55 protein-coding genes, 1 tRNA gene and 1 riboswitch (2 of these 57 running past the window's edge) are annotated in these 57,671 nt (G+C 26.3%); of the genes, 19 read left to right on the top strand and 37 right to left on the bottom strand.

What is annotated here, in order from left to right:
- From CP523_RS16240 to CP523_RS13825, 6 genes are all read left to right on the top strand, one after another.
- Positions 1-283: the end of a DUF4236 domain-containing protein gene (locus tag CP523_RS16240; RefSeq protein WP_066677131.1), read on the top strand. The gene continues 632 nt to the left of window position 1, outside the view; the window shows 283 of its 915 coding nt (coding positions 633-915); its start codon lies off the left edge, out of view; it ends in the stop codon at positions 281-283.
- 28 nt (positions 284-311) lie between these two features.
- Complete coding sequence (locus tag CP523_RS13845; protein WP_066677133.1) at positions 312-1,232, top strand: exonuclease domain-containing protein; 921 nt, start codon at positions 312-314, stop codon at positions 1,230-1,232.
- Between the two features lie 9 nt (positions 1,233-1,241).
- On the top strand, positions 1,242-1,691 hold the full coding sequence (locus tag CP523_RS13840) for a hypothetical protein (protein WP_066677134.1): 450 nt from the start codon (positions 1,242-1,244) through the stop codon (positions 1,689-1,691).
- Entirely contained in the window at positions 1,688-2,308 is a 621-nt protein-coding gene (locus tag CP523_RS13835; protein WP_066677136.1) for a hypothetical protein, read from the top strand. The genes CP523_RS13840 and CP523_RS13835 overlap by 4 nt, the downstream gene beginning before the upstream one ends.
- A 308-nt stretch (positions 2,309-2,616) precedes the next feature.
- Positions 2,617-2,874 (top strand): ImmA/IrrE family metallo-endopeptidase, encoded by a 258-nt coding sequence (locus tag CP523_RS16645; protein ID WP_120141068.1) that lies wholly within the window; start codon positions 2,617-2,619, stop codon positions 2,872-2,874.
- A gap of 193 nt (positions 2,875-3,067) precedes the next feature.
- Positions 3,068-4,663 (top strand): recombinase family protein, encoded by a 1,596-nt coding sequence (locus tag CP523_RS13825; protein ID WP_227909517.1) that lies wholly within the window; start codon positions 3,068-3,070, stop codon positions 4,661-4,663.
- 367 nt (positions 4,664-5,030) lie between these two features.
- On the opposite strand, the gene CP523_RS16430 is transcribed toward CP523_RS13825, so the two are convergent.
- The 3 genes from CP523_RS16430 to CP523_RS13810 all read right to left on the bottom strand — a co-directional run bounded on the left by CP523_RS16430 (position 5,031) and on the right by CP523_RS13810 (position 7,012).
- On the bottom strand, positions 5,031-5,492 hold the full coding sequence (locus tag CP523_RS16430) for a hypothetical protein (protein WP_227909518.1): 462 nt from the start codon (positions 5,490-5,492) through the stop codon (positions 5,031-5,033).
- 124 nt (positions 5,493-5,616) lie between these two features.
- Entirely contained in the window at positions 5,617-5,874 is a 258-nt protein-coding gene (locus CP523_RS13815; protein ID WP_066677140.1) for a substrate-binding domain-containing protein, read from the bottom strand.
- 184 nt (positions 5,875-6,058) lie between these two features.
- Positions 6,059-7,012, bottom strand: coding sequence for an acyltransferase family protein (locus tag CP523_RS13810; protein WP_066677142.1), 954 nt, complete (start codon positions 7,010-7,012; stop codon positions 6,059-6,061).
- A gap of 138 nt (positions 7,013-7,150) precedes the next feature.
- Between CP523_RS13810 and CP523_RS13805 the strand changes: the two genes are divergently transcribed.
- Complete coding sequence (locus CP523_RS13805) at positions 7,151-7,525, top strand: CidA/LrgA family protein (RefSeq protein WP_066677144.1); 375 nt, start codon at positions 7,151-7,153, stop codon at positions 7,523-7,525.
- Entirely contained in the window at positions 7,525-8,229 is a 705-nt protein-coding gene (locus CP523_RS13800; protein WP_066677149.1) for an LrgB family protein, read from the top strand. Before CP523_RS13805 ends, CP523_RS13800 begins: the two co-directional genes overlap by 1 nt.
- 94 nt (positions 8,230-8,323) lie before the next feature.
- On the opposite strand, the gene CP523_RS13795 is transcribed toward CP523_RS13800, so the two are convergent.
- The 5 genes from CP523_RS13795 to CP523_RS13775 all read right to left on the bottom strand — a co-directional run bounded on the left by CP523_RS13795 (position 8,324) and on the right by CP523_RS13775 (position 16,509).
- Positions 8,324-10,513, bottom strand: coding sequence for a type IA DNA topoisomerase (locus CP523_RS13795; RefSeq protein WP_066677150.1), 2,190 nt, complete (start codon positions 10,511-10,513; stop codon positions 8,324-8,326).
- Positions 10,514-10,895: 382 nt separating this feature from the next.
- Positions 10,896-11,393 (bottom strand): TspO/MBR family protein, encoded by a 498-nt coding sequence (locus CP523_RS13790; RefSeq protein ID WP_227909611.1) that lies wholly within the window; start codon positions 11,391-11,393, stop codon positions 10,896-10,898.
- Between the two features lie 137 nt (positions 11,394-11,530).
- Positions 11,531-13,519: a sensor histidine kinase gene (locus CP523_RS13785; protein WP_066677151.1), complete on the bottom strand. Its 1,989-nt coding sequence runs from the start codon at positions 13,517-13,519 to the stop codon at positions 11,531-11,533.
- Positions 13,509-15,443, bottom strand: a complete 1,935-nt coding sequence (locus CP523_RS13780; RefSeq protein WP_120140963.1) for a sensor histidine kinase — start codon at positions 15,441-15,443, stop codon at positions 13,509-13,511. The genes CP523_RS13785 and CP523_RS13780 overlap by 11 nt, the downstream gene beginning before the upstream one ends.
- Before the next feature lie 142 nt (positions 15,444-15,585).
- Positions 15,586-16,509, bottom strand: coding sequence for an alpha/beta hydrolase (locus CP523_RS13775; RefSeq protein ID WP_066677155.1), 924 nt, complete (start codon positions 16,507-16,509; stop codon positions 15,586-15,588).
- A 203-nt stretch (positions 16,510-16,712) separates the two neighbouring features.
- Here CP523_RS13775 and CP523_RS13770 point away from each other — a divergent pair, with 203 nt between their 5' ends.
- Together CP523_RS13770 and CP523_RS13765 are read left to right on the top strand one after the other, a co-directional pair.
- A complete protein-coding gene (locus CP523_RS13770; protein WP_066677197.1) occupies positions 16,713-18,071 on the top strand; it encodes a Mur ligase family protein in 1,359 nt (452 codons plus the stop codon).
- 14 nt (positions 18,072-18,085) lie between these two features.
- The gene (locus CP523_RS13765; protein WP_066677157.1) at positions 18,086-18,811 is read left to right on the top strand and encodes a type 1 glutamine amidotransferase; all 726 of its coding nucleotides are present in this window, start codon (positions 18,086-18,088) and stop codon (positions 18,809-18,811) included.
- A 121-nt stretch (positions 18,812-18,932) separates the two neighbouring features.
- Here the strand turns inward: CP523_RS13765 and CP523_RS13760 are convergent, their stop codons facing one another.
- Positions 18,933-19,700, bottom strand: a complete 768-nt coding sequence (locus tag CP523_RS13760) for a polysaccharide deacetylase family protein (RefSeq protein ID WP_227909519.1) — start codon at positions 19,698-19,700, stop codon at positions 18,933-18,935.
- 154 nt (positions 19,701-19,854) lie between these two features.
- On the opposite strand from CP523_RS13760, the gene CP523_RS13755 reads away from it, so the two are divergent.
- From CP523_RS13755 to CP523_RS13745, 3 genes are all read left to right on the top strand, one after another.
- The gene (locus CP523_RS13755) at positions 19,855-21,135 is read left to right on the top strand and encodes a D-alanyl-D-alanine carboxypeptidase family protein (protein WP_066677158.1); all 1,281 of its coding nucleotides are present in this window, start codon (positions 19,855-19,857) and stop codon (positions 21,133-21,135) included.
- A 110-nt stretch (positions 21,136-21,245) separates the two neighbouring features.
- Positions 21,246-21,902: a flavin reductase family protein gene (locus tag CP523_RS13750; protein ID WP_066677159.1), complete on the top strand. Its 657-nt coding sequence runs from the start codon at positions 21,246-21,248 to the stop codon at positions 21,900-21,902.
- An 81-nt stretch (positions 21,903-21,983) separates the two neighbouring features.
- On the top strand, positions 21,984-22,844 hold the full coding sequence (locus CP523_RS13745) for a 50S ribosomal protein L11 methyltransferase (protein WP_066677160.1): 861 nt from the start codon (positions 21,984-21,986) through the stop codon (positions 22,842-22,844).
- Between the two features lie 133 nt (positions 22,845-22,977).
- On the opposite strand, the gene CP523_RS13740 is transcribed toward CP523_RS13745, so the two are convergent.
- The 4 genes from CP523_RS13740 to glsA all read right to left on the bottom strand — a co-directional run bounded on the left by CP523_RS13740 (position 22,978) and on the right by glsA (position 27,840).
- Positions 22,978-23,523, bottom strand: a complete 546-nt coding sequence (locus tag CP523_RS13740) for a lytic transglycosylase domain-containing protein (RefSeq protein ID WP_066677162.1) — start codon at positions 23,521-23,523, stop codon at positions 22,978-22,980.
- Positions 23,524-23,537: 14 nt separating this feature from the next.
- Positions 23,538-24,137 (bottom strand): dephospho-CoA kinase, encoded by a 600-nt coding sequence (coaE, locus tag CP523_RS13735; RefSeq protein ID WP_066677164.1) that lies wholly within the window; start codon positions 24,135-24,137, stop codon positions 23,538-23,540.
- 15 nt (positions 24,138-24,152) lie between these two features.
- Positions 24,153-26,759, bottom strand: a complete 2,607-nt coding sequence (gene polA, locus CP523_RS13730; RefSeq protein ID WP_066677167.1) for a DNA polymerase I — start codon at positions 26,757-26,759, stop codon at positions 24,153-24,155.
- Between the two features lie 163 nt (positions 26,760-26,922).
- Positions 26,923-27,840 carry a glutaminase A gene (glsA, locus tag CP523_RS13725; protein ID WP_066677169.1) on the bottom strand — a complete coding sequence of 306 codons (918 nt, stop codon included), beginning with the start codon at positions 27,838-27,840 and terminating at the stop codon, positions 26,923-26,925.
- Between the two features lie 166 nt (positions 27,841-28,006).
- Between glsA and CP523_RS13720 the strand changes: the two genes are divergently transcribed.
- Entirely contained in the window at positions 28,007-29,239 is a 1,233-nt protein-coding gene (locus CP523_RS13720; protein WP_120140962.1) for an aminopeptidase, read from the top strand.
- Between the two features lie 112 nt (positions 29,240-29,351).
- Entirely contained in the window at positions 29,352-30,254 is a 903-nt protein-coding gene (locus CP523_RS13715) for an NAD-dependent epimerase/dehydratase family protein (protein ID WP_066677174.1), read from the top strand.
- Between the two features lie 25 nt (positions 30,255-30,279).
- On the opposite strand, the gene CP523_RS13710 is transcribed toward CP523_RS13715, so the two are convergent.
- The 10 genes from CP523_RS13710 to CP523_RS13665 all read right to left on the bottom strand — a co-directional run bounded on the left by CP523_RS13710 (position 30,280) and on the right by CP523_RS13665 (position 42,903).
- On the bottom strand, positions 30,280-30,441 hold the full coding sequence (locus tag CP523_RS13710) for a small, acid-soluble spore protein, alpha/beta type (RefSeq protein ID WP_066677175.1): 162 nt from the start codon (positions 30,439-30,441) through the stop codon (positions 30,280-30,282).
- 76 nt (positions 30,442-30,517) lie between these two features.
- A complete protein-coding gene (locus CP523_RS13705; RefSeq protein WP_066677177.1) occupies positions 30,518-31,726 on the bottom strand; it encodes an NADP-dependent isocitrate dehydrogenase in 1,209 nt (402 codons plus the stop codon).
- Positions 31,727-31,983: 257 nt separating this feature from the next.
- A complete protein-coding gene (locus CP523_RS13700) occupies positions 31,984-33,000 on the bottom strand; it encodes a YeiH family protein (RefSeq protein ID WP_066677179.1) in 1,017 nt (338 codons plus the stop codon).
- 100 nt (positions 33,001-33,100) lie between these two features.
- Positions 33,101-33,985 (bottom strand): LysR family transcriptional regulator, encoded by an 885-nt coding sequence (locus CP523_RS13695; RefSeq protein ID WP_120140961.1) that lies wholly within the window; start codon positions 33,983-33,985, stop codon positions 33,101-33,103.
- Between the two features lie 76 nt (positions 33,986-34,061).
- Positions 34,062-34,352 (bottom strand): DUF3329 domain-containing protein, encoded by a 291-nt coding sequence (locus CP523_RS13690; RefSeq protein ID WP_066677183.1) that lies wholly within the window; start codon positions 34,350-34,352, stop codon positions 34,062-34,064.
- 229 nt (positions 34,353-34,581) lie between these two features.
- Complete coding sequence (locus tag CP523_RS13685) at positions 34,582-36,012, bottom strand: amino acid permease (RefSeq protein WP_066677185.1); 1,431 nt, start codon at positions 36,010-36,012, stop codon at positions 34,582-34,584.
- Between the two features lie 381 nt (positions 36,013-36,393).
- Positions 36,394-37,707 (bottom strand): NCS2 family permease, encoded by a 1,314-nt coding sequence (locus tag CP523_RS13680; protein WP_120140960.1) that lies wholly within the window; start codon positions 37,705-37,707, stop codon positions 36,394-36,396.
- 212 nt (positions 37,708-37,919) lie between these two features.
- Positions 37,920-40,538: a magnesium-translocating P-type ATPase gene (mgtA, locus tag CP523_RS13675; RefSeq protein ID WP_120140959.1), complete on the bottom strand. Its 2,619-nt coding sequence runs from the start codon at positions 40,536-40,538 to the stop codon at positions 37,920-37,922.
- Between the two features lie 351 nt (positions 40,539-40,889).
- Positions 40,890-41,051, bottom strand: a riboswitch (M-box (ykoK) riboswitch).
- 135 nt (positions 41,052-41,186) lie between these two features.
- The gene (locus tag CP523_RS13670) at positions 41,187-42,188 is read right to left on the bottom strand and encodes a GGGtGRT protein (protein ID WP_066677189.1); all 1,002 of its coding nucleotides are present in this window, start codon (positions 42,186-42,188) and stop codon (positions 41,187-41,189) included.
- Between the two features lie 22 nt (positions 42,189-42,210).
- Positions 42,211-42,903: an iron-sulfur cluster assembly scaffold protein gene (locus CP523_RS13665; RefSeq protein ID WP_066677190.1), complete on the bottom strand. Its 693-nt coding sequence runs from the start codon at positions 42,901-42,903 to the stop codon at positions 42,211-42,213.
- Positions 42,904-43,150: 247 nt separating this feature from the next.
- Here CP523_RS13665 and CP523_RS13660 point away from each other — a divergent pair.
- Positions 43,151-43,234: transfer RNA gene (locus tag CP523_RS13660), tRNA-Leu, on the top strand.
- A 287-nt stretch (positions 43,235-43,521) separates the two neighbouring features.
- Here CP523_RS13660 and CP523_RS13655 read toward each other — a convergent pair.
- From CP523_RS13655 to CP523_RS13630, 6 genes are all read right to left on the bottom strand, one after another.
- On the bottom strand, positions 43,522-43,848 hold the full coding sequence (locus tag CP523_RS13655; protein ID WP_120140958.1) for a transposase: 327 nt from the start codon (positions 43,846-43,848) through the stop codon (positions 43,522-43,524).
- A gap of 122 nt (positions 43,849-43,970) precedes the next feature.
- A complete protein-coding gene (locus tag CP523_RS13650; protein ID WP_066679019.1) occupies positions 43,971-44,900 on the bottom strand; it encodes a lysylphosphatidylglycerol synthase domain-containing protein in 930 nt (309 codons plus the stop codon).
- An 832-nt stretch (positions 44,901-45,732) separates the two neighbouring features.
- Positions 45,733-46,026 carry a nuclease-related domain-containing protein gene (locus tag CP523_RS13640; protein WP_066679023.1) on the bottom strand — a complete coding sequence of 98 codons (294 nt, stop codon included), beginning with the start codon at positions 46,024-46,026 and terminating at the stop codon, positions 45,733-45,735.
- Positions 46,008-46,070: a hypothetical protein gene (locus CP523_RS16640; protein ID WP_353888263.1), complete on the bottom strand. Its 63-nt coding sequence runs from the start codon at positions 46,068-46,070 to the stop codon at positions 46,008-46,010. Before CP523_RS16640 ends, CP523_RS13640 begins: the two co-directional genes overlap by 19 nt.
- 5 nt (positions 46,071-46,075) lie before the next feature.
- Positions 46,076-46,339, bottom strand: a complete 264-nt coding sequence (locus CP523_RS16425) for a hypothetical protein (RefSeq protein ID WP_066679024.1) — start codon at positions 46,337-46,339, stop codon at positions 46,076-46,078.
- A gap of 246 nt (positions 46,340-46,585) precedes the next feature.
- A complete protein-coding gene (locus tag CP523_RS13630; protein ID WP_120140957.1) occupies positions 46,586-47,959 on the bottom strand; it encodes an MATE family efflux transporter in 1,374 nt (457 codons plus the stop codon).
- A gap of 281 nt (positions 47,960-48,240) precedes the next feature.
- Here CP523_RS13630 and CP523_RS13625 point away from each other — a divergent pair, with 281 nt between their 5' ends.
- Both CP523_RS13625 and CP523_RS13620 read left to right on the top strand, forming a co-directional pair.
- The gene (locus CP523_RS13625; protein ID WP_066679026.1) at positions 48,241-48,783 is read left to right on the top strand and encodes an NADH peroxidase; all 543 of its coding nucleotides are present in this window, start codon (positions 48,241-48,243) and stop codon (positions 48,781-48,783) included.
- 27 nt (positions 48,784-48,810) lie between these two features.
- Positions 48,811-49,128 carry a DUF1540 domain-containing protein gene (locus CP523_RS13620; protein WP_066679028.1) on the top strand — a complete coding sequence of 106 codons (318 nt, stop codon included), beginning with the start codon at positions 48,811-48,813 and terminating at the stop codon, positions 49,126-49,128.
- Positions 49,129-49,291: 163 nt separating this feature from the next.
- Here CP523_RS13620 and CP523_RS13615 read toward each other — a convergent pair whose 3' ends face one another.
- From CP523_RS13615 to CP523_RS13595, 5 genes are all read right to left on the bottom strand, one after another.
- Positions 49,292-50,947 carry a hypothetical protein gene (locus tag CP523_RS13615; RefSeq protein ID WP_066679030.1) on the bottom strand — a complete coding sequence of 552 codons (1,656 nt, stop codon included), beginning with the start codon at positions 50,945-50,947 and terminating at the stop codon, positions 49,292-49,294.
- Position 50,948: 1 nt separating this feature from the next.
- Entirely contained in the window at positions 50,949-51,737 is a 789-nt protein-coding gene (locus CP523_RS13610; RefSeq protein ID WP_066679032.1) for an ABC transporter ATP-binding protein, read from the bottom strand.
- A 58-nt stretch (positions 51,738-51,795) separates the two neighbouring features.
- The gene (locus CP523_RS13605) at positions 51,796-52,578 is read right to left on the bottom strand and encodes a response regulator (RefSeq protein WP_066679034.1); all 783 of its coding nucleotides are present in this window, start codon (positions 52,576-52,578) and stop codon (positions 51,796-51,798) included.
- A 68-nt stretch (positions 52,579-52,646) separates the two neighbouring features.
- On the bottom strand, positions 52,647-53,675 hold the full coding sequence (locus tag CP523_RS13600) for a pyruvate kinase (protein WP_066679035.1): 1,029 nt from the start codon (positions 53,673-53,675) through the stop codon (positions 52,647-52,649).
- Positions 53,676-53,778: 103 nt separating this feature from the next.
- Positions 53,779-54,213: an N-acetylmuramoyl-L-alanine amidase CwlD gene (locus CP523_RS13595; protein WP_066679036.1), complete on the bottom strand. Its 435-nt coding sequence runs from the start codon at positions 54,211-54,213 to the stop codon at positions 53,779-53,781.
- Between the two features lie 120 nt (positions 54,214-54,333).
- Here CP523_RS13595 and CP523_RS13590 point away from each other — a divergent pair, with 120 nt between their 5' ends.
- Positions 54,334-54,822, top strand: a complete 489-nt coding sequence (locus tag CP523_RS13590; protein ID WP_066679038.1) for a DUF4883 family protein — start codon at positions 54,334-54,336, stop codon at positions 54,820-54,822.
- Between the two features lie 219 nt (positions 54,823-55,041).
- On the opposite strand, the gene CP523_RS13585 is transcribed toward CP523_RS13590, so the two are convergent.
- The 3 genes from CP523_RS13585 to folP form a co-directional block, all read right to left on the bottom strand.
- Positions 55,042-56,280, bottom strand: a complete 1,239-nt coding sequence (locus CP523_RS13585) for an IS256 family transposase (protein WP_120140764.1) — start codon at positions 56,278-56,280, stop codon at positions 55,042-55,044.
- A 120-nt stretch (positions 56,281-56,400) separates the two neighbouring features.
- Positions 56,401-57,228 carry a 2-amino-4-hydroxy-6-hydroxymethyldihydropteridine diphosphokinase gene (gene folK, locus CP523_RS13580; protein ID WP_120140956.1) on the bottom strand — a complete coding sequence of 276 codons (828 nt, stop codon included), beginning with the start codon at positions 57,226-57,228 and terminating at the stop codon, positions 56,401-56,403.
- A 13-nt stretch (positions 57,229-57,241) separates the two neighbouring features.
- Positions 57,242-57,671, bottom strand: partial view of a dihydropteroate synthase gene (gene folP, locus CP523_RS13575; RefSeq protein WP_120140955.1) — the 3' portion only. 380 nt of this gene lie beyond the right edge of the window; only the last 430 of its 810 coding nucleotides appear in the window; its start codon lies beyond the right edge, outside the window; its stop codon occupies positions 57,242-57,244.

The raw sequence follows: 57,671 nt of genomic DNA, 5'->3' as shown, positions 1-57,671 counted from the left end.
TGAAGAAGCCGAAAAACAAAGAATTGCTCAAGAAAAAGCAGCTGCTGAAGAGGCTGAAAATCAAAGAGCTTATGAAGAACAATCTGGCGCTGCTCAAACACAAACATCAACAGCAGTACCACAAACTAATCAAGGCGTAGGACAAACTGTATACATAGCTTCATCAGGTAAAGGAAAGAAATATCATTCAAATCCTAACTGTAGCAAAATGAATGGTGCAACACCAATGTCTAAAGATGATGCATTAAATCTAGGATATACACCATGTAAAAAGTGTCGTTAATATTTTGTTTAAAAGGAGAAATGTTTTTATGAGATATTTTGTAATTGACTTTGAAACTGCTAATTCCAAGAGAACTAGTTCATGTGCTTTAGGTATTGTAGAAGTTATTAGCGGAAAAATAATTAATTCATGGGATTATCTTATTAATCCTGAAGAAAAGTTTGATAATTTTAATATTTATATACATGGAATAACTGAAGATATGGTTAAAGATAAGCCAACGTTTCCTGAACTTTGGCCTAAAATTAAAGAAATATTAGAAAATAATATTATTATAGCTCATAATGCATCTTTTGATATAAGTGTATTACGCCATACGCTAGATAAATATAATTTAGAATATCCTTCTTTTAAATATTCATGTACTAGAATTCTTTCTAAGAAGACATGGCCAAGTCTAATTAATTATAAATTAGATACACTAGCGAATATGTTAAATATTCAATTTATACATCATAAAGCTTGTGAGGATGCTATAGCTACAGCCAAAATCTTTGAAAGAATATTATTAGTAAATTCAATTAATGAGTTTGATGATTTACATGAAACTTTAAAAATCAAACCTGGTTTAGTATATCCTAATTCATATACTCCTTGTGAAGTTAAACATTCTTCTTATTCGATAAGACAATATATAAAACCTAAGGATATACTTCCTGAAAATGAAAATTTCGATACTAATCATGTTTTATATAATAAAGGAATTTCTTTTACAGGAGCACTAACTTCTATGTCAAGAAAAGATGCTGCTCAATGTGCAGTTAATAAGGGTGCATTTTTTTGCAATACTGTTACTAAAAAAACTAACTATCTAGTTATTGGAATTCAAGATTATACTAGATTTTCAGATGGTGAAAAAAGCTCTAAACTAAAAAAAGCTGAAGATTTAATAAAGTTAGGACAAGATTTGGAAATTATAGATGAAAATGAATTTCTAAATTTAATATAGGAGGATTTTATGTTATTGCAAGAACGTATAGAAGAATTAAATAGTGGAATATTGAAAATTAAAAATGATAAGGTTCATATAATTGGGTTTTTATCACAAGAGCGATTAGAAGATTATTATTATAGAAATATGCAATGTTTTTTCTCTAATGGTATCTATGATTATGAAGACTTAGACTTTTCTAGAATAAAAGATAATTCTTTATTTCTAGTTTTAAAGGATGATAAGTTAATCAATAAGTATCTTTATAAACTTTTACTAAAAAACACTTTTAAATATAAAACTAAAGATAATAAAATTGTCACTAAAACTTTTAAAATAAGAAAATCTGAATATTCGGAGCAATATAATCTAGTTATAGATAAGAAAAATTTATCATTTAGTACTATTGATTCTATTCAATCTTATTTAAAAAATAATTATACTTATAACCTAAATATTGAGGAGTTAAATAAATGATTGATATAAATGAATTTGATGAAATTATAAAATTTAAAAGTAACAAAGAAAAAATTTCAAAATTAAAACAATGGTCTATTTTGACTGAATCTGCAAAAGATATAAAAAAATTAATATATAGGGGTACCTATACTGATACTTCTATTGAATGTGATGTTATAGGATATATAGAAAAGTTTACAAATAATAAATGCATTGATATAGTCTATGATACTGCAATAATAAAAATAGGCGAAAATATCCTTAAAATATCTCCAATGTATTTAAAAGATATGCAAGAAAGTGATATAAAAATAAATGACTTACAATTTAATTATAAAATGTTAAAAAAATATGATAGTACCTATTTAGAATGTTATTTCAATAATAACTCTGATTATAATATAATCGCTATTACTCTTGATATTCATCTTTCTAATTCTAATCAAACAATTACTTTAAATAATAGTAAAATAACTTATAAAAAGAGTGTTTCCTCTACATTTTCAACACCTATTCCTTCAATAGAGAATATTAATACAATTACAGTACTGCAATGTACAATAAAATACAAATCTGGAAATGTTGTTTGTAACACAATATATAATTCTAAATCTAAAAGATATACTATATATTAAAAGATCTATATGAAAATTATAGTATATTAATTATTTTAATATACTATAATACATGGTACCAACTAAGAATATTTAATCTTAGTCGGTACTTTTTTATACATAATTATATCTTTTGCTTTTCATTAATAAGATAATTTTAGAACGTATGTTTTCAAAAAACATAGTTTTATGTTATTGTTATCCTATATTAACTATATAAGGAAATAAATATGACTTATGAAGAACTTTTAACTGAAGCATTAGAGAATGACATTGATATAGTTGAATTTTCTTTAAAGGGGTAAGGAAAAGGCTATTATTGTGATAATATCATTATTATTGATAGCAATATTCATACAAATACAGAAAAGAAATGTATTTTAGCTGAAGAATTAGGTCATCACTTCAAAAATTATAGTAATATAATAAAAAAATCTACTAATTCTTTAAAACAAGAAAAATTAGCACGACGATGGGGACATAATAAATTAATTAGTGTTTTTAGCTTACTAGATGCCTTTAATAGTTGTATTACAAGTATGTTTGAATTAGCTAGATATCTTGATATAACTGAGGAATTTTTATAAGAGTGTATAGAAACAATGAAAGCTAAATATGGTACTCATTTAGAACTTGATAATTATATTATTTATTTTGAACCTTATTTTGGTGTACTCCGAATCAATTAAGGTGTTCGTTACGAACCCTTATTCTTTATTCTAAATCAATTTATTATTTCAAAATAATATATTAAAGTGATTCATAGTATATACAAAAGAGGTGATTAAAATTAGAGCAGCAATATATGTAAGAAAATCAAGATTATCAGAAAAAGGTGAATCTATTAATAATCAAATAGATCTATGTAAAAAATATTTTTCTAATCTTCAATTAGATATTTATATTGAATTTTCAGTTTATCAAGATGAAGGTTTTAGTGGTGGAAATACTAATAGACCAGAATTTCAAAAATTAATTAGAGACATAAAGAAAAAAAGATTTAACTATCTTATTTGCTATAAGCTTGATAGAATTTCTAGAAATGTAGCTGATTTCACTTCTACTCTTAAAATTTTAGAGGAAAATAACGTAAACTTTATATCAATAACAGAACAATTTGATACCACTTCAGTTATGGGTAGAGCCATGATTAATATTTCTGCTACATTTGCTCAAATGGAAAGGGAAACTATCGCTGAAAGAATAAGAGATAATATGCTAGAGTTATCTAAAACGGGTAGATGGCTTGGTGGTACTTGCCCTCTTGGTTTTAAATCTACTTCTGTTAATTATGAAAGTAATGGCCATAAAAAGAAAATGTACAAACTTCAAGTAGTTGATAATGAAATGAATATAGTTAAACTTATATTTAATCTATATATTAAGAAAAAAAGCTGTAGTCCTATTGCTAGATATCTTTGTAGCAATGGAATAAAAGGAAAAAATGGTGGTGACTTTAGTAGAAATACTGTCCTTCAAATATTAACTAATCCTGTTTATTGTACTGCTGATAAAAAAGCTTTAGATTATTTTAAAAATTTAGGTGCTACTATTGAAGGTAATCCCAATTCTAATTGCGGTATTATGGCTTATAACAAACGTAAAAATGGTAAGAAGGATAATCCTATAAATGAATGGATAATATCAACAGGAGCCCATATAGGCGTTATACCATCAACTCAATGGATACAATGTCAAAATATATTAGATGATATTAGGAAAAAGCCTAACAATCGAACTGGAACTGGAAGTAAATTTTTATTATCAGGATTATTAAGATGTACACATTGTAACTCTTCTATGTGTTCTTGGAGCAGAAATAATCCAAATGGAAAATATGAAAGATACTATAGATGTGAATTAAAAAATAGAGCTTCTAATAGATGTATATGTAAAATGCTAAATGCAGATAAAGCTGAAAGTTTTATTATTGATTTATTAAAAAATCTTGATGTAAAAACTATAGAAAACTATAAAAATAATTCTACTATTGAAAATGCTTCAAGCATAGAACGAAAAAAAACAATGCTAAATAAAACATTAAATGAAAATAATAAGATTATTTCAGGCCTTATAAAAAAATTAGCATTATTAGATGATATGGACATATTAAACACTATTCAAAATGAGATTAAAAACTTAAAAACAGAAAATGAAACTATAGAAAAAAATATAAATGATTTAAGTATAAAATCATTTGTTGTTGAAGATGAAAAAGAAAATAAAAAAGCATTGATAGAAAACTTAAACTTGTTTAAAAAGACTATTGATTTTATAGATGATATTGAAGTTAAAAGAAGCATGATAAAAAATTTAGTTGAATACTTTACTTATAACTCCCAAACAAAACAAATTAAATTTAAGTTAAGGCTGTGATTTGAATAGAACAATATCTATTATGATTATTTAATAGCTATTGTTCTATTCTATATTTATATGTTTTCTAAACAATTTAATATCCAATAACTTCAGTTAATACTTGTTCTATAATATCACTTGGAATTTCACTTATTTCCAATAGATATATTTTATTTAATCTTGGATTGAATATTCCTAATTTTTTAATTGACTTAAACTCTTCATGTATTGAGTGAATGCCTAATAAATAGTAGATTAATAATTGAAGAGTATGTGCACTAGTTGGTCCTTTATTAGATACTTTAAAATCCCATAAAGTATCTTCTGTTAAAAAATCTCCATCCCCAACTGTTACAAATTTACTATATCCTCCTTCAAAAGTAAATCAATCTTTAGTTATTGGCCCATATTTATTTGTAAAGTTTATACTTCTATTAACCATAACTTTTATATTAGAAATAGTATTTATATCTGGATTTATATCCTTAACAGGTTTATAAAATTGTTCTCCTGCCCTATAACAAACATCATAGCCAGCTAATTTACATGCATTTGATATTGATTTATCATCTATTCTCGAAATATCATTTAATAAATTATAAGCATTATTTACATCATTAATTATAGAAGCTCCTAATAATGAAATTTTAAATGCATTCTCTTTTGGCGTCCCTATTATATGTCTAGTCATATAATCTACAGTTAAGCCAACAATTGAACTATGAATATTCTCATTGCTATCTAGCTCAATCCCATCATCTAAATCAATAATGCTGAATTCTTTTGGTTTTATATACCCTCCTCTAGGTTGTTTAACCTGCTTTATTCTTTGTGTTACAGATGCCATTATTTAAGTACTCCCCATATTTTTTATTAACCAAGTAAATTATAACATATATCCAAAAAATATTATTAATTTTAAAAAAAATCCCCTTTATTTAGATATAATTATACTAAATAATGTTCATTCTCTAAATATATTGTGTATAAGAATGTGTTGTATCTGCCCCTTGACCTGTTGTTAAATCAATTTCTAACCTTTCATCTTCAAAAAAACCTTCATTTATTGCAACATACATAGGTGCATAAAAAACAGATCTTACTACTTCATTTAATTTAACTTTTGTAGTTGTATCTGCTTTGTCTTTCTTATTACATCCAAAAATACTCATTCCAATTAAGCCAACTAGTGCAGTTACAGTTGCTAGTTTAATTAATTTACTTTTCACAAATTCCTCCAATCACTTTTTTGAAGTAAAATTTCTATTATGTTTTATAATATGAATTTATGTATTAATTTGTTAAAATTTTAAATTTTTTATTACAAAAAAAGAAGAAGATATTAAATAAAAAATAATATCTTCTATAATCCGTATAAAATTTATTTCTTATTTACATAGCTCTTTTCTATTTTCATGATACTTTTCTTTTTATTAATCTTACATTTACTATAATTAAAGTAAATATTATAACTGTTAAAATCACTATTATTGTAGATATTACAATAGAAAATAGAGAATTATACTTAATTATATCAAAATCTAATAACAACTGAACTATTCCTGAATGTGATATATACATTATCAATGAATTTTCACCTAGTATTGTTATGTTAGTAATTTTAATTGGAATAACAGTCAATATAAATCCACCTATTATAATTGAAGATATATAATGAAATACTCTTATAAACATAGGAAACCATGGTTTTTCAAAATACCAAGTATAATTTGTATATTCAAATAGCAATTCTATTGGTGTTTCATCACTTAATTTAATTAATGATATTAGAACAACTATAGTTAATATTACAAACTTACTTTTATGTTTTTTTAATTTTTCAATGTAATCTTCTTTAAAAGTTCTCCCTATTATAAAAAACGGAAGAAAAAATACTGTTCTTGAAACACTTGCTATAGTTCCTATACTACCATCTAATCCTATTATTAAAGATAAACAAACTGATCCCATTAGCCACTTTTTATAATCTAATATATAATCAGATATTATATACCAAAATATCATAGATAATAAATACCATAATGTCCACTGTGGCATTAATAGTTCTAATCTAACACTACTTTTTTTTAATATTAAAAAGTTAAAAAAAGTATAAAAAATTTGTGCAGACAAATATAACTTAGTTGTATCTATAACTCTCTCCTTAGTAGATCTTTTACTTATCTTAGAAAAATATCCTGATACAAAAGCAAACATTGGCATATGAAATATATATAATAATAAAATAAATGTATGTACATTTACAGAAGTAGGATTTGCAAGTTCTAAAGAATTTCCTATAATTACACATATTATTAAGAAACCTTTTAGGTTATCAAAATAATATTTTCTTACTGTTTTTCCCATTTTAGTGCTCCTAAAAAAAAATTACAAATTAAATTATACAGGAAAAGGTTAACATGTTTCAATAAGCATTTACTGCCATTTACTAATAAATAAAATAGTGCTAAATTAAATAGTGGGACTTTACTAAGGAGGGTTTATATGAAATTATTTAGACAATCAATTATAATTCTTGGAATTTACTTATTAGGAGAATTAATTTCAAAAGGTCTTAATTTACCAGTACCTGGAAATATAATAGGGATGCTTTTATTGCTTTTACTTTTATGCACTAAAGTAATAAAAGTTGAAAATGTAGAAACTGTTTCTAATTTTTTTCTTGATCATTTAGCATTTTTCTTTATTCCTGCAGGTGTTGGACTATTAACTTCTTTTGATAGTATAAAATCTAGTCTTATACAAATAGTTCTAGTTTGTATAATTGCTACAACAATAGTAATTGTAGTTACAGGATTAGTTGTTCAATTCGTTAGTAACAAATTGAATATAAAAAAGAATGGAAGTGAAAAAAACTAATGAATATTTTAACAAGCAACATACTATTTGGTATAGTATTATCATTATTATCATTTGAAATAGGATTACTTATTTATAAAAAAACAAAAATGCCTATATTTAATCCTTTATTAATAGCTATTGCTATAATTATAGCTGTTCTAGTTATATTTAATATAGACTTTAATTCTTACAATAATGGTGGTCAGTTTATTAACATGTTTCTTGGACCTGCTACAGTAGTTTTAGCTGTACCTCTATATAAGCAATTCCATTTATTGAAAGAAAATTTTGTTCCAATTATAATCGGAATTTTTGTAGGTTGTTTAGTAGGTATTTTTTCAGTAATTGCTTTATGTATTTCTTTTGGAATAGAAAATGTACTTACTAAATCATTATTAGCAAAATCTGTTACTACACCAATTGGTATAGAAATAACAAATCAATTAGGTGGACTAGTTCCCGTGACTGTTCTTGCTATAATATTATCTGGTATCATAGGTGCTGTTGCTGGACCAACTCTTTGCAAACTTTTTAAAATTAAAAATGAATTAGCAATAGGAATTGCAATAGGAACTGCCTCTCATGCTGTTGGTACAACAAAAGCATTAGAACTTGGTGAAACACAAGGAGCTATGAGTTCACTTTCTATAGGTATTGCTGGAATAATGACTGTATTTTTAGCCCCAATTTGTTTTAAATTAATTACACTTTTTTTATCTTAATAAAGAGCTGTTTATTTTAGAATAAACAGCTCTTTATTATTTATTAGTTAAGTATAAAAAGCTTTAGCAATATTTTCATTGCCAAAGCTTTTCTTTAATCTATAAACTCCATATTCCAGTTAAAATAACCTGTCTCTTCATTTCTTTCATATTTAAAATATGCACTGAAAGTATTTCCCTTTTTACTTTTAAGATTTCTAAATCCTACTTTACCATTTTTAAGTAATATCTTTACCATTTCTTTAGATACTACTTTTCCAAATGAAGCTATATATTTATCATCCTTCCAGATTGTATATCTACATCCATTTTTCCAATTAGTACATCCAAAGCTTTTTTCACTTTCTACTACAGCATTCCCACATATAGGACATTTACCAATAACTTCTTTTCCCTCTGGTAATTCAACTTTAAATTTATGTAAAAGTGAATCATCATTTTTTATCTTATCTACTGATTGTGTAGTAAAATTATATATAAGATTCAAAAAATCTTCTTTTTTATGTTTACCTTTTTCTATATCTGATAATGTCTTTTCTAATCTTCCTGTGTACTCTAAATCTAAAAGTTCTTTTGCAGGAAATATTTCAACTATAGTTCTACCAAGGTCAGTTGTAATTAAACTCTTACCTTTTGTTTTAATATATCCAATATCTTTAAGTTTCTTAATAGTTTCAGCTCTAGTTGCAGGAGTTCCTATACTAAACCCACTTAATATTGCATTCATCATTTCATCTGTGTTAGTTTCATCATCTGAATTTTCATCTTTATCACTTTTGAAACTTTTTCCACAAGTCTCCATAACCCTTAAAAGCGTTTTTTCTGTATGATGCTTAGGGGGTTTCTTTGTTACTTTATTAACCTTATTTTCTGTAACATCAAGATTTTCATCTTTCTGCACTAATGGTAAAATTGTATCTTTGGTATCTATTTTTTCAACAACTCTCCAACCTTTAATAATTTCGACTTTACCTTTTGCAATAAATTCTCCTGGAACTTTTTCATCATTTACTTTTATAGTTATTTTAGTCTCTTCAAATTCAGCTACAGGCATAAATTGCATAATAAATCTATTCTTAATAGCATTATATACATTTTGTTCATCTGTGCTTAACCCCTTTGGTATCACATATGTTGGAGTAATAGCACTATGGCTTTCTACTTTAGAATTATCAAAAACTCTTTTTGATTTTATAAACTTAATTTCATCCTCATAGGGTAATCCTTTTTTTAAGTTTTCTAAGACTTTCTTTGCTTTTTCTTCTAAACTTTCTTCTAGTACAACACTAGCTGTTCTAGGATATGTAATAAACTTCTTTTCATAAAGACTTTGAGCAACTTTTAACACCTTATCTGAGGTCCATCCCTTATATTTGCTTGTTATATATCCTTGCAAGTTAGATAAATTAAATAGTGGTTGGGGGTATTCTCTTTTCTTCTCTATTTCTTTATCAACAACAATACCACTTTTATCAACTAATATTCTACTAAGTTCATCTAAATATTCTTTTTTCTCAAACTTCTCACTAGAATCTTCATAATAAAGTGCCTCAAACTCAGTATTATCCTTTGCTTTATAAGTAGTGGATAACTTATAATAAGAACTAGCTTTGAAATTTTCTATTTCTTTATCTCTATCATAAATTATTTTTAATGTAGGTAAAAGTACTCTTCCTATATTAATTAATTTTCTATCTTTTCCAGTTCCTCCATATCGTAAAGTTGCAACTGAAGTTAAGTTAATTCCAATTACCCAGTCTGCTAGCTGTCTTCCAATACCTGCATCTTGTAGTGGTTTCATTTCTGAATTAAGTTTTAAATTTTTTATTCCTTTTTTAACTTCATCTTCAGTCCACTCATTTAGTAATATTCTATATATAGGCTTCTGTACATTGAAATGAATAAATAACTCATCTGAAATAACCTGCCCTTCTCTATCGAAATCTGTGGCTGATATTATTCCATCAACATCGTCTCTATCTATTAAACCTTTAATAATATTTATTTGCTTTTCTGCTCCTTTATCTATAATATTTCTATTATAACTATCACATTTGATTTTGTATTTAAAATCACTAGGTATAAATGGGAATTTTTCCATTCTCCATCCAATCATATTTTCGTCATAATCTTTCGCATCAAATAATTGTAAAAGATGACCAAATGCCCATGTAATTAAGTATTCATCTCCATCAAAATACCCATCTTTTCTTTTTTTTATTTTCAATGCATCAGCAATATTTTTAGCAACAGATGGCTTTTCCGCAATTATTACCTTCTTCATTCTAATCTCCCACTTTTCTAATAAGTACTCTTTACTTAAATTTTTCTAGCTCTATTATTCTAGCTGATTTATCATTTAAATTCAAATCATTAATCTTTTTTAATTATAACCTTCAATTATAGTCTAATGGAATATCCTGCTTAAACAACTCTATATGTACTCTTTTCTGCTTTAAATATCATTCATACTTCTCAACTATCTCTGGATTATTCTCTCTAATGATATTATTATAATTCTTTACAAGTATATTAAGTACGTATAACAATAAAAATAACAAAAAAGATATGCTTACTCATTTTATTAAGTAAGTATATCTTCTCTTCTAAGTAAAATAAGCCTTTTAAGCATAATAGGACCTATTTCATTATACTTATATAATTAATTACATTTCATTAAACATCCAAATAAAAAAGTTTAAAATCCCAGCAAACATAAGCCATATCATGTAAGGAATTAATAATATTGCTGCTATTTTATCAACTCTTATAAATTTTATAAAAGTTATAAGTACTAATATAAATAAGACTACAAGCCATATAAACGCTATTCCATATAATCTAAATGTAAAGAAAATAAAACTCCACATAAAATTAAACATAAGCTGAACTAAATAAAAGAAATAAGCTCCTTTATCATCAGCTCCTTGTTTATTTCTCATATAAACTCTATAAGCCGCAACTCCCATTAGTAAATATAATATGGTCCAAACAATTGGAAATACATTATTAGGTGGTGTGAATATAGGTTTTTTCAACATTTCATATGTATTCATTGTATTTTTGTTCAAATATCCAATTATTACTCCACCTAATACAGGTATTAATATATTCATTAGTAAAGGAATAACCTTAAACTCTCCGTTAACCTTAAATATATTAATATTATGATTTGATTTTCTTTTATTAATTTTTTTAACTTTTTTTCTATTATCCTTAATCTTTTTTTCCTTTCCTCTCATAATGCACCTCAAAATAATATTTCTTTATTATATATGCATTATTTAATAAAATTATGAAACTAGAAGTATATATCTGAAAACTCTATGTCTACTTTTTCATCTAACTCATTTATTTCATAGATTGTATTTGAATATACTTCATTTTCATTTTCAGAGTAAGGAAATGTTATTATAAACATATTTCCAATGTCACCCTTTGTTTCTAAATATATTTTTCCGTTATTTAATTCCACAAGTTTCTTAGTTAAAAATAATCCTAATCCACTTCCTTCTGAAGGCCTAGCTAAAGAATTATCTATTTTAGTAAATTTATCAAAAATAACTCTTCTTTTATCTTCTGGAATTGCTTTAGCATCATTCTCTACTATAATTTCAACATTATCTTCTAAACACCTTATATTAACTTGTATTTTTCCTTCTATTTCTCCATGCTTTAAAGAATTAGATAAAATATTCAACATAATTCTCTCAATTTGATTTCTATCGCAATAAACATATATATCTTCTTCCTCTGAATCAAAAATAAGTATATTCTTCTTTAAAAGCATATATTTATTGCTAGCAAGTACAACATTTTCTATTATATTAACTATATTATAAACTTTTTTATTGGATTCTAAATATCCTTCAGTAAGCTTATTAGTATCTATAAAATTATTTATGGTACGTATAAGTCTCAAGCAATTTTGTTTAACAACTTTATTATTTCTTTGTAATTTTTCTAACTCCCCATTACTTATATTAACTTTATTTAATTGTAATGCTGATGAAATAACATTTATTGGTGTTCTAAGTTCATGTGATATATTAGAATAGAATTCATCTTTTACTTTCTCAGTTGAAATATATTTTCTGATGTTCTTCATAAAAACTCTATGCTCATCCAAATGAGTAATATCTTTAATTAAAAGAATCTTATTTGAGCAATCCATATTAATTAATGTTATTTCTAAAACTCTTTCATTATTACTTTTATCATTTATTTTAACTACTTTTATAAATCCTTTATCTATTTCATTTCTTGTAAATTTTTGTTCTACTAATACTTCTAAAATATAATTAATATCTTCATTTATAAATTCACCACTTAGTTTACAAAAAATACAATCTAATCCATCATTATTTATATAACTTAAATGTTCATTATTAAAAATAAGTATTCCTTCTGAAATTGATTCTATCATCTCTTCGTATCTTTTTTCACTTTTAGCTATTTGCTTTTTAGTATCCTTTAATAACCTTTCTCTCCTCATTAAACTATCGTTTAACTCTGTATTACTTTTTTGTAAATCTCTTAACCCTAAAAATGCTTGTTTATAAGCATTGCTTAATAAATTTCTTTCAACTAGTTTATACATTATTATAAAGGAGTTAACACTAATTATAGAGATAATATAACTTAATATTACAGAGTTATTTCCCTTAGAAAATTCAAGAATATTATTAATAATTATTATAATTATCCAAATTAAAAATAACCTTTTTTCTCTACTACACTTTATATTGTTAGATTTTTTAATGAATAATCCATTAACTATAAACATAAAAAAATTAATTAATATAATGCCAATATTATTGTAAAAAAAATCTATATTAATTAAAGGATATTTTAAAATTATAAATAAAAAAATAATAGTAAGAAAAAATATAATATTACTTTTTACTAATGATACCTCTTTTTCATTTAATATAAGGGCAATTATTAATAAAATACTTTTAAAAGTATTTAACACCAAACTAATTAAATAAAAAAGAATACTATCATTGAAATATGTTAGGCATACTAACTGTCCCATAATTAATATTCCTATATAAATAAAGCCAATTCCTATATATTTTATAAAACCTAAATCTTTTCTACTTCGTTTTACATTAGACATTAAAAACATAAGTATTGATATTACTATACACAAAACCTTTATAGCAAAATTAAACCTATATAAATCATTAAAGAAAACTATTAAAAGTACTATACATGTATAAAAAAATCTAGCTAATAAGCTCTTTTCTATTATAATATCTTTCTCACCTAAACTATTAAAATCCATTTACTTTTACCCTTGAAAATTCAATAGTAAATATACTACCCTTTCCTATTTCACTTTCTATTTTTATACTACCATTTTGTTTTTTTACTAAATTATAAACCACAAATAATCCAACTCCTGATCCATCTTCCATTCTTGTATTTATATTTTCCATCGAATATTTGTCAAAAGCTTGATTTACAAATTCTTTACTCATTCCCTTTCCAGTATCCCTAACTTCTATATACACCTTTTCATAATCAGCTTTTATATCTATAAATATATATCCATCAGGTCTTGTAAACTTAACTGAATTTAAAATAAGATTTAAAATTATTCTCTCCATAAATTCTCTATCGCTATTTACATAAATCTCTTCTTCTGATGTGTCAAAAATTAAGTTTATTTTTTTACCTTTAATATACTCAGCTAATGAAATAACTTTTTCTTCAATATCCTCTACAATATTTCTTACTTCTAATTTAGGATGTAAACATTCTATATTTATTTTACTAATATCTATTAGATTATTAGTAAGTTGTATTAATGTTACACAGTTTTTACTACTTATTTCATTATACTTTTTAAGGTTATTTACATCATTGTTGTTCACTAATATATCGGCTATTTGAGTTGCTGAATAAATGACATTAATAGGAGTTTTAAGATCATGAGATATATGAGATAAAAAATTCTTCTTTAATATATCTTTTAATTTATTTTCCTCCACTTCCTTTTTCATTCTTTCCATCTCTATATTCTCAGTAATATCCTCCAAACTTATCATAATTCTCTCATTTTCTTCACTTACTTTAAGCAATCTTATTTCTAGATTTTTAACTTCTTTTCCTTTTGTAGAACCTAAATATCCTTTATTCTCATCTAAATGTAAAATATCATTAAAATATATATTATGATCAATTATAGAATCTACTTTTTTATTTATAATATTTCTTATATTTTTCTCATTGATTAAATGTAAAAAGCTTTTATTACAATAAAGAATCCTTTCATTATGCATGCTAATCTCAACTATAGGCTTAGGAATAACTTCTAAAAAGTTTCTATACATTCTTTCTCTTTCAATCATTAACTCTTGAGAACGCTCCATTTCGATATTTCTAACTTTTATTCTATTGTTAACCAACTCAAGTTTTCTATTTTCCTCATAAGTATTTCTAAATATAAAATTATAAGTACTCTCTACTAAATTAAACATTAATGACAACATACATGCTTCATATATAATAAATTTTGCTACACTTAAATCTACAATATATGCATCTTTTAAAAATATTGCTACTATAGTTACTGTCAAAGACAGTAGTAAATTAATCATAAAAACATTTACTTTATTATTATTAATTATTTTTTCTTTCTTCATATTAAACATAGCAGCTACTAATAACATTAATTCTAAAGCTAAGTAAGTAGTATCTATAAACAAATTTCCTAATAAATTATTATTTATTATATTACAAGCTATTTTAGCTATAATCCAAAATGCATATTCAAAATATACAGAGTTTGAACTTTCCTTTCTATATTTTGAAATTAAGTAATACAATAATATAAAATTGAAATTATTATCCCATATAACTTGCATGCTATTAGGAGGATAATTCATTCCACCTAAATAAGTACTTGGAAATAATCTAATTATATATATAAAACAGATTAAACCTAAGTGTATTTCCAAAACCTTATACAACTTTTTTTTGCTAAAGTATCCACTATGTATAACAAACATTAGAGCCACCATACTAAACACTAAAGATATCAATTCTAATATCATAAATCCCATAATATTCTTTTTAGTAAAAAGAATCATAATTGCTAAATTCATAATCATAAATCTAATTAAATTTTTACAAAAAAATTTATTCTCTACATAAAAAACTTTATCATTGCAAAATATCTCATTAGCGAAATTATTGTCCTCCAATTTCTTCACCTCATTACATATTTTACATTATTTTTTATAATAAGTGAATGTAACTTTATAAATTAATGATATTTTATTATATTATGTAAAATAAAACAGAAATTACCCTAAGTGGAAAGTAATTTCTGTTTTAAAATTTACCTTATATAATCTTGCATTTTATCCAATCTATAATATCTAATATAACTTCATCTTTATTTTTCTCGTTTAACATTTCATGTCTTCCATTTTCATATAATTTATATTCTATATCACTTACACCATTTCTTTTTAAAGTTTCATAAAGATTTTTTACTCCAACTCCAAAATACCCAACTGGATCTTTATCTCCTGAAAAAATATATACTGGCTTATTCTTAGGGACTCCATTTAAATTTTCCTCTTTATGTATATCCCATAAACCTCTAATTAAATCATAATAAAACGAGGTTGAACATATAAAACCACACTTTTCATCTTGTATATATTTATCTACTTCTTCCTCAACTGAACATAACCAATCATAATTAGATCTATTTGGCTTAAAATTATTATTAAAGTCTCCAAAAGATAGCTTATCCATCAATCTGCTTTTAGCTTTCCTTCCTTTAATAGTCATTTCTAATTTTGCAACTAATATACCTAACTTAGTTATATTCTTAGGTCTTCCATTACTGCCTGAAAGTATTAATCCATCTATTTTATCTCCATATAGTTGAAAATATCTTTGACTTAAAAAAGATCCCATACTATGTCCAAATAACACAACCTTTTTATTTGGATTTTCTTTTTTTATAATATCATTTAATTCTTTAATATCATTTACCATCCAATAAAAGCCTTCATCATCAGCAACATATCCTAAATTTTCTTTAGATTTAGCAGTATCTCCATGCCCCCTATGATCATGTGCATAAACTATATATCCTTCTTTAGTTAACTTTTTAGCAAAATAATCATATCTTAATGCTGTTTCTGTCATACCATGAGCTATTTGTATAATTCCTTTGACTTCATCCACATCAGGACTCCACTTATAATAATTTATATCTAATCCTTCTTTATCCCTAAAGATAAAATTCTCCATATAAATGCACCCCATTAAAAGTTTTTATTTTATATATTATTATATATATATTTTATTATGTCAATTTATATAATAAAACTTGCTATATATTAATTGGTAACAAAGAAAGTTTATGATATACTATTGATAGTTTAAATATAATTTAACTAAATGATTAAATCTAAATATTTTTGTAAATAATATTTGATAAGTATTATAAGGTGGTGAAGACAATTAGTATTAAGTCAGTATTAAGCATTATAGCTTCAAAAATTACAATTTTTCTAACAAAAACAATACTAAAAGGAGGAACTACATTTCCTGGTAAAGTAGCTCTAAAATTAGATAAGAATATATTATCTAAAGTTTCTAAAGGATATAAAGTCATTCTAGTTACTGGTACAAATGGTAAAACAACTACAACTAGCATGATTTATAATATTGTAAAAGAAAGTGGTTATAAAGTAATAACTAATAATACAGGAGCAAATTTATTTCCTGGTATTGTTACTACATTCATAGATAACTATAAGTTTTTCAATAAAACTACAGATAGCTACGCTATTATAGAAGTGGATGAAGCAAATCTTAAATATATAACAGAATATATAACTCCAGAAATAATTACTGTTACTAACCTATTTAGAGATCAGCTTGATAGATATGGTGAAGTTTATACTACGCTTACTAAGATACTAGATGGCGTTAAACTTGTTCCAAATTCAACTCTTATTTTAAATGGAGATGAATCATTACTTGGAAAACTAGATATAAAAAATAAAACTGTTTTCTATGGCTTTAATGCAGCAATTAGTGAAAATAAAGAAATAGATGTTAATGCAGACGCGAAATTCTGTAAATTTTGCAAATCTCCTTATGAGTATAATCATATTACATATAATCACTTAGGTGATTTTTACTGTACAGGCTGTGGATATAAAAGATCTGAAATTAAGTATGCTGTAAATGAAATTATAGATTTAACAGCTGAAAGTTCAACTATAAAATTTAATAACTTACCTATTACTGTAAGTCAATCTGGTGTTTATAACATCTACAATGCACTATGTGCTTATGCTATTACGAAAGAACTTGGAATTGATGATGACACTATAAAAAAATCCTTAGAAAATCAAAGTTCAAGTTTTGGTAGACAAGAAATATTGAATATAGATGGTAAAGATATAAAAATAATATTAGTTAAAAACCCAGCTGGTTATAATCAAGCATTAGATACTATATGTTTAAATAAAGATTCATTTAGTACAGCATTTTTATTAAATGATAATTATGCTGATGGTAGAGATGTCTCTTGGATATGGGATGTTGATTTTGAAAAACTTCATACATTAAATATAGATGAAGTCTTTATATCAGGTATGCGTTGTTATGATATGGCCGTTAGACTTAAAATAGCCGGTCTAGATCCTAATAAATTTATATTAGAAGAAACTTTTGAAAATCTAACAGAAAAAATTAAAACAGGTAGCAATAATAAAATTTATGTACTAGCAACTTATACTGCAATGATAAATTTTAGAAAGTACCTACATTCAAAAGGTTACATTGATAAACTTTGGTAAAGGAGATTAGGAGTATGGAATTAAACATTTGTCATCTTTATCCAGATTTGCTTAATGTTTATGGAGATGTTGGAAACATACTGATTCTTAAACATAGAGCTGAAGCTAGAGGAATAAAGGTTAATATTATAAATACTTCATTAAATGATGACTTTGACCATGAAAATATAGATTTTCTATTTTTCGGTGGAGGTCAAGATTACGAACAATCAATAGTATCTGAAGATCTTAATACAAATAAAAAAGATTCTATAAAAAAATTCGTAGAATCTGGTAAAGTTACTCTTGCTATTTGTGGCGGCTATCAATTACTTGGAAATTATTATAGAGCCCCAAATGGTGAAAAAATAAATGGTTTAGGCATATTAGATATATATACTGAAAGTGGAGATACTCGTTTTATTGGAAATACTGTTATATATAATGAAGATTTTAATGAAACTTATGTTGGTTTTGAAAACCATTCTGGTAAAACATATATTAACAATTTGAAACCACTTGGTAAATGTAAACATGGATATGGAAATAATGGTGAAGATGGTTTAGAAGGATGTATCTATAAAAATACTTTCTGTACTTATTTTCACGGATCATTACTTTCCAAAAATCCAGAACTTGCAGATAAATTTTTAAAATTAGCTTTAGAAAATAAGTATGGTGAAATTAATCTTGAACCTCTTGATGATTCATTAGAATTGAAAGCTAAAGAGGTAATGATAAATAGGCTTGACTCTAAATAAAATTATAAGATATAGGATATATAGTTAATTTAGTATAATCCTATATCTTTTTATATACCTTCTTAATTACTAACTATATATTAATAATTTATTATTTCAGTTATAACTTTATGTTAATAGCTTATTTATTTATAACTTTTATTTTCTTTAGATACTCCACTTGGCTATCCTCTATATTATCTAAACTATTAAATTCATATCCTCTTTCTTTATAAAAATCTATAACGTACTGAAGAGATGCTATTGTAGTTTCTTTTCCACCAATATCATGCATCAATACTACTTCTACCGGATACAATCCCCCATACTCTCTTATTCTAGAAGAGATAAAATTTACTGAAACACTTTGTTCTTCAGTATCTCCTGAATCAACTGTCCAATCTATATAGTATCTATTTTCACTTTTTATTTTATTTTTTACTTCCTGTATTACTTCTGGACTGCCATTAGAATTATCTGATCCACCAGGTATTCTTATAAATTTAAAATTCTCCTTACCTATAATAGAAGAAATAGTTTTCTGGCAATTATTTAAATCTTTAAAATAATCATCTACACTTTTAAATATCTCATCATATTCATGTAAATCTGCATGTGGCATTATACACATATCATCTTCATGTAATCTTTTTAATATTTCCTTATTTTCTCTAGCATTACTGCCTACAATAAAAAAGCTTCCCTTTATACTATTTCTATTTAGAATATTTAAAATTTCTTTAGTTACATTAGGCGTTGGCCCATCATCAAAGGTCAAATACACTACTTTCTTTTGATTTTCTGAATGAATTGTATAAACAGGGATATAATTAAAAATAGTAATGGTAAAAATAATAAAAAAAATGCCTATAATTCCAAATTTTTTTTTGTACCTATTAATTTTGAACACCTCCTTAACAGTATATATTTTGTCCAACTACTATAATTAATATGATAGTAATTTAACCCATATTTTAATAGTATATTGTTGTTATTATGTAACGTAAGTGTTATACTTATACAAGTGAAAAGTTTAAATATTAATAGAGATGGGGAGATTTATTTTGAAAAGAAAAAACGTATTTAGATCATTAGCACTAGCTCTTTCCATATCTTTATTGGCACCTTTAGCTGGTAGAGTTAAGGCAGAAGAAACAAACATTTCTAACCCAGAGGTAACTGGTGAAGCTGCTATAGTAATGGATATGGATACTAACGAAATAATTTATTCAAAAAACGCTGATGAAAAACATTCATTAGCCAGTACTACTAAATTATTAACAGCTTTATTATTTGCTGAAAATAAGACAAAAGAAGATAAAATTCCTTTTACAGAAGCTGCTTCAAAACAACCTGATGCTGCTCTTAATGTAAACTATAAGAGAATGAATATAGGGGATACTCTAACAGGTGAAGATGCAATGGAATCTCTTCTTATATTCTCTGCCAATGATGCTGCCTACATGATAGCAGAATCAGTTGCTGGAAGTGTAGAAAACTTTGCTAAACTAATGAATGATAGAGTTGCAAAGTTAGGTTTAAAGAATTCACACTTTATCAACCCAAATGGAATAGAAGAAAGTCCTACTGATTATAATTATGCTACACCATATGACTTAGCTATAATTGCTAAAGAAGCATTTAAAAACGAATGGGTAAGAAATACTATGGATGTTCAAAATCCACCTGCTAGAATAGATATTACCGGCTCTACATTTATCTTAGAAAGTAGAAATAAAAATTTAGGTAAAAACGGAAATATAGGTGGTAAGACTGGTACAGAAACTCAAGCTGGACACTGTTTTGTAGGATTCTATGAAAGAGATGGTAGAAAATTAATTACTGTTGTTTTAGGTGCAGAATACGGTGCTGATGGAACATCTGTATTTAAAGATACAGAAAAAATAGCAGATTATGGTTATGGCGCTGAAAAACAAATTTACAAAAAAGCTGGAGATGAAGTTTCAACTGTTGATTTAGAATATAAAGTATTTAGATTCTTCGGTCCAAAGAAAACTATAACTGCTCCTGTAAAATTAACTCAAGATGTTATGTACTACAAAAATGATTTTAATGATAAAAATTCTAAAATCGAATTTTTAAGTGAAGATAAAAATGCATGGAAATTAACAGGAGGTAAAGAAGTCTCTTTAACATTCTCTACTCTTTCTCATACCGAAGAAGTAAAAGGAACTGTTGATGTTTCTGCTGGAGAATTATTAAAATCTAATTTACCTTTCTATTTAGCATTTATTTTAATAATAGCTATAATAATAATATTAGTTTTAGTTATTATTAGAATTATCAGTATGAGAAAAAGACGTTATAGAAGAAGACGATATTAAAAAAGTGCCTTAAGGCACTTTTTTTAACTGCAATTATATATTATTCCTAACAAAAAAATTTTAAATATGATATAATTCTAAAGTAATTATATAAGATAAGGAGTTAATTTATGAAAAAAATTGATTTTAAAGGTAGCGTAGTACTAAACCCTGTACCTGTAGTATTAATAACTTCTAGAAGTTTAGAAGGTAAAGATAATGTATTTACTGTAGGTTGGACTGGAACTGTATGTACAAAACCCCCAATGCTTTCTATATCTATAAGACCTGAAAGATTATCTTATGAATATATAAAAGATACAATGGAATTTATAGTTAACATACCTTCTGCTAAAATGGTAAAAGCTGTTGATTTTTGTGGTGTTAAACCTGGTAAAAAAATTGATAAAATAAAAGAAATGGGATTTACTATGAAAGAAGGAACTAATGTTAACGTTGCTTATATAGATGAATGCCCTATTACAATCGAATGTAAAGTAATTCAAATCATTAAGTTAGGAACTCATGATATGTTTATTGCAGAAGTTTTAGCTTCTCATATAAACGATTCCCTTATTGATGAAAAAGGAAAGATTCACTTTGAAAAAGGTGATTTAATTTCTTACTGTCATGGTGAATATTTTAAATTACCGCAAAATTCAATAGGAAGTTTTGGTTTTTCTGTAGCCAAAAAGAAAAATGTTTCTAATACTAAAAATAATAAAAGAAAGTCCTCTAATATTAGTAATAAGAAAAAATATGCTACCAAGAAAACTAAACATATTTAACCATTTTATTACAAATATTGTGTTGACTTTAAACTTTACATAATTTATACTTTAATTAAAATTTAGAGAAGAGGTAATGCTATGAAGATTCTAACTTATACTATACTTAATAGTGATTTAGATTCAAAAATTGAACTTTTACAAATTAATGATATTTTTAACGTTTTTTATGATGCTCCCCTAGAAATAACAAAAGATAACTATGGATATGGTTACTTAGAAAAAACTGATGAACCTATCAAACTTAAAGTGGCTTTTGATGAGAATGAAAAAGATTTTGAAGAATTTAAAAATCTAGTAACATCTTTATTAGAAACTAAACTTGAAAGTATTGAAGAAGTAAACTATGATTATACAAATTATGATTTTCCTATAATTGAAATTAATGATGAATGGGTTTTAGCATCTCCAGATGAAAATATAAATAATAAAAATAAAATTAATTTTATATCTCAAGGTGCATTTGGAACAGGAATGCATGAAACAACAAAAGATCTTTTAAACCTAATTCTTACAAAACTTGACTTACAAGATAAAAATATTTTAGATATAGGTACAGGTTCTGGAATATTATCTATAGCCTCTTCTATTATAGGGGCTTCATCAGTAACTGCACTTGATATACGAGATGTTACAGATGAAGTAGAATTAAATGCATCTCTTAACGGTCTTTATAATGTAAATATTCTTATTGGAGATGTTTTATCAGGAGAAATTAAAATAAATGATAAATTCCAATGGATTTATATAAATATAGGTGGAGAAGAAACTAAACTGTTCATGGACTTTATAAAAGAACATTTAGCTGTTAACGGTAATATACTAGTTTCAGGACTAGTTGAATGGAGTTTTGATGAAGTAAGACAGGCTATTGAAAGTTATGGTTTTAATCTAAAGGAAAAGTATCAAACTAACGAATGGGTTACTGCAGTTTTTAACTAATAGATATTATATAAAAAAATATAGATAAATTATTATAAAATAATAGACATTTCATAAATTAAAATTTATGAAATGTCTATTTAAATATTTTTTGTAATGCCTATTATGCAAGCTTATAGCTAATACAGTTAATTTATTTCTTATATAAGTACTTATAAACACTATAGTTAATCTTTACTTTATCAACATATTTCTTTGTTTCTTTAAATGGTATATATGTTAATGTCTCACCGTCTTTTGAATACTCATCATCATTTAACCATTTATTTACATTCCCACTTCCACCATTATAAGCTGCTATAATTAAATCTAAGTCTCCAAATTCATTTCTTAAATTATTTAAATACCAACAGCCAATTCTTATATTAAATTCAGGATCCATAAGCATACTTGGCATAAAATAATTTATACCAATTTCCTTACATGCCCATTCTCCAGTATTATCCATTACCTGCATTAACCCTTTGGCACCTCTATTAGATACAGCTTTCTCATCAAAATCGCTTTCAGCTTTTATAACAGCCATTACTAATAATGGATCTAAATCATATTCCTTGCTATATTTATCTACATATTCAGTATATTTATAAGGAAATATATACTGCTTCATTGAAAAAATTACCGCAATATATATTATAACTATTGTAAGAAGGAATATTATAATACGCTTAAACTTCATATACTTTCTCCCAACTAACAAATTTCTTTGAAAAATTCTACTAATCCTTCAACTTGATTTTTAGTATTTAATAGATCTCCATTATTATCTAATATTATACTAGCAAATTCTTTTTTCTTTTCTAAAGACATTTGAGCGTTTATTCTATTAATTGCTTCTTCCCTACCTAATTTATCTCTATTTTTTATTCTTTGTATTTGAGTATTACCATCTACCCAAACTAAAATAACAAAATCCATGTTATTTTGAAGATTATTTTCAATTAGAGTAGGTGCATCAAGTATTACAATTTTACTTCCCTTTTTCTCATGCTCATTTAATGCTTCTAATATTTCTTTTTTTATATATGGAATAATTATTTCTTCATACTTTTTTCTTTGCTTTGGAAATCTAAAAATATGGTTACCAAATTCCCTTCTTCTAAATTCTCCTCTCCAATCAAAAAAGCCAGATCCAAATTCAATTTTAACCTTTTCTAATATCTCTGGATATTTTTTAAGAACATCTTGAGATATAACATCTGCATCAATTATTGGAAATCCCTTTTCTATTAACATTTTGGAAACTGTACTCTTTCCTGATCCAATTCCTCCTGTTAACCCTACCTTAATCATCAAAATTAAGCCCCCTTATTTAGCCTCATACCATGTTTTACCTATATTAATGTCAACCTCTAATGGTACTGACATTTCTAACACATTTTCCATTTCTTCTTTTACAATAGATTTAACTTCCTCAAGTTCATTTTCTTTAACATTTAATATAAGTTCATCATGAACTTGTAGTATCATTTTACTTTTTAAATTTTTTTCTTCTAATTTATTATAAACATTAACCATTGCTAATTTTATAATATCTGCGGCACTTCCTTGTATAGGTGCATTCATCGCTAATCTTTCACCTAAAGCTTTAACAATTTTATTTGAAGATTTAATTTCTGGTATAAACCTCCTTCTATTTAAAATTGTTAATACAAAGCCATTTTTCTTAGCCTCTTCCTTTGTACCTTCTAAATAGCCTTTAATTTTAGGATACCTATCAAAATATATCTCCATATATTCTGCTGCTTCCTTTTTAGTTATTTTTAAATCTTGTGAAAGACTAAAATCACTTATTCCATAAACAATACCAAAGTTTACTGCTTTTGCACTACTTCTCATTAAAGATGTAACTTCTTCTACGGGTACCTTAAAAACTTCTGAAGCTGTCTTTGTATGTATATCGCTATGATGTTTAAATGCATCAATCATGTCTTCATCACCAGCCATATGTGCAAGAACTCTAAGCTCTATTTGTGAGTAATCACAAGAAAGCAATATATCTTTACATTCCATTGGTATAAATACTTTCCTTATTTCTCTACCCATTTCTTGTTTTATAGGTATGTTCTGTAAGTTAGGTTCTGTACTTGATAGTCTACCTGTAGTAGTAACAGTTTGATTAAAATTCGAATGAATATGACCATCTTCATCAATTACGTTCTTTAATCCTTCAACATAGGTTGAATTTAATTTAGTTATTTGTCTATAGTAAGTAATCTTAGGAATTATACTATGCTTATCTTGAAGTTTTTCCAGAACTTCAGCATTAGTTGAATATCCTGTTTTAGTCTTTTTAATAACTGGTAAATCTAATTTCTCAAATAATATTTTACCAAGTTGTTTTGGAGAATTTATATTAAATTCTTCTTCTGCTAACTGAAAAATTTCTTTCTCAGTTCTTGTAATCTCCTCTTTAAAAATCCCCGCCAACTCATCTAACTTTGATTTATTTACATTAAACCCCAAAGACTCCATTGAAGACAGAACATAAATTAATGGATGCTCAACTTTATAATAAAGCTCACTCATTCCATCTACTTCTATTTTGTCATTTAATATATGATAGATTTCTTTAAGTTTAATTACTAATTTTCCATTTAAAATATTCCCTTCACCTTTAATATCTTCTCCTAAATAATCATTTATTAAAGTTATAACATCATATTTTCCTTTAGAAGAATCTATTAAGTAAGCTGCAATTGCAGTATCAAATTCAAATGATTTTATCTCTATATTATTCTTATTTAATATAGTAATTAATGCTTTAGAATCATGAATTACTTTTATTTTCTTTTCATCTTCCATAAAAGATTTTAATAGCTTTATAGTTTCTTCTGAGTTCTCATTATTAATAGCGGCTATATTTATAACAAATGTATTTTTTTCATCATATATATTTAATAAGTTTAACTTAATTTCTGAATACTTAGAAGAATTTATTACTTCATAAGTAATAAAATTTTTATCATTTAATAATTCTAAAGAGTTTTTAAACTCTTCTAATGTATTTATTTCTGTAATATTAACTTCTACTTCCTTTTCATTTTCTTCACTACTTGGTAATTTATTAATAATAGACTTCATTTGAAGCCTTAGTAGAAGTTTTTTTAGCTTATCTACATCATAAGCTTCTTTGCTTTTTATATCATCTAAATCGAAATCTATTGGAACCTCAGTCATTATAGTTGCTAATTTTTTACTAAATATAGCTTGCTCACTAAAGCCCTCTAAATTTTCCTTTAATTTTTTACCACTAATACTATCTATATTCTTAAGAACCTCTTCTACAGAACCATAGGTTTGAATTAATTTATAAGCCGTCTTCTCTCCTACTCCAGGAACTCCTGGTATATTATCCGACTTATCTCCCATAAGACCCTTTACATCTATAAATTGTGTTGGTGTAACCCCAAACTCATTTATAAAAGTTTCTTCATTATATATAGCTGTTTCAGTAACACCTTTTTTAGTTATAACAATATTAATATTGTCTGAAGCTAATTGAAGTGCATCTCTATCTCCTGTAACTATAAAAACTTCAATACCATTCTTCTCTGCATACTTTGCCAAAGACCCTATTATATCATCAGCTTCAAATCCATCTATTTCATAAATATTTATAGCTAAAAGACTTAATAATTCTTTTATTAAAGGAAATTGCTCAGCAAGCTCTGGTGGCATTTTTTTTCTACCAGCTTTATATTCATCAAATTCTTTATGCCTAAATGTTGGTCCTTTTTTATCAAAAGCTGCAACAATATAATCTGGTTTAATTTCTTCTTTCATCTTAAACAACATGTTTGTAAAACCATATACTGCGTTAGTATGTGTTCCATCACTTGTTGTAAGAGTAGGTATTGCATAAAACGCTCTATTTAAAAGAGAGTTCGAATCTAAAATAAGTAATCTTTCCATTTTCTCCTCCACATTAAGGATTAAAAATCCTTAGAGTTTTATTTACTATAAATTATACTATTTTTTAACTATAAAATCATTATGTCATTATATTAGATTGTAAATTTTAATTATTATTTATAAACTTCCCCAAATTACTTATAATTAATTCATAATACATATACTAAAAAATGCTTAGGTCTAATTCATCTGATAAGTCTTTTATAACTTTCAGACCAGCTATACTATTTCCTTTTGAATCTAAAGACGGTCCAAATATACCTATTCCATATCTTCTAGGTACCGTAGCTAAAGTACCTCCGCCAACGCCTGATTTAGCTGGTATTCCAACATGAACTGCAAATTCACCTGATGCATCATACATTCCACATGTAACCATTATAGTTTTAACTATTCTACATACTTCCCTAGACATTAGCCTTTCATCCCCCCATGGAGTTACCCCCTCATTAGCTAAAACTGCACCAAATCTAGCTAAATCTCTTGCTGTTATTTCTATTGAACATTGTTTAAAATAAAGATCTAAAATTTCCTCAACATTGCCTGTTAATATTCCATTACTTTTCATAAAATATGCAAGGGACCTATTTCTATCACCAGTTTCCTTTTCTGATATATAAACTTCTTCGTTTACTGTAATGTCATCATTATTAGTTGCTCTTTTTAAAAAATCTATTATCTTATTAAGCTTCTCTTCTTCAGTTTCCCCACCTATTAAAGATGTTGTAACTATAGCACCTGCATTTATCATTGGATTATAAGGTCTATCACTTTGAGTAACTTCTAAATTCACAATAGAATTAAATCCCATTCCAGTTGGTTCTACATTAACTTTCTTAAAAACGTTTTTTCTTCCGTTATCTCTTAATGCTAATATTAATGTTACTACTTTAGAAATACTTTGGATTGTAAATTTAGTATCACACTCTCCAGCAGAGTACTCATTCCCATGTAAATCTACAACACACACACCTAAATCATTAGGATTAGCTTTTAATAACGCTGGTATATATGATGCAAGTTTTCCTTCTGCTCCATAAACTCTATTTTTCTCAACTAATGTATTTAATAAATTAAACATATAATCACCTCATCTTGTGTCTTTAAACTTCTAAATTCAAGTATTTCTATTATATTAATAAATTAAAGTATATACAAGGGGCAATATAGTTATTAAATTACTAGACTGCTTTTTAAAATTGTGGGAAAATATAAGTTATATTATAAATATTGTGAGGTGCTTCAATATGGAAATGGAAAAAATGTTAAAAAAATATGCTGAATTAGCTGTAAAAAAAGGAGTAAATACTCAAGAAAACCAAACTGTTATAATAAATTCTCCAATTGAGTGTGATAATTTTGCAAGAGAAATAGCAAAAGCTGCTTATAATGTAGGAGCTAAAGAGGTAGTAGTTCACTACAACGACCAGAAATTACAAAGAATTAAGCTTGAAAATTCCTCTATAGAAACTCTTTCTAATACTCCTGAGTGGCTTGGAGAGTCTTATAATTACTATGCAAGAAATGGTGCATGTGTTATTTCAATATCAGCATCTGATCCTGATGCATATAAAGGCATTCCTGTAGAGAAAATCTCAGCTATGCAAAAATCTAGACAATTGGCTTTATCTGAATACTATGAATACTCTATGGCTAATAAAATTCGTTGGACTGTAGTATCTATTCCAACAGAGGCTTGGGCAATAAAAATATTCCCAAATCTTTCAAAAGAAAAAGCGGTTGAAAAACTTTGGGAAGTAATTTTTAAAGTTGTTAGATTAGATACTGAAAATCCTATTAAAGCTTGGGAGGAACATAATAAAAATCTTAGAGAAAAATTAACTTACTTAAATGAAAAGAAATTTAAAAAGCTTCATTTTAAGAATAATAAAGGTACTAATTTAACTATAGAATTACCAGAAGGTCATATTTGGCTTGGTGGTTCTGAATACTGTTCTAATGGCATAGAATTTAATGCAAATATGCCAACTGAAGAAGTCTTTACTTTACCTAAAAAAGATGGTGTAAATGGAACAGTATTTTCTTCTAAACCTCTAAGTTATAGTGGAAACTTAATAGATGAATTTTCTCTTACATTTAAAGATGGTAAAGTTATTGACTTTTCTGCAAAGGAAGGCTATGAAGTATTAAAAGAGTTATTAGATAGTGACGAAGGATCAAAATATTTAGGTGAGGTAGCTTTAGTTCCTTATGATTCTCCTATTTCAAACTCTAATATAATTTTCTATAACACTTTATTTGATGAAAATGCAGCTTGTCATTTGGCATTTGGAAAAGCATATCCTATTTGTATAGAAAAAGGAACTGATATGTCTAAAGAAGAATTTGAAAATCATGGAGTTAACACTTCTATAATACACGTTGATTTCATGATTGGTACAAATGATTTAGAAATTACAGGTATTACAGAAGATAAAGATTCATTTGAAATATTTGCAAATGGAAACTGGGCCTTTTAACTTTTTTAATAATAAATTAAATTACCTAAAACTAAAATGTATATTCTTAATGGTGTTATGTCTATAATTTATATTATAGATTAAATTTAAAATAAAACATCAGGAGGAAAAAATGTTCAATATTTTAGTTTTAGGTGATACATTATTTGTATGTGACGCTCTTGTTAAGCATCTTATAAATAAAGGGCATGAAGTAGATCTACTAACATCTGAAAATATAACTCTAAATTATATGGGTTATAGAACCCATATAATATGTAATAGAAGATCAGAAGAAGACCTACGTAAGGTTTTAAAAAATAAACACTATGATATTGTTTTTGATATATCTGCTTATAATAAGGATGATATTGAAATTCTTTTTAATTGCTTAGATTCTAAATCATTAAAAAAATATATATTTTTCTCTTCAGCAGCAGTTTATATTCCATCTAAAGAAATCACCTTTGAAAATTCTCCAAAAGGTGAAAATTCTATTTTAGGAGAATATGGTTTAAATAAACTAAATGCAGAAGAATATATAAATGACTTAATTAACAACAATAGTGTTAAAGCTATAATTTTTAGAACTAGCTATATTTATGGTAAAGGTAATAACCTTTATAGAGAAAATTATTTTTTTGATAAAATTATGAATAATGAGATTATTTACATTCCAAATAATGATGTTAAAATTCAATTTATCCATATAGATGATTTAGTGAAAATTTGTGAATGTGCACTTTATAATGATAACTTAAACAGAGCTTATAATGTAACGAGCCCTAATCAGATATCTTGGAGAGAACTAGTAGAAACATGTGGGAATATATTAAAAATTAAACCTACTATAAAAGAGGTTGATATTAATTCACCACTACTAAGAGACTTTCCATTTAAAAACGTTGATCTTAATTTGAATATAACTGATTTAAGAGAAAATGGATTTCATCTTCCTGTTATTTATTTAGATCAAGGTTTAAAATTAACATTTAATTCAGATTTAAAAAATAAAAAAACAAATGGATTAGGATAAATCCATTTGTTTTTTATATTACTATCTAATTATCTTCACTTCTTGGTTTATTTTTACCTAGCTTTCTTGATTCCTTTGAATATCCTACTTCATCAGCGGTTTCTGATTGCATTTTCCTTAATTCTGCTTTAGTTTTTTGATTTGATTTTTTGTTAGCTTTTGAATTTTTATTGTTCTTATGTGCCATATAAAAACACCTCCTATACACAAATATATTTTTTGCTTATAGAAAGTTTTTATTCTAATATTATAAAGGAAAATTTTTAAATTAAAGCTTCTAATTTACTTTTTATTGCTTTAATAAATTCATAAGAATTTACAATTTTCTTATTTTCTATTTCAGATAAAAGATCTAAATCCTTAGTCATAATACCATTATTTATTGTCTTTAATGACGCTTCCTCTAACTTATTTGCAAAGTTTACCAACTCATCTAATTCATCTAACTCTCCTCTTTTTCTTAGTGCTCCTGACCATGCAAATATAGTTGCTATAGAATTCGTAGAAGTTTCTTCACCCTTAATATGTTTATAATAATGTCTTTGGACTGTTCCGTGAGCTGCCTCATATTCATAAATTCCATCCTTTGAAACTAGTACTGAAGTCATCATAGCTAAAGATCCAAAAGCTGTTGCTATCATATCACTCATTACATCACCATCATAGTTTTTACAAGCCCATATAAAACCACCTTCTGATTTTATAACTCTAGCAATAGCATCATCTATTAATGTATAAAAATACTCTATTCCACATTCTTCAAAAGCTAATTTATATTCATTATTATAAATCTCCTCAAAAATATCTTTAAAAGTATGATCATATTTTTTAGAAATAGTATCTTTTGCTGCAAACCATAAATCCTGCTTAGAATCTAATGCGAAATTAAAACAACTTCTTGCAAAACTTTCTATAGAATCATTTATATTGTGCATACCAAGAACAACTCCATTTTTCTTGAAATCATGAATTAAATTTCTTTCTTCTTGCCCATTTTCCCTAGTTAATACTAATTCAACCTTTCCTTTTCCTTCTATCCTCATTTCTACATCTTTATATATATCTCCGTAAGCATGTCTAGCTATAGTAATAGGTTTTTTCCATGTTCTCACATAAGGTTTTATTGAATCTATAATAATTGGAGTTCTAAAAACAGTTCCGTCTAAAATTGCTCTTATTGTTCCATTTGGACTTTTCCACATTTCTTTTAGATTATATTCTTTTACTCTTTCTGAATTAGGAGTTATTGTAGCACATTTTACACCTACTCCATATTTTCTAATTGCATTTGCAGCATCAATTGTAACTTTGTCATTAGTTTTATTCCTATATTCTAGCCCCAAATCATAGTATTCCGTTTTTAAATCTATAAAAGGATTTAAAAGCTCCTCTTTTATCATATCCCATAGAACTCTAGTCATTTCATCTCCATCCATTTCTACTAATGGAGTAATCATTTTAATTTTACTCATTAATTTGCCCCCTTTAAAATTAATTATATTTGCAATATTAAAAATATTAATATAATTATAACTTAGCTTACATTTATTATCAATTTAAAACCCATAATTTTCTTTGTTTTTTGAATTTTTTATATAAACTTCTTTCATTATTAATTATAATATAAATTTCTTAATCCCTTATAATATCTAATATAAATAATAAAAAACAGATGAATTTTTCATTAAACTCATCTGTTTTATGCAAGTTATTTTTTTTAAGCTTCATTTTATTTAAAAAGAAACTTTATTAAAGTTATTGCAAAAATAATTTGGCATCCTCCAACAAGTAACCCATATAGCATAGCTCTCGGTCCTTCTTTTACTAAATCTTTAACCTTAACTCTCATACCAATACCTGCTAGCGCTATTATCTCAAAATTACCACTTATCCATTTAAAAGATTTTGAAATAAATTCTGGAACTACTCCTAATGTATTAAGAATACAAACTAAGAAAAATCCTGTTATAAACCAAGGTATATTAATTTTACCTTTCTTTTTAACTTTACTAACTTCTTTATTTTTATGTATTTCTTTATCCTCTGGAAATTCTATTCTTTCATATATTAAAACTACAGCTACAATTAATATAATTCTTATTATTTTAAATACTGTTGCCAACTTAACTACATCATCACTTACAAATTTAGCTGATCCTATAACCTGTCCTACTGATTGTAGTATTCCTCCCATCATTGCTGACGTTTCAAGAGTTGAATTATTATATAGAACTGCTGTTATTAATGGAAGTATAATCATTAAAATAGTACCTATTACATTTACTATAGTTATAGATATTACTTTATCTGAATCATTAGCATTTATAACAGGCGCTGTAGCTCCAATAGCAGACGAACCACAAACTGAATTTCCTGAAGACATTAATAAGCAATATTTTCTGTTAAATTTTAATTTTCTTCCTATCCAATATGTAACCGTCATAGTTAGAGTCATTTGTATTACTATAAAAATTAAACCTCCAAATCCTAATTGTAGGATTTCAGCTAAGTTTAAATTTGCTCCCATAAGCACAATAGAATAATTCAAAAGATCCTTTTCTGCAAACTTAGTACCACTATCATATTTTTTATTATGAAAAATAGTATTTCCTAATACTATACCTATAAATATTGCGAAACTAGCCGCACCAATAGTCGTAAAATGACTTCCAAGTATTTCTGCAACTATTCCTACAACTAAACATATAATTAATCCTGGAATTATTCTCTTAATTTTTTCTATCATCTTTTCACCTCTACATCATACTTATTGCACAAATATGATTATAAATTGAAATTCTTAAAAGGTGAAATACTATTGTATTATTATAATAATAGGTTTTTGCTTATATATTACTTTCCCCTGCAAATTCGATAAACTTCTTCATATTATTAGATATAAACTTATCCTTATGCATTATAAAAAGTAAATCTCTTTTTATAACTCCTTCTTTTAATCTAAAAGCATTTAAATCACCTGTTTTAAGCTTTTCTTGAATTGTTATAAGAGAAATACCTCCTATTCCTAAATTAGCCTCTACAGTCCTCTTAATAGCTTCTGTATTACCTAACTCTAAAAATATTTTGCAAGGTACTCTTTTATTTTTAAGAAAGTTTTCTACATTTTCTCTTGTTCCGCTTCCCTTTTCTCTCATTATGAATTTTTCATCTGCTAACTCTTTTCCTAATACTACTTTTCTTCCCTTAAACTTATGATTTTTACCACAAATAAATACAAGTTCATCTTCCCATATTTTTTCAGCACTTATTTCATCTGATTCTATACTTCCTTCAATATATGCAAAATCAATTTTATTCTCTAAAATTAATTTTTCTATATGTTCTGTATTTTCTATAATCAGAGAAATTTCTATGTCTTTAAACTCACTAGAAAACTCCTTTATAATTTCTGGTAATATGTAAATTCCTATGGTTGTACTTGCCCCTATAGTTATTTTCCCTTTTATATTACTATTAAAATCTTTTAAAGTCTTTGTACCTTCATCATATAAATTTAAAATTCTTCTAGTATAATTTAGAAAAACTTCCCCCTCATGTGTTAAGTAAATCTTTTTTCCTATTCTATCAAATAACTTTACTTCAAGTTCGATTTCTAACTCATTTATGCTCTGGCTTATAGATGGTTGACTTATATACATATTTTTAGCAACCTTTGTCATATTTAAACATGTAGCTGTTTCATAAAATATTTTTAATTTTCTAAAATTCATTTTATCTTCTCCTATAAATAATATTTAATTTAATAATACTAACATAAAAACCCAGCATAAGCTGGGCTTTTTCAGTCTATTTCTTATTTACATCTTCATAGTCAACGTCAATTATATCCCCTACTACATCATCTGTATTTACAGTATCAACTTTTACATGACTATATGATGTTTCTCTATTATAATACTCACTTGAATTTTTTTGAAATTTTCTCTTAATAAACCAACCTTTAATTTTAAAGAAAATATATAGTATTCCTCCAAATAATAAAGCCCATGGTAATATTGTAATTGCTAAATTTAATATTAATGTAATAACTAAAAACACACCTAATATGTATAATAAAGTTTTAAATCCACTATTCATAAATTACTACCTCAACTTATCTTTTATTTTGCTTGTCCTTATTATACAACAATAATTTGAATTTTTCAACAAGTGATATAATTTATTTTATAAAGTAGTTTTATTTAACTCTTAAAGCTAAATATTATTTATTAATTATTTTGTTTCATTATTTATTATTATCATAATAATAAAAGTTATACTTTCCTGTACATTAAAAAAGTTGCTAACAAATGTTAGCAACTTAAAATTAAACTGTCTTATTAGTTTTTGAAGCTATCTTAGGTAATATCAATCCTAAACCTAATAATACAAATGGTGTAAGTACATTAAGCACTATTTGGAACCACCATTGCTTTGAATAAGTTTCAACTCCATTTGGGAACATCCCCATAATACACGCAAAAGCAGTAAAGATAAAGCACCAAATACCTGTTATTAAAGCAAACTTATCGTTCTTAACAAACTTATAATCAGATTGGAATTTATCCTTTGCTTTTTTAAGCATTATAAAGGCTAAGAATACCCATAGATATCTAAGTGGCATTACTACTGAATTTAATTTTAATAACCAATCAAATAATGTATTCATATCACCAATTCCAAGTGCTGGAATTATAATTAACACTCCAACTAATATAGCTGTCATATAATATCCATTTATTGGAGCACCATGTTTATTTGTCTTAGTTAAAGCCTTCGGTATATATTTTGAATCTGAATCTGAAAGTAAAACCTTTAATGGTGCATCTATTGAAAATACTAATGCTGAAATTTGTGCTAGCATATTAGCTAAAGCATAAATTACTAATAATAATTTACCAACACCATAATACTCTCCAAGTTTTTGGAATGCATAGTATTGTCCATTCATCATAAGATCCCTTGGAATATTATGAGAATCAAACATCATTCCCATTGCTACTGATCCTAAAATAGCTGATACTGCAACCATAACAGCTAATATAATCATTCCTCTTGGGAATTCTTTACTTGAATTCTTCATATTATTTACATATGGAGATATCTTTTCGCAACCACCAACAGCAAAAACTAACATAGATAATGTAGTAAAATATGCAAAATTAAATTCTGGCATAATTGTTTTAAATGTAATATTAGTTGTAGCTGGTTCTACGCCTCTTATTGCAGGTGCTGCTACCATTAATAAAATATATAATAATGACATTATAAAAATTGATGTTCCTGCAATAGTTCCTATTCTCTTTAATGATGTAACTCCTCTAGATGCTATCCATAAAAAAATTAAGAATACAACTAAAGTTATTGCCTGTGCCTGTAATGTAGGCATATTCTTTATTAAACTTCCATCTTGTTTAACCGTCCATCCTAACGCTATTAGAACAGATTGTGGTTTTTGAGCTAAATATGGAATATGTACTACCCAATAAGTCCATCCAGCAAAGTATGCTACTGTAGGTCCCATAGTTTCTCTAATCCATGTACTAACTCCACCTTTTGCATCTTTAAATGTTGATCCTAATTCACCAACCATTAAAGCATAAGGCACAAAGTATAACGCAATTATTAACACCCATGATACAACTACTGTTAGTCCTTGGTTTGCATAGTTATTAACAACATTACCAAAACCCCAAACAGATACAAAGGCCATTAACGCAAGGTTATACCATCTAATGTTTTTAGAGTTGTCTGTCATATCTACTCCTCCTAAAATTTCAACTTTCTAAAATTATAATATAATAAATATATATTAACTATTTTACCAATCTATTCATAGTTCGACAACATTAAAAAAATTCAGATTTTTCTTTTATTATTATATTAAAATTTTGCCTATAAATTTATTGTTAAACATGCTGTTCATTGTATTTTTTTATACAATATTAATATATTCCCCTCAAAAATCTTATTATATTCTCAACTATTATTTCTGAGTGTTTTTATAAACTTAAATTAAGCTCATAACAAAATTAAAAGCATATTTTTTATTTTATCAATTTAAATAATAGCAATTTTTAATACTATCGCTCTATCTAATTGAAATGAAATAAAAAAATATGCTCATGTTTTTAAGTTATTAAATTATAAACTTTAATATAAATATTATCCCTACAATTACTGTAGTAATACTTATATCCTTTACCTTACCAGTAAACAACTTAATTATTATATATGATATAACACCAAAAACAATTCCATCTGATATGCTATATGCTAAAGGCATCATTATTATAGTTAAGAAAGCTGGTATTGCTTCTGTCCAGTCAGTTAAATCTATTTCAAGAATTGGTTCTAACATAAATAGTCCCACTAATACTAAAGCTGAACATGTTACAGCTGGAGTTATAACTCCGAATAATGGTGCAAAGAATAATGCTAAAGCAAACATTACGGCTGTAGATACGGCTGTTAATCCAGTTCTTCCACCTTCTGCAACTCCTGAAGCACTTTCAACAAATGTACTTACAGTACTTGTACCAAGACATGCGCCAAGTGTAGTACCAATAGCATCTGCAAATAAAGCTTTTTTAATATTAGGAACTTTACCATTTTCATCTAACATCTTTGCTTTTGTTGCAACTCCAACTAAAGTTCCTATAGTATCAAACATGTCCATAAATAATAAAGTAAATAGTACAACTAACATATCTAAAGAAAAAATATTATGCCATTCAAATTTCATAAAAATTGGACTTAATGATGGTGGAGCACTTAATATATCTGTTGGAATAGGTGTTATTCCCATAGGAATTCCTATTATTGCAGTAATAATCATTCCTAAAAATAAAGCTCCCTTTACATTTCTAGCTATTAATATCCCTGTTATCACTATACCTATAATTGCAAGTAAAGCACTACCTTTAGTTATATCTCCAAGAGCAACTAAAGTTCCTTCTCCTTTAACAACTACACCGGCTCCTTCAAGACCTATTAATGCTATAAATAATCCTATACCTACTGAAATTGCCTTTTTAATATTATTAGGTATAGAATCAACTACTGCCTCACGAACATTAAATATAGTTAATACTATAAATATTAATCCTTCTAAAAATACTGCTGTTAAAGCAAATTGAAAAGAATAACCCATTCCTAAAACTACAGTAAATGCAAAAAAGGCATTTAATCCCATTCCAGGTGCTTGAGCAAATGGAAGCTTAGCATATAGTCCCATTATTAATGTAGAAACTACTGCTGAAACTGCAGTTGCTGTAAATACAGCCCCTTTATCCATTTCTGCTGCAGATAAAATTGATGGGTTAACTATTAATATATAAGCCATAGTCATGAAGGTAGTTATACCTGCTATCATTTCTCTTTTTACATTTGTTCCACTTTTGGTTAAATGAAAATAATTATCTAAATAATTATTTTTTTTCGTATTTTCCATAAAACCGTCCCTTCTTTCGTATATTTTTATGAATCCATGAACTATAATACATCATTTTTCGATAATTGCCAAGTAATTATACGAATATTTTTTTGTTTTTTTTAATTAAATTATGTGATAACATTTACATATGCATATTTTCCATTATAATAATTACAAATAATACGTATAAAAAAATAAGACCTCGTCTTTAGAAGTCTTATTTTTTTATTCTATAACCACTTCTTGAATTCTCTTATATATTTCCCCTTAATTGCTTGAAGTAATACACAATAACTTAATAATAATATTAACAAAATTGGAAAATACATTAATGGTAATGATGTAAAGCCTAATAAGTTACCAATATTAGTAAAAGGCATTATTAAACCTATTGCTATAATTAATACTGTCAATAAAATTACAGGCCTATTAGCTCTACTTTGAATAAATGGAACTTTTTCAGTTCTTATCATATGAACTATTAAAGTTTGAGACAATAGCCCCATAATAAACCATCCGGTTTGAAATAAACTTTGCATCTCAACTGAATTAGCTTTAAATACAAACCACATAACTAAAAATGTTAAAATATCAAATATTGAGCTTATAGGTCCTATAAAAATCATAAATCTTCCAATATCCCTTGCCTCCCATTTCTTTGGAGTTGATAAATATTCACAATCCATTGAATCCCAAGGAATAGACAACTGTGAAAAATCATATAGTAAATTTTGAATTAAAAGTTGTATTGGAAGCATTGGCATAAATGGCAAAAAAGCACTTGCTATTAATACAGAAAATACATTTCCAAAATTAGAACTTGCTGTCATCTTTATATATTTTATTATATTTCCAAAAACTCTTCTTCCTTCTATAACTCCATCTTCTAAAACCATTAAACTTTTTTCAAGTAAAATAATATCTGCAGCTTCTTTTGCTATATCAACAGCATTATCTACAGAAATTCCAACATCTGCTTGCTTTAGAGCTGCCGAATCATTAATTCCATCACCCATAAATCCAACAACATGTCCATTCTTTTGAAGTACTTTTATAATCCTTGACTTTTGTAATGGTGATAATTTAGCAAAAACATTAATTTCTTCCACTGCTAAAGCTAATTCACTATCATTCATAGAATCTATATGACCACCAAGTAATATATCTGAAACATTAATTCCAACTTCATGACATACTTTTTTAGTTACAGATTCATTATCTCCAGTCAGTATTTTTACATCTACACCACTATTTTTTAATGCTTCAATAGCTTTCTTTGCAGATTTCTTTGGTGGATCTAAAAACGCTATATATCCCATTAAAACCATATTAATTTCATCTTTTATTCCAAAATTTTTTTCATCTGGTATATCATTTTTTTGTGCCACAGCTATAACCCTCATGCCTTCTGAATTTAATTTATTTACCATAGCTAATGTATTTTCTTTTATTTTTTCTGTAAGCTTTAATACCTCTCCATTAACTTCTACATAAGAGCAAATTCCAAGTATTTCTTCTACTGCTCCCTTTGTAACTAACTGTCTTTTTCCTCTTATAGCCTTTAATACAACTGACATTCTTCTTCTTGAAAAATCAAATGGAATTTCATCTACCTTTTCAAATTTCTTTTCATTATTATCACAGCCTAATTTCTTTCCAAATTCTAGGATTGCTACATCCATTAAATTTCTTAATCCTGTTTGATAATAGCTATTTAAATATGCATACCTTAATACTCTTAAATCTTCTTCTCCATTTACATTTAAATGCCTTTCAACTACTATTTTATCTAAAGTCAAAGTACCAGTTTTATCAGTACATAAAATATCCATAGCACCAAAATTTTGAATTGCATCTAATTTTTTAACTACAGTTTTCTTTTTTGCCATTGTAACTGCACCTTTTGCTAAATTAGTAGTAACAATCATAGGAAGCATTTCAGGTGTAAGACCTACTGCTATTGAAATTGCAAATAAGAAAGCTTGTAACCAATTACCTTTAGTTAAGCCATTAATTACAAAAACTATAGGTACCATTATCATCATAAATTTTATAAGGAGCATACTCACCTTTGTTACACCTTTTTCAAAACTTGTACTCTCTTCCTTGTTTACTATTTCATTTGCTATACTTCCAAAGTACGTATTATTACCTGTAGCTAAAACAATACCTATAGCACTTCCACTAATTATATTGGTTCCTAACAATAAAATATTATCTAAATCAGATAAAGCTATTCCCCTATCTCTTTCCCTTAAAATTGTAAACTTTTCTACTGGTTCTGATTCACCTGTTAAACTTGATTGACTAACAAAAAGATCTTTACATGAAATAATTCTCATATCGGCTGGAATCATATCCCCTGCTGAAAGATAAACTATATCTCCAGGAACAATATTAATCATATCTATTTCTTTTACTTCTTTATTCTTTCTTTTAACTGCTACTGTTGTTTTTACCATAGCCTTTAGTTTACTAGTGGCTTCCTCTGATTTACGTTCTTGAAAAAACTTTAAAATCGCACTTATAGTTACCATTGTTATTATAACTATAACTGCTTTAAAGCTTCTTTCATCTTTAGTTGCTATAATAACATCAGTAAAAATTGAAACTATAGCTAATGTTATCAATACTAAGTTAAAAGGATTTATAAAAGATTTTAAAAGTTCTGCATACCAAAGCTTTCTCTTTTGGTGAATAACTTCATTATATCCATATTTATTAATTCTATTTTTTACTTCTTCATTTGAAATTCCTTCTATATTTGTATTTAAAATATCATATAGAGTTTTATTACTCATCTTTCCATATTTAATTAAATTATTTGTTAATATTTTTTCTTTTAACATTTCTAGACCTCCATTACTAAATATTTTTAAATTCTTAAAAAAAGACAACAGTAAATAAAGCTAAAAAATTATCTTTTTTAACTAAAAACATAAGAAATTTAAAATTGGAATTATAGTAACTTTGGTAATAAAAATAATTTAGACATGAAAATAGAAATGTTTATTCGATGTGAAAAAGATTGATCTCCTATACTCTAAATCATCACTATCTTCAGATTTAAACTTCTTATTATTACCCGTGCTGCTATTTCCAGATTCCATTCTTTTTCACCTCCTAAATTTAATAAATAATATTAAAAATAAAAAAAACCCTGTCAAACTCAAACTTGACAAAGGTATAATACACTTATTACTTATACTTTCTCGTTCGAGTTTTAGCTCTGCAAGGCAATGTAATCGCATTAAGTTAAACCTTCTTTGTTCGGCAAAACCTGCTAACCAGTGAAAGATGTTTCCATCCTTTTACGGCAGCGACCCGTATCCTTGTAGTAACCTCACCTACCGAGGCCTATTTACTTTTACAATATTATACTATTCTTTACTTTCAAAAATGTCAATACTTTTTTAAATATTATAAATAATTAATAAAAAAAAAAAAAAATAGTACACATAATTTAAATATTATGTGTACTATAAATAAAAATTATATTACTTGCTCATTGCTTCTTCTATAGCAACTGAAACTGCAACTGTAGCTCCAACCATTGGGTTATTACCCATTCCGATAAGACCCATCATTTCAACGTGAGCTGGAACTGATGATGATCCTGCGAATTGTGCATCTGAGTGCATTCTTCCCATAGTATCAGTCATACCGTATGAAGCAGGACCTGCTGCCATGTTATCTGGATGAAGAGTTCTTCCAGTACCACCACCTGATGCAACTGAGAAGTACTTCTTACCTTGTTCTACGCATTCCTTCTTATATGTTCCAGCAACTGGATGTTGGAATCTTGTAGGGTTAGTTGAGTTACCAGTAATTGATACGTCAACTCCTTCGTGATGCATTATAGCAACACCTTCTCTAACGTCATCTGAACCGTAGCACTTAACTGCAGCTCTTGGTCCGTTTGAGTATGCTTTTTCTTTAACTATTTCTAATTTACCAGTCATGTAATCAAACTTAGTTTGAACATAAGTAAATCCGTTAATTCTTGAAATTATATAAGCAGCATCTTTTCCAAGACCGTTTAATATAACTCTTAAAGGTTCTTTTCTTACTTTGTTAGCTTTTTCAGCTATCTTTATAGCACCTTCAGCAGCAGCGAAGCTTTCGTGTCCTGCTAAGAATGCGAAGCATTTAGTTTCTTCTCTTAAAAGCATAGCTCCTAAGTTTCCGTGTCCTAAACCAACTTTTCTATCATCAGCAACTGATCCTGGGATACAGAATGCTTGTAGTCCTTCTCCTAGAGCTTCAGCAGCATCAGCAGCCTTTACACAGCCCTTCTTTATAGCTATAGCAGCACCTAAAGTGTAAGCCCACATAGCGTTTTCGAATGCGATTGGTTGAGTTGACTTAACGATATCATAAACGTTGATTCCCTTTTCGTCACATACAGCCTTAGCATCTTCTATTTTTTCCATTCCGTATTTCTTTAATACTGGAGTAATTTGGTTAATTCTTCTTTCATAACTTTCAAATAATGCCATGTTTCTATTCCTCCTTACAATATTATTTGTGTCTTGGATCTATAACTGTAACAGCGTCATCAAATCTTCCGTATTGTCCTGTAGCTTTAACTAAAGCTTCATTAGCATCCATTCCCTTAGCAATCATTTCCATCATCTTTCCTAAGTGAACAAATTTGTAACCGATGATTTCTCCATCAGCATCTAAAGCTGTTTCAGTTACATAACCTTCTGCCATTTCTAAGTATCTTGGTCCCTTAGCAACTGTTCCGTACATAGTACCAACTTGAGATCTTAATCCTTTTCCTAAGTCTTCAAGTCCAGCTCCTATTGGTAATCCACCTTCTGAGAAAGCAGTTTGAGTTCTTCCATAAACTATTTGTAAGAATAATTCTCTCATAGCTGTGTTTATAGCATCACAAACTAAGTCTGTGTTTAATGCTTCTAATATAGTTTTTCCTGGTAATATTTCTGAAGCCATAGCAGCTGAATGAGTCATTCCTGAACATCCTATTGTTTCAACTAATGCCTCTTCTATTATTCCATCTTTAACATTTAAAGTTAACTTACAAGCTCCTTGTTGTGGCGCACACCAACCCACACCATGAGTTAAACCTGAAATATCTTTAACTTCTTTAGATTGTACCCATCTTCCTTCTACAGGAATCGGTGCTGGACCATGATTAGGTCCCTTAGCAACAACACACATTTCTTCAACTTCTCTTGAATACATCATATCATTGATTCCTCCCTAATTATTAAATAGTTGCAGTCTCGTCCTACTAACTATATGTTCAATATGTAGACTACACATAACTGGGTCAAAATTAAACCCACTGGGTTAAATTAATCCTCTTTAATAATATCAGAACTTGTCCATACTAACAAGATTTTCTTGTAAAAATTTTATCTTTTTAGGAATAAAAAAATAAAACTTGAAATTTTTATTATATTATGATATCATATCTAAATGTAAGCAGTAAGTCGGCATGGCGGAACTGGCAGACGCACATGACTCAAAATCATGCGGTTTTACCGTGAGGGTTCGATTCCCTCTGCCGGCACCAAATAGTTTTTAAAAATCTCGTAACCTATTTAAAATAGATGGTTTCGGGATTTTTATTTTGCTTAACCCCCCTTAAAAAGTGCTACCTGAATAAATTTTATTTTAAAATCTAATCAATACTATCTATAGTTAATGAATATCCAACTGGCTTACGCCCTACGGCTTTTACTTTATCTTCATCTTTAACTTTATAATTCAGATTATAATAATAAGTAGACCTGCTAAGCTTAACTATTCTTAAAACTAGAGATATACAGTAGCCTAAATTTATATATTTATTAGCAATTTTTATTTTATCTTCAATTGAGGGTTTGCTTTTTTTAATAGATCTTTAAGAATAGATATTTCTAAGTCTTTTTCCCCTAAAATTTTCTTCAACTTATCATTTTCTTGGGTCACTTCATTTATTTCTTCTTCATTACTTTTTCCCTCAACTGAAGTTTTTCTACCTGGTTTAGTTTTTATCTGATTTCTATTTTTTGACTTACTTATCCAAGTGAAAATTGTACTAGTTGATATTCCATGTTTTCTTCCTACTAAAGAAACATTTCCTACCTCTTTAACCTCTTGCAATATTTGTTCCTTTTGTTCGTCTGTGTAATGTTGTCCTCTCATAGTTACCTCCAATTACTTACTATATTTAGTATATATTGTAATTGTCCAAATATCTATAGAGGCTTAAGAGATTGCACAATAGTTACTGTAATTTAAATAATAATAAAATATAATAATTTCAACTATTCCATATTTTCATTTTTTACTAATTTACTTAATAAATCACTTAAATATAATATTACTCCTATTAATAAAGGTATAATATAGTAGCTTATTCTATATAAAATTATTAGTAATAAAACTTGCTCTTTAGGCACATTAAATTTATCAAGTCCTACTATTAAAACTAAATCAAAAGTTCCCAACCCACTTGGTGCCATACTAATTATTGCTGCAACTATTCCTACTACATATATGGGTAAAAAATCAAATATACTTACATTTATATTTAGTATATAAATAAGACCAATTATTAGACTAATAGTAGTTATCCATTCTAATATGGATATAGATATAATTTTAAGTGTTGTTCTATAGCTATATCTATCTCCATTTTTTATATATTTATATGTTATAGTTATAATTATAATTGGTAAATACATTGCAATTATAATTGCTATATAATCAATGTAAGATATATTTCTTTCTATAGTAAATAAATATATGCTATAAATAAGACATAAAAGCGAAAAACCACTTAAATTTAACCCAACAACTTTTGAAGTTTCCTTTATAAGTTTTTTCTCATCATCCACATAATCTTTATAAAAATATCGCTTTAATACTATTGCCGCACTTCCACCAAACCCTACAATATTCGCTACTGAACTAGCAATCCATGAATACTTATAAACCTTTTTAGTATCTAAGGCTATTCCAACTTTTTTTCTTATTACTAAATCATAAAATGATAAAGGTATGTATGATATTATTCCTAATAAAACTATTATAAAAATATTTACAACAGTTAATTTATCTGAATACTTATAAAACAGTTGAATATTCATATCAATAAATATTCTGTATAGTTCTTTTGTTACAACAACTAATATAATTGCCATTACTAAAATTTGAATAATCCTTACTGCTAGATTATTAATTATTTTTTTCATTGCTATCCTCACATATCTTCTCTATTTTAGCTTTAAATTTAAGTATAGTTTTTATTATAATACTTATAATAATCTCTACTAATTTTAAAATTACTACTATCATTACTATATAGTTAATCGCTATATTATTATAGGAATAGCTAAATCCCCTTCTAACATTAATACATAATAAAAATATAATCAAATTAATAAACGTATAATAGTGCTGATTTTCTTAGTGTCATAACATCATTAACCCATCTCCAGTTGTATCAACTATATGATTATTTCTTTTTAAAGCTAAAAGAAATTCTTTTTTGTTATGTAGATACTCGTCCAAATATAGATTATTCTTTAGCTACTTTTTTTAATATACTAATTAGTTACTAACTGTTTTGCATCTATGTATTTATGCCTATCTTTAAATATACGTCCATAAGATCCTATTAAATATTTCTATACTAAATTTCCTTTATTAAGAAAACTATATAGTATTAATAATTATAGCTACTGCTAGAGATGTACTAATTAATAAAACTAACTATTCCCTATATTATATTACACTAATTTATATTGCTTTATTTTAAATTAATCCTTAAAAATTCCGTAATTAAATCTAAATATATTTAACCTTTAATTAATATACGCTTTACTACTAATTAAATTCTTACTCCACTTATTTGCTATATACAACAAAAATTAAAGGAAATTAAAAAGACTGGCTTCTGTAAATAGAATTTGGCCAGCCAATACAATTTCCCAAGACTTTACTTCTATTAGAATTATACAAGTTTATAAAAAAATAAATTAGATATCTATTATAATCTTAAAAATTTATCCTAGAAATCCATAGTTAATAGTCAGAAAATAACAATTCACTATTTGTTAATAAGACCATCTCATCTTCTAGTTCACCTAAATTCATAACAGAATTATATCCACCATATTTATCCTTATTCACTAATATTGACTCTTCCCCAAAAACAACAATAGAATAATAAATAGGTCTATCCACGCCTAAATATCGTCTTAAATATTTTATATGAGCATCATTTTGAGTACAAGGATTTACTCTATAATATGTATTTCCATCAATCTCTTGTATCCATTTCTCATCATTTTCTAATCCTATAACCTTCCAGTCCAATTTTTACTTTCTATAACAAATATTCCATAATAATTAACTAATATTAAATCTATTTCTGTTTTTTTCCATTTCCTATTGGTATATATACATTGTGAAACAATCTTCCTCCTAATAAAAATTTATCTAATATGTTTAGAACTTTAACTTCACCTTCTTTCCCCTTTTTAATTAATGAATCCTCTTTATAACTTCTATTATTTTTATAACATTTACATATATCTATATATTTTTTAACCTTTAATAATATATAAAAAACTATAATAAAAAGTAAGTATATCTTTATATCTAATAATAATTCATTTATAATAATCACAGCCTTTATGTAGTTTAATTATTATGGTATCCAACAAAACTATAATTTAAACAATGAAAAATGTACTTGTAATAAAATTAATCTTTAATACTTATTATTTAAATATATCTTTATTTTTATTTTTTAATAATATGTATATATTTATTATTAATATGATAATAATATTAATAAGGATATTCCTATTATCCTAATTAATATGAAATAAAAGAAAGGAAGGCTATAGTTCAATAGTCTTCCTTTCTTTTATTAACTTATAGACTCTTCTTCTATTACATTATGAATCCATTTATAGCTTTTAAATCTAAAAATAGAAACTATAAATTTTGCCACTTCTTCAGCTGTTACCATTAAAATTACTAAATATATTGGAAATTTTAAAATTAAAGCTCCTATAAATGCCATTGGTACTCCTATAAACCACATTGTTAAAGCTTCTGCTTTAAGTGCAAAGCCTGCGTCTCCTCCACCTCTAAATACTCCTACTATAAGTATTAAATTTACAACTCTAATAGGATAACATATACTATATATTTTTAATATTATGATTGAATACTCTTTAACTATATCTGACACATTAAATAATTTTAATATAGGTGATGCCAATAAAAATACTATTATTCCTAATATGACACCCATAGCAAATGCTAATATAGTAAACTTTCTTCCATATCTCTTTGCTATTTCTTCTTCTCCTGCACCTATTTGATTCCCTATCATTACTAATGAAGAACTTGCCATACTGAAACATACTACAAAAAATAAATTTTGTATGTTATTTGTTATTTGAACAGATGCCATAGATTCTGTTCCAAGCTTTCCATAGGCTATTGAATAAAAAAAAGTTCCAAGTCCCCAACACGCTTCATTAAGAACTACAGGAATTACTGACTTATATATTAAAAATACAAATTCTGTGTTAAATTGAAAGTATTCTTTAAAATCTCCATGTAAAACTTTATGCTTATGCCCCTTAATCATTAACAATATGCATTCTATAATTCTTGCTATAACAGTTGCAATTGCCGCACCTTTTACTCCCATGGCTGGAAATCCTAGCTTTCCAAATATAAATATATAATTTAAAACTATATTCACACCTACTGCTACTGCACTTATAATCATAGGAGTTTTGGCATCCTCCATACATCTTAAAGATGTTGCTATTGTAAATGTAATGGCTGTTACAATATAACTTAAACTTACAATTGCTAAATATGAAGAAGCTTCCCTTATAACCTCATGATCTTTTGTAAATATTACTACTATTAACTCTGGAACAAATAATGCTAAAATCATAGAAATTATTGCTACCATAATTACAGTTACGCCACCAATACCTACTACCTTTTTAATATTCTTTTTGTCCTTTTTACCCCAATACTGTGAAATAAATATACTACAACCACCAGTTGTTCCAATAACTATTAAATTAAATAAAAATGAAAATTGATTTCCAATACCAACAGCAGCTACTTGTGAATCTCCTATTGAACCTATCATTAATGTATCTGCCATATTTAAGGAAGATGTTAAAATATTTTGCATTATAATGGGTAATGCCAGTATAAATAAAGTTTTAAAAAACTTTTTATCATTAAAAAATCCTTTTATTTTGTTCATAATTCCCCCCAAAAAAATAATAACCACATTGAAGATTTTTCAAAGTGGTTACTTCTCACTTGACTTAATAATAAATATTAAATTCCCAAAAAATTATTATATTTTTATTAGCTTTAATAGAATTATATATATTTTATTATTATTTTTCAAGATTTTTTACTCTTGTTAATAATTTATTTTTTATAATAATTTCGCCTTGAAATATTTTCATAATTTTAGGGGATACTTTAAATAGATATTTTAATTTATATCTAGAATTTAACTAGTAGGAGGTATTATAAATGAAAAAATTTGTTTGTACTGTTTGTGGATATATTCATGAAGGCAATACTCCACCTGAAATTTGCCCAGTTTGTAAAGTTGGAGCTGATAAATTTATTGAAATGTCTGATGATTTAAATTGGGCTGATGAACATAGGATAGGTATTGCTGAAGGTATAAATCCTGAAGTAATTGATGGTTTAAGAGCTAACTTTATTGGTGAATGTACTGAAGTTGGTATGTACCTTGCTATGTCTCGTCAAGCTGATAGAGAAGGTTATCCAGAAGTTGGAGAGGCCTATAAAAGAATAGCTTTAGAAGAAGCAGAACATGCTTCAAGATTTGCTGAAATGTTAGGTGAAGTTGTTGCTGCTGATACTAAAGCTAATCTTAAAGCAAGAGTTGAAGCAGAATATGGTGCTTGCGATGGTAAGAAAAAACTTGCTACACTTGCAAAACAAAATAATTTAGATGCTATTCATGATAGTGTTCATGAAATGTGCAAAGATGAGGCTAGACATGGAAGAGCATTTAAAGGTCTTCTTGATAGATATTTTAATTAAAAATATATTTAATAAGGAGTGTGTGTTATGCAAAAAATTAATTGCGATGTAAATAATTGTTCTTATAATAAATCTGGTATTTGTTTTTCAGATCGTATTGACGTAGGAGGAAAAGCTGTTGATCATAAAGAAGATACTTGTTGTGGATCTTTTTTAGATAAAAGTCATTATAGTGATTTAACAAATGCAACTAATGAAGAAGGACCTTGTAACTGTATAGTTTGCCAAGTTGAAAACTGCGTTCATAATTGTAATAAATTATGTGATTTAAGTTCTATTAACGTTGCCGGCTATGGCGCAAAAATTTATACAGAAACTAATTGTAATAGTTTCTCTAACAAATAATAAATATAAAAAAATAACACCTTTTGTTCTAGGTGTTATTTTTTATTAAAGGGGATAATTATTGATTAATGATGAATCTTTTTTGCATCATCAACATATTTATATAATACACTTCTATTGTGTCAATACTGTTACAAAAAGCATACAAAATTATTAATAAACACTAACTAATTAAAGTTTCTCTTGGTATTTTAAATACCTTTCTCCAAAGAAGTATGTCTATAGCTAAAATAATTATGCTATAAATATATACACCTCCTGGTATTAATGTAGCTAAATAATGTACTCCTACAATAATTCCCATTAAAAACATAACTAATATAGTTGAAGCAATATCCCCTCCGCCACTTTCACCAGCTTTAAACATTGTTGTAAATGGTAATGCTTTATCTCCTATACTAAAACTCATAATTACAACTAATATAGATACTAGAAAAACTACTATTAAATGTTTTATAACTCCAAAGGAATATAAAAATATATATAATGCACTTAATATTAATATAACTGGCATTATAAGCTTAACATATAATGCTTTTATTGTTCCTTTAAATACAGCAGCTAAATCCTGAATTGGCGTAACTTGATAAATCCATGCTCCTTTATACTTTTCTGAAAACTTCATCATCATTATAACTGTTGGTATGATTATAACCACAATATATATACATAAAAAGCTTTTGCTCTCAGGAAGCCTTGCTATCCATTCTCCAAAACTTTCTTTATTTGATTTTCCTATAAACATAAATATAAGAGGAAATACTAGTCCCATTGCCACATTTGGATATACTTTAAGTTTATATTCTCTTTCTGAAGTTATTAGATCATTTGTAAAATTATAAAATATTCTCTCTTCTCTATTTCTACAAATTAATTTACCTATTTTTTTATTTAAACCTTCTTTTGATTTTTTTCTATTACAAGTATTATTATTTAACTTTTGTAAATATTGTTCAAAAGATGGTATTAGTTTTAAATAAACTCCTATTATAATAATAGGAACTAATATAGCAAGTATAGTCATAATAATAAAATTAACGTTTATGTTATTATTAACTATCATTTCTAAAGGAGCTGCAAACCACATTGGAGGTATAAGAAAATGCTTTATCTTAGGAATATATGAAACTGTTAAATCTACAATATTAAACATTCTAGGAATAATTTGAGATATAGAAATCATAAATATACTTAAAATTATTTGAACAATATTTATAATATCTTTAAGCTTTTCTCCATCAAAAAATTTAAGCACTAAAAAATATGCCAAGGCAGTTATCATAATCATTAACAAATCGATTAATATTATATCTATTAAAAAAACTAAAAAGAAAAATATTCCATATCTTAATGAGGCTACTAATGAGAATCCTGCCATTGCTAATGTTAAATATACTAAATAAATAATAACATGAGTCATCTTAGCTGCATTAATAGTTTCTAGGTTTACTCCTTTAGTTCCTATTATGTTTTTATCTCTTACATCTAAAATTACAGATGAGTAATCTGAAATAAATATAGTTAATATCATAAACATAAACATTGAAAAATATAAACTCATTTGATACATAATATTCGTTTTAAATACTACCAAGAACATCATGAAAAACCCATAAAAAGCATATACAACTAATGCATAAATAAAATTATTAGAATCCTCAGTTTCTTTACGCTTTCCATTAAATACTGTAGAAGTTCTTCTTTTATCCATAGTTAACTTGACACTTAATATAAGCTTCATTAAATCATAGTCTACACCTGATTTTATATATATCCCCTTGAATTTGTCTAATAATTTAAAAATCTTAAACTCCTTCATACTACACCTCTTCAACTATGGATATAAAATTTTCTGCTAATTCTTTATGATCATTAAAGCCTGTTAACTCATTAAATATTTCTTCAAGAGTTCCTTCTTTACAACTATTTTGAAGTTCATCAAAAGCACCATCTGCTACTATATTTCCATTATTTATAAGAACAATTCTATCGCTTATTTTTTCAACTACTTCCATTATATGAGAGGAATAAAATATTGTCTTTCCTTTCCTTGAAAGTTCTGCTAATATTTCCTTAATAATCATTACACTATTAGCATCTAATCCACTTAATGGTTCATCTAAAAATAATATATCTGGATTATGCAATAAGCTTGATATTATTATTAATTTTTGTTTCATTCCTTTAGAATATGATGATATTCTTTTATTATAAACTTCCTCTATTCCTAAAACACGCATTAATTTTTTAGCTTTTCTATTTACATCATAATAATTAAATCCATAAAGTTGTCCTATAAAAGTAAGATACTCTTTACCTGTTAAACTATCATAAATTTCTGGTACTTCTGGTACATATCCTATTTTCTTTTTGTAACTTTCATCTCCATTTGATATATCTTGTCCAAAAACTTTAACTTCTCCAGTAAATCCTTTAACTAACCCTAGTATTATCTTTACAGTTGTACTTTTACCTGCTCCATTTGGTCCTATGTATCCAATTATATTACCTTTTCGTATTTCTAAGTTTATACCCTTTAATACTTCTTTATTTCCATAACTCATTTTTAAATCTTTTATTTCTATTACTTTATCATTTAAATTACACATAAAAACTCCCCCTTATGTTAACATTTTATTGTATAAAGGGGATTTTGTAAATATTTTGTTAATTTTTATTAGTTTTTTTTAATTCCTTTAACTTCTTTTCCAAATTATAAACTCTTACATTCGATTTTAACTTTGCAATAAACATATCTTCGTTTACTGGTTTTGTTATAAAGTCATTAGCTCCAGTATTAAGTAAATTGGCTAAAGTTTTTTCATTATCTAATCCTGTAACTGCTATTATAGATGCATCTATATTATTTCTTCTTATTTTCCTTATAATATCTTTTCCAAATTCATTTTTAAGTATTATATCAATTAAATATATATCATATTTTTTATTACTATTTAAAAGCAATTCACCTGACATATAATAATCAACATTTTTTATTCCATAATCCTCTAGTAATTTTTTTTCTATTATTCTTTCAAGTTTATTATCTTCTAAAACAGCAATACTAACTTCTTTTAAACACTCCATATACTCATCTTCCCTAAAAATATTATCTAGGTGTTTTCTTATTTCTTCTTTCATATCTTTTTTTAATATATATTCACTAATACCTAAATTAATAATTTTTCTACTATGTTCATCAATATCATTGCTAGTAACAACAAATATAGGAATATTATATTTTGAATTTACATCTTTAACAAACTCCTCGATTTTACCACCCTTTGCATATAAAGATGTTATTATTAAATCTATATGATTTTCTCTTAATATTGAATTTGCTTCATTAAAGTTTTCTGTAGAGATATATTCATATCCCTTTTCTAAAACCTCACTTTCAACTATCTTTAAGAAAAATTCACTTTGTTCAATATGCAATACTGTATACATACTTATTCCCCTTACCTCTTAATATTTTATTTATATTTTCGAAATAAGGAGTTAACTCTTTACAATAGCTATAAAGTATTTTCGGCTTTATAATAAATTATAGCTTTATTTAAAAAGTCTATAGTTTTTATTGGAGCCTTTCCTATAGATGTTTCTCCTGCTAATAAAAAACCTCTTACTCCTTTTTTTATGAAATTATATATACTTTCAACTTCTGGTAAACTTGCTCTACTTCCATTTTTCATACTATTTAGTAGATTAGTCGCCATTATTATATTTTTATTATTTTTAACTATATATTCTATTGCCTTATCTTCTAATTTAACAGCCTCTAAAAGACCTGCCTCCGGAACTAAATCACCTCTACCTATTACAACATTATCAGTAACTTTTATTATTTCCTTTAAATTTTTAATTCCTTTTGGAGTTTCAACCTTAGCCCAAATCTCTGGCTTTTTATAATCACTAAATTCTATATTTATATATTCTTTTAAAAATTCGATATCCTCCTTACTTTCCACATATGATTGACAAATAATATCTATATCTTTTTCTATACTCCATCTAATATCATTTTTATCTTTTTCACTTAAAAAAGGTATATCTCTTTTTAAATCTGGAATATTACACCCCTTTCCACTTCTAACTATTCCTCCTCTTATAACCTTTGCTTTTATTATTCCTTGTTTTTTTTCTAAAATCTCAAAATTCATAGTATTATCTTTCATAGATATATTATTTATACATCTATTTAATAATAATTCCGCTGGAATTGTTAATGGAATTAATTTCATGTCCTTTAAATTTTCAATATTTATATTAGTATAAAAATCTTCTCCACAAAAATATATAGTTTCTCCATTATATATTTTATAAATATCTTTTAATTTTGGTGATACTCTTATTTTTTCTCCACATAAGTCAGTCATTATATGTATATCCTTTTTTATTTCCCTTGAATAGCTAACTACATTTGAAAATTCCTCTTTATTAAAATGAGAACAATTTAACCTCAATATGTCTACTCCTTTATTAATAAATTCTTTTAACACCCATTTTTCCTCTGATCTAGGACCTACTGTTGCTATAATATGCATACTTTCTTCTCCTAAAATTACTAATCATTTATTATTACTACAATACTATTTGATTTATTACAAAGAATTACAAAATAAAAACTCCAACAGAAAACTGTTAGAGTTATTGCATTTTTAATAATATTTCAATAATTTCATCTAAGCAATAATCTTCTATAATATCTCTATCTTCCATAGGAATTTTCATATACACAGCTGGTGAATTAGTATTTTTCACTAAATATAAATTACTTCCCCCTATACAATTCAATTCTTTATTTAACCTAGTAATAACCTTTTTTAATTCATTACAGCATACTTCTGACAAAAAATTTTCATCATAAAATAATTCATATTTAGAAATATTATCTACAAATTCAATACCCATGTAAAAATCAACTTTTGTTACGTTAGCTAATAAAGTTTTTCTAAAAACTATTTGCCCTTTGTTTCCTCTTTCCTCATTTGACAAGTCAACTACCCAATGTCCTCTTTCCTTCATTTTCTCTACTACAGTAAGCAATATTTTCCTATTATTAATATCAATTCCAACCTTCAAGATATCCTCCAAGGAAAATTATTTATAATTATATACTATTCCTTAAAAGTTAAAAATGTTCTAAATTTTATTATTTTAGAATAAGTTTATAAAGAAAATTGATATAGTTGGAGGAGCAAAGTGAAGAAATACTTTAAATTAATCATTACTTTATTATTCATTTGTATTTTATCTGGATGTGGTCTTACTGGTCCTGAATACATAAATTCTAAAAATAAACCAACACCTTATTTTTATACTGAAGAAATCTATTCAAAACTTACAAAAAAAGAACACTATACCCTTAAAATTTTTGATTTAAATATTTATAAATATTATGATGTTAACCCTGAAGAACATAGTATAGTTCTTGAATTTATAGAATGCCTAAAAAAAGAAAGCTATAATACTAATATAGACGCTGGAATTAATCCTAGATATAAATTAATTATAGAATTTGATGATGCAAAATATGTAATTAATGCCTTTAATGATAAACAAATTTCTATAAATCCATGGGATGGAATATACGAACCTGATTATATAAGTATGGATGGAATACCTGACTATTATAATCTTTATAAGTTCTGTGACTATATTGAAAAAATTTCTCGTGGTTTTGAAGGTTAATTTTAAATAATAAAAAGATGGATATTAATTTCAATATCCATCGAGAGAATAGATAATTCTGTGTAATTATCATTTTTATTATTTTAATATTACTGGAAATTTTCATTTCCAGTAATATTTTTTTATATTTAAGAAATACTAATAATGTTTCTTATTACCTTTTTTAGTATTTCAAAAAAATCTAATAGTATGCATATAATTTATAAAAAGTACAAGCTTTTAAGCTAATTCATCTTTTAATTGATCTTCAAATATTATTGATAGCTCTGCTAACGTAGCACCCCAATTATGTATAGGCTGAGTCCATTTTTCTAGTATCTCCATCGTTGCTAAGTAAACACACTTATTTAAAGATTCATCAGTTGGGAATATGACTCTAACTTTAGTGAATTTACGTATTTGACGATTAAAACCTTCTAAGATATTTGTAGTATAAATCATCTTTCTTATAGTTGGAGAGAAGTCGAAAAATGTTGAAAGGTTACTCCAATTATTATACCAGGAATCTATTACTATTCCATATTTATCTCCCCATCTCTCCTTTAAATTATCTAGCTGTGCTAACGCAAGTTCCTCTGTTGTAGCCTTATAAACCTCCTTCAAATCTTTCATAAATGCTTTTTTATCTTTTGAAGCTATGTATTTTATTGAATTTCTTATTTGATGAACAATACATGTTTGAATATTTACTGATGGAAATACTGTTTTTATAGCTTGTGGAAGCCCTTTTAATCCATCCATACAAGCAATTAAAATTTCTTTTACACCTCTATTTTTTAAATCATTGCAAATTCCTAACCAGAATTTAGCACCTTCAGCTTCATCAACCCATATACCTAAAATATCTTTATATCCTTCCATAGTGTATCCTAAGCATATATAGACAGCCTTGTTAACTATCTTTCCATTACTTCTAACTTTAAAGTACATAGCATCTAAATAAACTATTGGATATATTTTATCTAATGCTCTATTTTGCCATTCGGCGGCGCTAGCAAGCACTTTATCAGTTATTTTAGATACCATCGATGGTGATATAGTTATTCCATATAAGTCTTCAATTTCAGCCTGAATATCAGATGTTGACATACCTTTAGCATATAAAGATATAATCTTTTTATCTAACTCAGTACACACAGTTTCATATTTTTTTATAATTTGTGGCTCAAATTCAGCATTTCTATCACGGGGTACGTCTAGGTCGACGTCACCGAAGGAACTTCTTAAATTTTTGCGACTATAACCATTCCTGTAGTTCTTCTTAGTTTGATCAACTACTTCTACACGTTCATATTTATTTCTTCCTAGATGTTCTTCCATTTCACCTTCTAATATATTTTCAAGAACATCTTTAACTAATCTTTGTATTAATCCGTTTTTACCCATCACATCATCGATTGTTTTACATCTTTTAATTTCCTCGTTGTAATCAAAGTTGGTATCAATTTTTCTTGTCATAATAATTCCTCCTAATTTATATAGTATATTATTCCAAAACTTCCAACTGTTAATACAAAAAAACAGTAGATAGTTTTGTTTTTACACAAAACTATCTACTGTCTCTATCCATCTTTTTATTTACTTTAAATTGGCTTTTTTTATATCTCTTAATAATTGAAATACTCTTTTATTTAGAATTGGATGTAACATATTAGGTGCAATTTCATTTAATGGTTCTAATACAAATTCTCTTTCTTCCATTCTAGGATGAGGAATTATAACTTCTTCATCATTAGAAATTAAATCATCATAAAATATTATATCTAAGTCTATTATTCTAGGTCCCCATCTTAAAATTCTCTCTCTTTTCATATCATTTTCTATTGATAAAAGAGTTTTTATAAGTTCCTTTGGTGAAAGTATAGTTTCTACTTCTATAACACCATTTATAAATGTGTCTTGATCTTCAAATCCCCATGGTTCTGTTTCTATTAAATTAGAAACTTTTGACACAGTTATATTTTTATTTTCTTTTATTCTATTAATAGCCTCTTTTATGTTATGTTCTTTTCCACCTATATTACTTCCTAGAGCAATATAAGCTTTATGCCAACCTCTAACTATTTCTATAGCTGCATAATCTAAATGTCTATTTATTGGAGCCCACGGCTTTTTAAGTGTAACCTTAACTTCTTTTACAAGCTTATAATTAAATAATATAAACTCTGCTACCTTTTCTGCTACTGTTTCTATTAAATCATAGCTTTCCTTTTGAAATTCCTCTTCAATCTTATGACATAACTCTCCATAATGTACTGATTTAGTTAAATCTCCTGTTATAGCTGCTTCTCTTGTATCTAGCTTAAGTTCTAAACTTATTATAAATTTTTGACCTAGATTTTTTTCTTCCTGAAATACTCCATGATTAGCAAATATCTCTATATTTTCTAAATATAATTTATCCATAAACCTTTACCTTCTATCTCGCTTTTAATATTTTGTCTGTCATTATAGCTACTCTCTTATTCTCTTTAATATCATGTACTCTAACAAAGTTACACCCTTTCATTATACCTATTACAGTAGTTGAAAGTGTTCCTTCTACTCTATCATTTGCTGGAAGATCTAAAGTTAATCCTATCATTGATTTTCTAGATGTTGCAAGAAGAACTGGATATCCCATACTTACTATTTTCTCTAAGTTATTCATAACAATTAAATTCTCTTCATAAGTCTTGGCAAAGCCTATTCCTGGATCTAATATTATATCTTCTTTAGCTACCCCTGCTTCTAATGCAATATTTATACTTTCTTCTAAATCTAAAATCATATCATCCATTAAATTTTCATATTTTTTCTCTTCTCTATTATGCATTAAAATACATTGAACTTTATATTTAGCTGCAACC

Origin of the sequence: Clostridium septicum (genome assembly GCF_003606265.1) — a bacterium.
GTDB classification, from domain to species: Bacteria; Bacillota; Clostridia; order Clostridiales; family Clostridiaceae; genus Clostridium; species Clostridium septicum.
Note: the sequence above shows the minus strand (reverse complement) of the source record. Positions and strands in the feature narration are given on the sequence as shown.

Bases quoted from the DNA above. Each gene is read 5' to 3' on its own strand.
- CP523_RS13845 (WP_066677133.1), top strand. From the start codon at position 312: ATGAGATATTTTGTAATTGACTTTGAAACTGCTAATTCCAAGAGAACT.
- CP523_RS13840 (WP_066677134.1), top strand. From the start codon at position 1,242: ATGTTATTGCAAGAACGTATAGAAGAATTAAATAGTGGAATATTGAAA.
- CP523_RS13835 (WP_066677136.1), top strand. From the start codon at position 1,688: ATGATTGATATAAATGAATTTGATGAAATTATAAAATTTAAAAGTAAC.
- CP523_RS16430 (WP_227909518.1), bottom strand. From the start codon at position 5,492: ATGGCATCTGTAACACAAAGAATAAAGCAGGTTAAACAACCTAGAGGA.
- CP523_RS13810 (WP_066677142.1), bottom strand. From the start codon at position 7,012: ATGGGAAAAACAGTAAGAAAATATTATTTTGATAACCTAAAAGGTTTC.
- CP523_RS13805 (WP_066677144.1), top strand. From the start codon at position 7,151: ATGAAATTATTTAGACAATCAATTATAATTCTTGGAATTTACTTATTA.
- CP523_RS13800 (WP_066677149.1), top strand. From the start codon at position 7,525: ATGAATATTTTAACAAGCAACATACTATTTGGTATAGTATTATCATTA.
- CP523_RS13795 (WP_066677150.1), bottom strand. From the start codon at position 10,513: ATGAAGAAGGTAATAATTGCGGAAAAGCCATCTGTTGCTAAAAATATT.
- CP523_RS13785 (WP_066677151.1), bottom strand. From the start codon at position 13,519: ATGGATTTTAATAGTTTAGGTGAGAAAGATATTATAATAGAAAAGAGC.
- CP523_RS13775 (WP_066677155.1), bottom strand. From the start codon at position 16,509: ATGGAGAATTTTATCTTTAGGGATAAAGAAGGATTAGATATAAATTAT.
- CP523_RS13765 (WP_066677157.1), top strand. From the start codon at position 18,086: ATGGAATTAAACATTTGTCATCTTTATCCAGATTTGCTTAATGTTTAT.
- CP523_RS13750 (WP_066677159.1), top strand. From the start codon at position 21,246: ATGAAAAAAATTGATTTTAAAGGTAGCGTAGTACTAAACCCTGTACCT.
- CP523_RS13745 (WP_066677160.1), top strand. From the start codon at position 21,984: ATGAAGATTCTAACTTATACTATACTTAATAGTGATTTAGATTCAAAA.
- CP523_RS13740 (WP_066677162.1), bottom strand. From the start codon at position 23,523: ATGAAGTTTAAGCGTATTATAATATTCCTTCTTACAATAGTTATAATA.
- coaE (WP_066677164.1), bottom strand. From the start codon at position 24,137: ATGATTAAGGTAGGGTTAACAGGAGGAATTGGATCAGGAAAGAGTACA.
- polA (WP_066677167.1), bottom strand. From the start codon at position 26,759: ATGGAAAGATTACTTATTTTAGATTCGAACTCTCTTTTAAATAGAGCG.
- glsA (WP_066677169.1), bottom strand. From the start codon at position 27,840: ATGTTTAATTTATTAAATACATTAGTTGAGAAAAATAGAGTTTATGGA.
- CP523_RS13720 (WP_120140962.1), top strand. From the start codon at position 28,007: ATGGAAATGGAAAAAATGTTAAAAAAATATGCTGAATTAGCTGTAAAA.
- CP523_RS13715 (WP_066677174.1), top strand. From the start codon at position 29,352: ATGTTCAATATTTTAGTTTTAGGTGATACATTATTTGTATGTGACGCT.
- CP523_RS13710 (WP_066677175.1), bottom strand. From the start codon at position 30,441: ATGGCACATAAGAACAATAAAAATTCAAAAGCTAACAAAAAATCAAAT.
- CP523_RS13705 (WP_066677177.1), bottom strand. From the start codon at position 31,726: ATGAGTAAAATTAAAATGATTACTCCATTAGTAGAAATGGATGGAGAT.
- CP523_RS13700 (WP_066677179.1), bottom strand. From the start codon at position 33,000: ATGATAGAAAAAATTAAGAGAATAATTCCAGGATTAATTATATGTTTA.
- CP523_RS13695 (WP_120140961.1), bottom strand. From the start codon at position 33,985: ATGAATTTTAGAAAATTAAAAATATTTTATGAAACAGCTACATGTTTA.
- CP523_RS13690 (WP_066677183.1), bottom strand. From the start codon at position 34,352: ATGAATAGTGGATTTAAAACTTTATTATACATATTAGGTGTGTTTTTA.
- CP523_RS13685 (WP_066677185.1), bottom strand. From the start codon at position 36,012: ATGACAGACAACTCTAAAAACATTAGATGGTATAACCTTGCGTTAATG.
- CP523_RS13680 (WP_120140960.1), bottom strand. From the start codon at position 37,707: ATGGAAAATACGAAAAAAAATAATTATTTAGATAATTATTTTCATTTA.
- mgtA (WP_120140959.1), bottom strand. From the start codon at position 40,538: ATGTTAAAAGAAAAAATATTAACAAATAATTTAATTAAATATGGAAAG.
- CP523_RS13670 (WP_066677189.1), bottom strand. From the start codon at position 42,188: ATGGCATTATTTGAAAGTTATGAAAGAAGAATTAACCAAATTACTCCA.
- CP523_RS13665 (WP_066677190.1), bottom strand. From the start codon at position 42,903: ATGATGTATTCAAGAGAAGTTGAAGAAATGTGTGTTGTTGCTAAGGGA.
- CP523_RS13655 (WP_120140958.1), bottom strand. From the start codon at position 43,848: ATGAGAGGACAACATTACACAGACGAACAAAAGGAACAAATATTGCAA.
- CP523_RS13650 (WP_066679019.1), bottom strand. From the start codon at position 44,900: ATGAAAAAAATAATTAATAATCTAGCAGTAAGGATTATTCAAATTTTA.
- CP523_RS13630 (WP_120140957.1), bottom strand. From the start codon at position 47,959: ATGAACAAAATAAAAGGATTTTTTAATGATAAAAAGTTTTTTAAAACT.
- CP523_RS13625 (WP_066679026.1), top strand. From the start codon at position 48,241: ATGAAAAAATTTGTTTGTACTGTTTGTGGATATATTCATGAAGGCAAT.
- CP523_RS13620 (WP_066679028.1), top strand. From the start codon at position 48,811: ATGCAAAAAATTAATTGCGATGTAAATAATTGTTCTTATAATAAATCT.
- CP523_RS13615 (WP_066679030.1), bottom strand. From the start codon at position 50,947: ATGAAGGAGTTTAAGATTTTTAAATTATTAGACAAATTCAAGGGGATA.
- CP523_RS13610 (WP_066679032.1), bottom strand. From the start codon at position 51,737: ATGTGTAATTTAAATGATAAAGTAATAGAAATAAAAGATTTAAAAATG.
- CP523_RS13605 (WP_066679034.1), bottom strand. From the start codon at position 52,578: ATGTATACAGTATTGCATATTGAACAAAGTGAATTTTTCTTAAAGATA.
- CP523_RS13600 (WP_066679035.1), bottom strand. From the start codon at position 53,675: ATGCATATTATAGCAACAGTAGGTCCTAGATCAGAGGAAAAATGGGTG.
- CP523_RS13585 (WP_120140764.1), bottom strand. From the start codon at position 56,280: ATGACAAGAAAAATTGATACCAACTTTGATTACAACGAGGAAATTAAA.
- folK (WP_120140956.1), bottom strand. From the start codon at position 57,228: ATGGATAAATTATATTTAGAAAATATAGAGATATTTGCTAATCATGGA.